Below are 55,669 nucleotides of genomic sequence, written 5' to 3' on the forward strand. Positions count from 1 at the left end.
ACTGCCTCCCCCCCCCTCTCCCCCCCCCCCCCCCCTCCCCCCCCCCCCCCCCTCCCCCCCCCCCCCCCCCACCCCCCCCCCCCCCGCTGCAGGTTTACAGGGACATTTCAGGATTCCCGCCGCTTTCGCCGTTACGACCGTCGTGGCTGGAACTGATCAACCGTCGCCCTGGGCGACTGATCAACCGTCGCCTGGCGACTGATCAGCCATCGCCGGGGCGACTGATCATTCGCCGCCGGGGCGACTGATCACCCGTGGCCCAGTGCCGCCGTCAGCTCGATCTCGATGACCACCCGGTCCGGGTTGGGCCGCGGTGTCCTGCCGTACCGCTCCGCGTACCGCCGCACCGCGTCCGCGACCCGCTCGGGGTCCGTGCGGACGAAGGCCCGCCCCTCCAGTGTGGCCCAGCGCCGGCCCTCCAGCTGGCAGACCGCCGCCAGGGCCCCGTCCGGGCCCGCGGCCAGCACGTTCCGCGCCTTCTTGCTCTCCCTGCCGGTGATCACCCGGGCCAGTCGCGCCGCGGGGTCGTAGGTCACCCCGACGGGCACCACATGCGGTGTGCCGTCCGGGCGGAGGGTCGTCAGGGTGCACACGTGCCGCTCCCGCCAGAAGCGCAGATACGGCTCGTCGGGGGCACCCGGGTCCACGGAGTACTTCGCCATGGCCCGCAACCTTACGAGTCGCCTCCCGGTGACGCCTTGAGTGGAATAGACTCAACTTTGTGTACGTTGCTCAAGTCAGCGTGGATGCGGGCTGACACAAGGAGGAGAACGCGAACGTGGACGCCGAGCTGACCAACAGGAGCCGGGACGCGATCAACGCGGCCAGCAACCGGGCCGTGTCCGAGGGGCACCCGGACTTCACCCCTGCCCACCTGCTGCTGGCTCTGCTCCAGGGCCAGGACAACGAGAACATCACCGACCTGCTCGCCGCCGTCGACGCCGACCAGGCGGCCGTCCGCGCCGGCACGGAGAAGGTCCTCGCGGGCCTGCCCAGCGTGACCGGGTCCACCGTGTCGCCGCCCCAGCCCAACCGTGAGCTGCTCGCCGTGGTCGCCGACGCCCAGTCCCGGGCCAAGGACCTGGGCGACGAGTACGTGTCCACCGAGCACCTCCTGATCGGGATCGCCGCGAAGGGCGGCCAGGCCGGGGACGTACTCTCCCGGCAGGGTGCGAACGCCGAGAAGCTTCTGGAGGCGTTCCAGAAGGCCAGGGGAGGACGCCGGGTGACCACAGCCGATCCGGAGGGGCAGTACAAGGCCCTGGAGAAGTTCGGTACGGACTTCACCGCCGCCGCGCGCGACGGCAAGCTCGACCCCGTCATCGGCCGGGACCAGGAGATCCGCCGGGTCGTCCAGGTCCTGTCCCGCCGCACCAAGAACAACCCGGTCCTCATCGGCGAGCCAGGCGTCGGCAAGACCGCCGTCGTCGAGGGCCTCGCCCAGCGCATCGTCAAGGGCGACGTGCCCGAGTCCCTGAAGGACAAGCGGCTCGTCGCGCTCGACCTCGGCGCGATGGTCGCGGGCGCCAAGTACCGGGGCGAGTTCGAGGAGCGCCTGAAGACCGTCCTCGCCGAGATCAAGGACTCCGACGGGCAGATCATCACCTTCATCGACGAGCTGCACACCGTCGTCGGCGCGGGTGCCGGGGGCGACTCCGCGATGGACGCCGGCAACATGCTGAAGCCGATGCTGGCCCGTGGCGAGCTGCGCATGGTCGGCGCCACCACCCTCGACGAGTACCGCGAGCGCATCGAGAAGGACCCGGCGCTGGAGCGCCGCTTCCAGCAGGTCCTCGTCTCCGAGCCCACCGTCGAGGACACCATCGCGATCCTGCGCGGACTCAAGGGCCGCTACGAGGCCCATCACAAGGTCCAGATCGCCGACGCGGCCCTGGTCGCCGCCGCGACCCTCTCCGACCGGTACATCACCTCCCGCTTCCTGCCCGACAAGGCCATCGACCTCGTCGACGAGTCGGCCTCCCGGCTGCGCATGGAGATCGACTCCTCGCCCGTCGAGATCGACGAGCTCCAGCGTGCCGTCGACCGGCTGAAGATGGAGGAGCTGGCCCTCGACAAGGAGACCGACGCCGCCTCCCGCGAGCGCCTCGAACGGCTCCGCCGGGACCTCGCCGACAAGGAGGAGGAGCTGCGCGGCCTGAACGCCCGCTGGGAGAAGGAGAAGCAGTCCCTCAACCGCGTCGGTGAGCTGAAGGAGAAGCTCGACGACCTGCGCGGCCAGGCGGAGCGGGCCCAGCGCGACGGCGACTTCGACACCGCCTCCAAGCTCCTCTACGGCGAGATCCCCACCCTGGAGAAGGCCCTGGAGGCCGCCTCCGAGGCGGAGGAGGAGGTCGCCAAGGACACCATGGTCAAGGACGAGGTCGGCGCCGACGACATCGCCGACGTCGTCGCCTCCTGGACCGGCATCCCCGCCGGACGTCTCCTGGAGGGCGAGACCCAGAAGCTGCTCCGCATGGAGGAGGAGCTGGGCCGCCGCCTCATCGGCCAGACCGAGGCCGTCCGCGCCGTGTCCGACGCCGTACGGCGCTCCCGCGCGGGCATCGCCGACCCGGACCGCCCGACCGGCTCGTTCCTCTTCCTCGGCCCGACCGGCGTCGGCAAGACCGAGCTGGCGAAGGCGCTCGCAGACTTCCTCTTCGACGACGAGCGGGCCATGGTCCGCATCGACATGTCGGAGTACAGCGAGAAGCACAGCGTGGCCCGCCTGGTCGGCGCCCCGCCCGGCTACGTCGGCTACGAGGAGGGCGGCCAGCTCACCGAGGCCGTCCGCCGCCGCCCGTACAGCGTGGTCCTGCTGGACGAGGTGGAGAAGGCCCACCCGGAGGTCTTCGACATCCTGCTGCAGGTGCTGGACGACGGCCGCCTCACCGACGGACAGGGCCGGACGGTCGACTTCCGCAACACCATCCTGATCCTCACCTCCAACCTGGGCAGCCAGTTCCTGGTCGACCCGCTCACCACCGAGACGGAGAAGAAGGAGCAGGTCCTGGAGGTGGTCCGGGCCTCCTTCAAGCCGGAGTTCCTCAACCGCCTCGACGACCTCGTGGTCTTCTCCGCCCTGCACAAGGCCGAGCTGGAGAGGATCGCGGGCCTCCAGATCGACCGCCTGGCCAAGCGGCTCGCCGAGCGCCGCCTCACCCTGGAGGTCACCCCCGAGGCCCTCGCCTGGCTCGCCGACGAGGGCAACGACCCGGCGTACGGCGCCCGCCCGCTGCGCCGCCTCGTCCAGACCGCGATCGGCGACCGCCTCGCCAAGGAGATCCTCGCCGGCGAGGTCAAGGACGGCGACACGGTCCGCGTCGACGCCTTCGGCGATGGGCTGATCGTGGGTCCGGCGACCGGAAAGACCCTGTAGTTCACGACTGCCCGATGAGGCAGGTTGCCCGGTGGGGGGCAAGGGAGAGAGGGTGGGTCGTGACGTCTGGTCTCAGCGACGGCCGGACGAGCCAGACGACAGTTGGAGTGTCCAAGTATGTCCATCGACCCGTCCTCGATTCCGAACTTCGGGGGCCAGCCCGAGCCGCAGCCCGGCCCCCCGCCGGGCCCCGTGGTGCCGGATCAGGACCTCGTGAAGCAGCTCCTCGACCAGATGGAGCTCAAGTACGTCGTCGACGACGAGGGTGACCTCGCGGCGCCGTGGGAGGAGTTCCGCACCTACTTCATGTTCCGCGGCGAGGGCGACCAGCAGGTCTTCTCGGTGCGCACGTTCTACGACCGTCCGCACCAGATCACCGAGAAGCAGGCCCTGCTGGAGACCATCGACGACTGGAACCGCCGCACCCTGTGGCCCAAGGTCTACAGCCACACCCACGACGACGGCACGGTCCGCCTCATCGGTGAGGCCCAGCTTCTCATCGGCACCGGCGTCAGCCTGGAGCACTTCGTCTCCTCGACCGTCAGCTGGGTCCGCGCCGCCATCGAGTTCGACAAGTGGCTCGTCGAGCAGCTCGGCCTCGCCGAGGACATCGAGGAGTCCGAGAAGCCCGAGAGCGACGACGAGTAGTCCTTCCCCCAGGGCCAGATCCTCTAGAGCGGCACCCGGTTGATCACCACCAGGTACGCCCCGTAGACATAGGAGAGCCCGGCCAGGGCGGCGACCACCACGGTGGCGTGCCAGGGCCGGGCTCTCGCCGTACGGGCGAGCGCGAGCGCCAGGGGGAGCAGCAGCGGGAACGCCGGCAGCAGGAAGCGCGGCTTCGACGCGAAGAAGCCGTCGCCGCCGAGCGCGATCACCAGCAGGACGGCGGCGTACGCCGGCAGCGGCAGCGGCGGGCGGTCCAGGAGCAGCAGCGCGAACAGCAGCAGCGCCGCCGCCGCGATCAGCGTCGTCGTCGTGAACACGAAGCGGTCGTGGTGCAGCAGCAGATGCCGTACGAACCGCAGGGCGCCCACGCCGAAGTCGAAGCGCGAGCTCCACCGCCGCTGCACGGCGAAGTACCCGCCGAGCGGATCACCCTCGCGGACCCCCACCCACAGCACGAAGCCGCACCACCCGATCGGCGCGAGGGCGACCGCCGTCCACAGCCTGGGGGAAAGTGCCCGCTCCCGCCCGCGCGTCATCTCGTACACCGCCGCCACGACGACCGCGGCGGCCACCGCCAGCCCGTTCGGCCGGGACAGCCCCGCCAGGGCCGCCAGGGTCCCCGCCCACACCCAGCGCCCGGTGAGCACCGCGTACAGCGCCCAGGCCGCGCACGCGGTGAGCAGCGGCTCGGTGTACGCCATCGACAGCACCACGGAGTGGGGGAGCAGCCCCCACAGCAGGACGAGGGCGATCCCGGCGGCGGGACCGTGCAGCCGGGCCCCCACCGCGTACATCCCGCAGGCGGCCACCGCGGCGGCCGCCCAGGACACCAGCAGCCCCGCCGCGCCCCAGCTCAGCGGCGCCACCTCGGTGAGGGCCCGCACCAGCGCCGGGTACAGCGGGAAGAAGGCCAGGTCGCTGGCGACCAGCGACGGGTAGTGCACGACCCGCCCGTAGCCGTCCGCCGCGATCCCCAGGTACCACACCGAGTCCCAGGACCGCCCGAGCAGCGCGAGGGGCTCCTTCCCGACGGCGCTGGCGACGGCGACGACCACAGCGGTCCCGGCGAGCCGGGCCCCGAGGAAGAGACCGAGGGCCATCAGCCACGCGGGGGGACGCGACGGCACGGACCGGACGCGGTCCCGGGGCCCACCGGCCCCGTCGGCCGTCTCCCGGGCGGGTGACACGAGGGTGCTGGCATGGGTCACACGGGAACGATGTGCGCCGTTCACCCGATATGCCAGCGCTACACGCCCGCGTGGGCGCCGATTCCGCCGTTTCCCCTCGTTCTGTGTCCCTCCCGGCCTTTCGGCGCCGTCACCGTCGAGCCTTACGCCTCGTCTCTGTCGAGTCTTTCCGCCTGGTCAGAACGACGCCTTCAGCCGCTGCGCCGCCTCCGCCAGCACCTCCGCGCGCTTGCAGAACGCGAACCGTACGAACGGCGCGCCCGCATCGCGGTGGTCGTAGAAGACCGCGTTGGGGATGGCGACGACTCCCGCCCGTTCCGGCAGGGCCCGGCAGAAGGCGATGCCGTCGCTCTCGCCGAGGGGGCGGATGTCGGTGGTGATGAAGTACGTGCCCGCCGTCCGGAACACGCCGAACCCGGCGTCCGCGAGCCCCGCCGCCAGGACGTCCCGCTTGGCGCGCATGTCCGCCCGGAACCCCTCGAAGTAGGAGTCCGGCAGCGCGAGCGCCTCGGCGACGGCGTACTGGAACGGCCCCGACGCCACGTACGTCAGGTACTGCTTCGCCGAGCGCACGGCCGTGACCAGCGCGGGGGTGGCGGTCACCCAGCCCACCTTCCACCCGGTGAAGGAGAAGGTCTTGCCCGCCGACCCGATGGTGACCGTCCGCTCCCGCATCCCCGGGAAGGACGCCAGCGGCAGATGCTCGGCGTCGTCGAAGACCAGGTGCTCGTACACCTCGTCCGTCACGACCAGCAGATCCCGCTCGACGGCCAGCTCCGCGATCGCCGTCAGCTCCGCACGGGTGAGGACCGTGCCGGTCGGGTTGTGCGGGGTGTTGATCAGCAGCAGCCGGGTCCGGTCGGTGACGGCGGCCCGCAGCTCGTCGAGGTCCAGCCGGAAGCGCCGGCCGTCGGCCGTGCCGCCCGGCTCCTCCCGCGGGCGCAGCGTCACGGGGACCCGCCGCCCGCCTGCCATCGCGATGCTGGCCGCGTACGAGTCGTAGTACGGCTCCAGGGCGACCACCTCGTCACCGGGCTCCAGCAGCCCCAGCATGGCCGCCGCGATGGCTTCCGTGGCGCCCGCCGTGACCAGCACCTCCGTGTCCGGGTCGAACGCCAGCCCGTACCGCCGCAGCTGGTGCGCGGTGATCGCGGCGCGCAGCTCCGGGACGCCGGGGCCCGGCGGGTACTGGTTGCCGCGCCCGTCCCGCAGCGCCCGTACGGCGGCCTCGCGGATCTCCTCGGGGCCATCGGTGTCCGGGAAACCTTGCCCCAGGTTGATCGAGCCGGTCCGCAGGGCGAGGCCGGACATCTCCGCGAAGATCGTTGTCCCGAACTCGGCGAGCCGCCGGTTGAGCGGGGGCCGGACAGCGGTGCCGTCGGGGTCTGCGGGGCGTGCGCTGGAGGTCATGGCCGTCATCCTGCGCCGAACCTCTGGAGTTCCTCAACTCTGCTTTGGGCCGTCGGGCGGGCGGGCATCCCCAGGTCACGCACGGCCCACGGGGGTCTGCACGGGGGAAAGAAAGGCTGGTGACGGAGATGGAGATCTTCTTCTTCCTCGTCGTCGGGGCGGTCGTGCTGCTCGGCGTCCTGTCGTCGCTCGGCGGGGGCTCACGGCGCGGCCGGCGCCGCCGCAGCTGGTGGGCGGACGGCGGGTCGTCCGGGAGCGGCTCCTCCTGCGGAGGCGGCTCCTCCTGCGGCGGTGGGGGCTGCGGCGGTGGCGGGGGCGGCGACTGACCGCGTACCTCTGGACTTGCTCAACTCCGCTCGGAACGCCTGCACGCGCGGGCATCCCAGCGTCACGCTGGACGACGAGACGCCCACGCGGCCGTCTCGGGGACCACAAGGACCGCCCGCCCGGGCGGCCTCGGGGACCACAGGGACCACGGGGACCGCGGGGAACATCGGGGGACAAACGGAAAGGGGGACGATGTCATGGGGATAGGCATCGTGGTGGGGATCGTCTGTATCGCGCTGATCGTGGTGTTCGCCGTGATCGTGAGCTCCCGGGGAGCGGTACGGGCCGGTGCCTACGGCCGCCGCCGGGGCAGTTGGTGGGCCGACAGCGGCAACTCGGCCGGCCTCGGCTCGTCCTGCGGGGGCGGGTCGTCCTGCGGGGGCGGGTCGTCCTGCGGCGGCGGTGGCGGATGCGGTGGCGGCAGCTGAGCCGGGGGGCTCGGCGGCCGCGCGGTTGGACCAAGGCGAAGCACCCATGGGGGGTCGCTTCGGGGGACTGAAGAAAGAGAAGGGGGGTGGCGCCATGAACGCGATCGTGCTCGTGGCCATCATCCTGGGGGTCGTCTTCGCGGTGCTGGCGACGGTCTTCGTGGCAGTCAAGAGGAGCAACGCCAGGGCGATGCGCATGGGTGGCCACCGTACGGGCGGCTACGGCGGCGGGAGCGCCCGCCGCGGCAGCAGCCACAGCGACACTCACCACGGCAGCGACCAGAGCTGGTGGGTGCTCGGCGGTGCCGCCGCCGTCGGCGACAGCGGCTCGTCCTCGTCGAGCGACGACAGGCACTCCTCGTCCGGGGGCGGCGGTTCGTCCTGCGGCAGCGGCTCGTCGTCGTGTGGCAGTAGTTCGTCGTCGTGCGGCAGCAGTTCGTCGTGCGGGTCCTCCTGCGGCGGCGGGGGCGGATGCGGTGGAGGCAGCTGACACGGGGCAGCCGAGCTCCACGACACGAGCGCCCGCCGGGATCGAACTCCCGGCGGGCGCTCGTGTGTCCGCCGGGAGTTCCCGCTCCCGCGGACCGCGTGCCCCAGGTGCACGCCTGGGTACGCCGGGAGGGTCCGGTTGCCCGGTGGGCGCTCCCCGCCGTTCGCGCGCCCGGCGGGACGGGCGCGCGAGTAGCACTTCGATGGCAGGGGCGCACGCCTGGTTGAACAGTTGAGCTGTGCAGCCCTCGGGGGGATGGAAAGCACGTCAGATTGGGTAAAAACGCTGTGGTGGCGCCACAGTTCATGATTCCCTATAAATCGCCAACGCAGCCCCCGGACGTCCCTCCCGGCAGGCCTGTCCTGGCTGACCGGACCGCTGGGACGTCGTCCCCACCCGACCTGGCTGACCGGCCCGCGTCCCCCGGTGCCGAAGTGGGGTGCGCCGGACCACCCCTCTTCTCCTCTTTGCGTGCTAGCGGAGCCGACCCATGCTCACGACCCTGAACACGACCTACACCGACACACGCGCGGCCGACCTGGCGTGGGCCCTGGGCCGCGAACCGCTGCCCGCGCTCGCCACGCTTGATCTCGAACTCGCGGGCGCGAAGCTCCAGTTGCGGCTTCTCGGTGCGTCCCACCAGGTGCTCCTGGAGGAGGAGAGGGGCAGTCACTGTTCGGAGACGGTCGCCTGCATCCCGGGTTCCAGCACGCCCCTCCCGCTCGGGGTGGCCAAGAGGGTGGACGACTGGGAGTACGAATTCGCCGCCCGCGTCGAGGTGTTGTCGCCCGGCTCCTTCGCCGGCCGCGCCCAGGAACTCCTCGCCCTCGTCTCCGACCACCCGCACGGTCTCGCCGGGGTCTTCCCCGGCAGCCCCCACGCCTTCACGGCGATGCTGGCGCAGCGCTACGAGGGCCAGGTGCACTGGCGTACGTGGCACGCGTATCCGCAGGACGGGCAGTTGGTCGCGACGAGAACGAGAGTCGGGGTGCGGGTGTCGGTACCGCTCTGAGGGGCCGGGCGCCTGATGGCTCGGGGGGTGCGGGTGCTTTTTGGCGGGTGCGGGTGAGTGGGGGGTTGTTCGCGCGGTTTTCCGCGCCCCTGAAAAGCGACCGGGGCCCGCGCCCTGTGCTTTTCCACGGCGCCAGCCCCCGGAAGGCCGGGCCGCAGGCCCGAGCCTCAGGGGCGCGGGGAACCGCGCGCGACACCACGAACCACCCGCACCCGCCGACGAAACACGCACCCCCGAGCCATGAGGCACCCGGCGCCCCACCCACAGACCACCCTTGTGGGTGACCCAGCCCCGCGCACACGTGACGGTAGCGTGCCAGGAGTGATCGAGCCGCACGCCCCCGCACCCCTTGGCGCCCCACCCGCATGGCGCGACCGAGGAGCCCCCGGCAGCGGCCCCGGCGACGGCCACGACGGCGGCCACACCGAGCACCAGGCCACCGCCGAGAGGCATGACGGCACCGCCGAGAGGCATGACGGCGGACCCGGCACCCCTGGCGGACCCGGCACCCCCGACCCGCCCGGCGGACCCGGGGGACCCGGCGGACCTGGCGGACCTGGCGGAGCCGCCCGGCTGCCCGTGCGCCCCGGTGTCGGCCGCTTCCTCGTGCTCGCCTGCGTCTTCGTCTGCGCGGCCTGCGGACTCGTGTACGAACTCGAACTCGTCGCCCTCGCCTCGTACCTCATCGGCGACTCCGTCACCCAGGCGTCCGTCGTCCTCTCCGTGATGGTCTTCGCCATGGGCATCGGTTCCCTCGCGGCCAAACGCCTCCGCCCCCGCGCGGCCTTCGGTTTCGGCGCCATCGAGGCCGCCCTCGCCCTCGTCGGCGGCTCCAGCGCCCTCGCGCTGTACGCCGCGTTCGCGTGGACCGGCGACTGGGGCGGCGTCTGGGCCGCCGGCTCCCGCTATCTGCTCGTCGCCTTCTCCCTGGCCATCGGCCTGCTCATCGGCGCCGAGGTCCCGCTCCTGATGGAGCTGATCCAGCGCATCCGCCGCCAGGACGCGGGCGGCGCCGTCGCCGACCTGTTCGCCGCGGACTACGTCGGCGCGCTGGTCGGCGGCCTCGCCTTCCCCTTCCTCCTGCTGCCCTGGCTGGGCCAGTTGACCGGCGCCCTGCTCACCGGCACGGTCAACGCCCTGGTCGGCGGCGCCCTCGTCCTCGGGCTGTTCCGCCACGACCTGAGCCGCCGTGCCCGCTGGCTGCTGCTGGCCGCCAACGCCGCCGTCCTCGCCCTCCTCGCCTCGGTCGCCGTCCACGTCGACGACTTCGAACGCGCCGCCCGCCGCGAGGTGTACGGCAAGGACGTCCGCGTCGCCGTGCAGACCGGCGTCCAGGAGATCGTCCTCACCGGCGGCAGCCACGGCCGGCCCCTCTCGCTGTTCCTCGACGGCCGCCTGCGCATCAGCGGCCGCGACGAGCACCGCTACCACCGGGCCCTGGTCAATCCCGCGATCGGCGCCGGACCGCACGCCCGCGTCCTCGTCCTCGGCGGCGGCGACGGCCTCGCCGCCCGCGAGGTCCTCCGCCACGACGGCGTACGCCGGGTGGACGTCGTCGAACTCGACCCGGGCGTACTGCGCCTCGCCCGCACGGACCCCGCGCTCTCCGCCCTCAACGGCCACGCCTACGACGACGCACGCGTCCACGTCGTCACCGCCGACTCCTTCACCTGGCTCCGGGGCACCCACCCGGCCGCCCCGTACGACGTCGTGATCGCCGACCTCCCCGACCCCGGCATCACGGACAGCGCCAAGCTGTACTCGCAGGAGTTCTACGGTCTGGTCCGCCAGGTCCTCGCCGACGACGGGCGGCTCGTCGTGCACGCGGGCCCCGTGGCGTCCCGCCGCGACGTCTTCTGGACGGTCGACGCCACCCTGCGCGCCGCCGGTCTGCACACCACGCCCTACCGGGTGGCCGCCCGCGCCCCCGGTTTCGTCACCCGCCCCGACCGTACGGCCCACACCGCCCGCGTCCCGCACGACTGGGGGTTCGTCATCGCCACGCGCGACACGGCGGGCGCGGGCCGTGCGATGGACCTCGGCGGCACGGGCACCCCCCTCGGGGACGCCGCCCGCGTCGAGGGGCTGCCCCCGTCGACGCTGGTGCATCCGCGGTACGCCCGCTGAACCCGGCGGGACCGGCCCCGTACCACAGGTGCGGCGCCGGGCAGCCCCGGTACGGCCGCCGGGGGCGGAACGCGAGCAATCACGCGTATGTGCGGGTGCGGTCCGGCGACTCGTGGGTAGGCTCCCCTGCCATGGAGCATGAGGTGTTCGTTCCGGTTCATGTGGACCGCCTCCGGGAGGCGCTGTCCGACCCCGAGCGGGTGGCCCGAGCGGTCCCCGGGCTCCAGCACGACGCGGGCACGCCGCCCGTCGCCGGACGCCTCAAGGTGCGCGCCGCCGGCCACACCATCACGTATCGCGGTGCCCTGCGGGTGTCCGGCGCCGACGACGGCTCGTACGTGGTCGAGGGCGACGCCACGGAGGTGCGCGGCAGCGGGACGGTACGGCTCGCCCTGACCGTCCGCCTCACGTCCGCCCCCGAGGGCACGACGCTCCGCTTCACCGGTACGGCCACCGCCGACGGCCGCGTCACCGAACTCCCCGCCGACGCGGTGACCACGGCGACGGGCCGCCTCCTGACCCGCTTCGCGGAAAACCTGGGAAAGGCGGCGGGCGAGGAAGAGCAACCGGCCGCCACGAAGCAGAACCCGAAGCAGAAGCGGAACGGCGGCCGGGGAACGAAGCCCGAGGAAGCGACCCGCGCCGGGCAGGAACCGTCGGCGAAGGACAAGGCCGCCGCCGAGCGAACGGGGGGAGAACCCGCCGCCGAGCCGGGGGAGAAGGAACCCGCCCCCGAGGCCGCGAACACCGTGGAACCGGAGTCCGTCGGCGACCACGAAAGCGGGAACGTACTGGACGACGCGGGCGTTGGCGCGCGTGACGCCGCCGGGCGCGGTGCGGGCGACAGTGTCGAGGGCCGTGCGGGCGGTGACGCCGAGAGCGGTGGGGGTGACAGTGCCGAGGCCCCTGCGGGCGACAGCGCCGAAGACCCTGCGGGTGACGGCGTCGAGGGCCGTGCCGGTGACGGTGCCGCGGGTCGTCTGGGTGACGACGGCGGGGGTGATGACGAGGACGAGGACGACGTCGGCGCCGGTATCGGGGAGGTGCCGCCGGCGTCCGTGTTCGACGCCGAGGTGCCGCCGCCCTCGCTGGATCCGTTCGCCGAGGACGACTTCGTGGCCGGGGGCGAGCCGCCGGCCGAGGCCGCGCACGCCCGGCGGACGATGATCGGCCGCAGCGCGGAAGAGGTCGACCACGCGCCCCCACGGGGCCGCTACGCTCCCGTACCCGCTCCGGAGACCGTCTCCGTCGGCACGGCCGCCCTCCGCTGGGCGGCCCCCGCCGCGGCCCTCGCCGTGGCCTCCGCCGTCGTCGTGGCCCGAGCCCTGCGCAGACGCCGCTGAGGCGGCGCTCCGCCCAGGTCGTGTCCCGGCCTACGCGCCCAGACCGAGCAGGGCTATCTCCAGCGGGAGCACCGGGCGCTCGGGCAGGGCGGGCGGCTCCTCGCCGCGGCCCGTGTGCGTGGGCGGGACCGGGCGCAGCCCGCGGATGCCCTCGGCGGCCCATCCCGCGTCCGTCGGCGGCAGCGACAGCGTCATGCGCCGCCCGTCCGCCAGCGTGGTCTCGATCCTGGTCGTGCCGTCCGCCTGCATGGCAACCCGCCTCTCGTCGCGTACCACGAACATCGAGCCTCACCGGGTAAGACGCCCACGCGAAGCGGGGAGTTCCGACCCCCGCGCCTCCGCGTCAACGCACCGCTGAGGCCCTGAGCCTCCGAGGACCGTGCTGCCGGGCCCTCGCGCCTCCGGGGCCCACGCCTCCGGCCCCGCTTCCTCAACCCCGCGCTTGCCCGGCTTCTTCCCTCCAGGGCCCCGGCTTCCGTGCCCCGTGCCGGCCAAGTGCCCCGTTTCCCGTCCCTGTTCCGCCGAGAGTTCCGCCCAGCCCCCGTCGCACCTGCCGCGGACCCGTTCCTCCCCGGCGTCGGCTACATGTCAAATCCCAAGCCCTCCCCGCCTCTTGGCCCGCGCCGCCATGTCGGCGGGGGCCCCGCGCGGCGTCCCCCAGTAGGGTTCGACAACGTGAGTAGTGAAGAGATCACGTTGGCCGCGGCCGACGCGCAGGCGGTTGTTGCCCCGTCCAACGGCGGACGCGTGGCGAGCCTACGGATCGACGGGCTCGAACTCCTGCGCCAGGGCGACCGTTTCGGCTGCTTCCCCATGGTCCCCTGGTGCGGCCGGATCCGCGACGGCCGCTTCCTCAGCGGCGGCGCCGTCCAGCAGATGCCCCTCAACGCCCCGCCCCACGCCATCCACGGCACCACACGCGAGAGCCCCTGGCGGGTCGCGAGCCGCGGCGACGCCGAGGCGGTCCTCACCTACGACCTCGTCGACCCGTGGCCGTACCCCGGCCGCGTCACCCAGGTGTTCACCCTCACCCCGGACGCCCTCACCCTCACCATGTCCGTGGAGACGTACGAGTCGTCCTTCCCGGCCCAGATCGGCTGGCACCCGTGGTTCAACCGGAGCCTTGGCGACGGCGGTGAGGACGTACGGCTCGACTTCGCGCCCGCCTGGCAGGAGGAGCGCGGCGCCGACCACCTCCCCACCGGCAACCGGATCGAGCCGAGGCCCGGCCCCTGGGACGACTGCTTCGGCATGCCCGACGGCGTCGACGTCACCCTCACCTGGCCCGGTCGGCTGGAGCTGAAGGTGGCCTCGCGGGAGGAGTGGGTCGTCGTCTACGACGAGCAGGCGGAGGCCGTGTGCGTCGAACCGCAGACCGGCCCGCCCAACGGCCTCAACACCCACCCCCGGCTGGTCACCCCCATCGAGCCGCTGGAGGCGACCACGACCTGGAGCTGGCGGCGGCTGTGAGGGCGGGCGGAAGGGCCCCCTTAAGCTGGCTGCCATGACTGACGTGGACGTACGCGGCTCGCTGCTGCAGCAGATCAAGGACAAGGCCGTGGTGCACGGCAAGGTGACCCTGTCGTCGGGCCTGGAGGCGGACTACTACGTCGACCTGCGCCGCGTCACCCTCGACGGCGAGGCGGCCCCGCTGGTCGGACAGGTGCTGCTCGACCTGACCGCCGACCTCGACTTCGACGCGGTCGGCGGTCTCACCATGGGCGCCGACCCGGTGGCCGCCGCGATGCTGCACGCCGCCGCCGCGCGCGGCCGCAGCCTCGACGCGTTCGTGGTCCGCAAGGCCGCCAAGGCGCACGGGCTGCAGCGCCGGGTCGAGGGGCCGGACATCGCGGGCCGCCGCGTCCTCGTCGTCGAGGACACCTCCACCACCGGCGGCTCCCCCCTGACCGCCGTCGAGGCCGTCCGGGAGGCCGGGGCCGAGGTCGTCGCCGTCGCCACCATCGTGGACCGCGCGACCGGCGCTGCCGAGAAGATCGAGCAGGGCGCCGGGGTCCCCTACCGGTTCGCGTTCTCGAAGGACGAGCTGGGTCTCGACTGAGACCGGGTCCGTTGCGACCGGTCCGTCGAGACCGGTTCGTTGAGACCGGTCCGTCGTGTCCGTCGTATAAACACCAAGGTCAGGGGTTACCGCACAGTTTCGGACACCCTGGCCGGAGCATCCGGTCAAGTCTGGAAAGATGGGGCCGACGATGATGTCGCAACCCTAGGTCAGGGCTCGTAAGCACAACGCCACCCGCACATACAAGGAGCGGACCATGCCCATCGCAACCCCCGAGGTCTACAACGAGATGCTCGACCGGGCGAAGGCAGGAAAGTTCGCCTACCCGGCCATCAACGTGACCTCGTCCCAGACCTTGCACGCCGCGCTGCGCGGCTTCGCGGAGGCGGAGAGCGACGGCATCATCCAGATCTCGACCGGCGGTGCCGAGTTCCTGGGCGGCCAGCACAACAAGGACATGGTCACCGGCGCCGTCGCCCTGGCCGAGTTCGCCCACATCGTCGCCAAGAAGTACGACATCACGGTCGCGCTGCACACGGACCACTGCCCGAAGGACAAGCTGGACGGTTACGTACGTCCGCTGCTGGCGGTGTCGGAGGAGCGGGTCGCCCGCGGCGAGAACCCCCTCTTCCAGTCCCACATGTGGGACGGCTCCGCCGAGACCCTCTCGGACAACCTGGAGATCGCCCAGGAGCTCCTCGCCCGCGCCGCCGCCGCGAAGATCATCCTCGAGGTCGAGATCACCCCGACCGGCGGTGAGGAGGACGGCGTCACCCACGAGATCAACGACTCCCTCTACACGACGGTCGACGACGCGATCCGCACCGCCGAGGCCCTCGGCCTGGGCGAGAAGGGCCGCTACCTGCTGGCCGCGTCCTTCGGCAACGTGCACGGCGTCTACAAGCCGGGCAACGTCGTCCTGCGCCCGGACCTCCTGAAGGAGCTGAACGAGGGCGTCGCCGCCCGCTTCGGCAAGGAGTCCCCGTTCGACTTCGTCTTCCACGGCGGCTCCGGCTCCACGGAGGACGAGATCCGCACGGCCCTGGAGAACGGCGTCGTGAAGATGAACATCGACACCGACACGCAGTACGCCTTCACGCGTCCGGTCGCCGCGCACATGTTCCAGAACTACGACGGCGTCCTGAAGGTCGACGGCGAGGTCGGCAACAAGAAGACCTACGACCCCCGCACCTGGGGCAAGCTCGCGGAGGCCGGCATGGCCGCCCGTGTCGTCGAGGCGTGCAACAACCTCCGCTCGGCCGGTACGAAGATCAAGTAACCCGTCGTCCGACGGTCGCAGCGCGACTGCCCGCAGCCCACAAGGCTGCGGGCAGCCGCCGTTTCCGGCCGCGTGTCCGGCCCGCGTGCCCGCCCCGCGTGTCCGGCCCGCGTGTCCGGCCCGCGTGTCCGCCCCGCGTGCCCGGCCGGGTGTCCGGCCCCGCCTCGGCCGCGGGGGTCGCTTCTGCCGTCGTCACTCTCGCTCGTCCGCTCGTCCGCTCGTCCGCTCGCCCGGCCCGTCTCGGGTGTGGGCCGCGTGCCGCCGTCCCCTGGCTCGAACGGTGCCCGCGCGGGATGATCCCTGCATGGCCGACGTACGGCTCGCCTCCGCACAGGGCAAGTGGATCCTCCTCGCCACGGTCCTCGGGTCGAGCATGGCCATGGTGGACTCGACGGTCGTCAACGTCGCCCTTCCCCGGATGGGGCGCGACCTGGACGCGGACCTCGCCGCCCTCCAGTGGACCGTCAACGCGTACATGCTCACCCTGGCCGGTCTGATCCTCCTCGGCGGCGCCCTGGGCGACCGCTTCGGCCGCCGCAGGATCTTCGTCGTGGGCGTGGTGTGGTTCGCCGCCGCGTCCCTGCTCTGCGGCGTCGCCCCCGACGCGGCCGTACTGATCGCCGCCCGTGCCCTCCAGGGCGTCGGCGGCGCCCTCCTCACCCCCGGCTCCCTCGCCCTCATCCAGGCGTCCTTCCACCCGGACGACCGGGCGCGGGCGGTGGGCCTGTGGTCCGGCTTCGGCGGTATCGGCGCGGCCGTCGGACCCTTCCTGGGCGGCTGGCTCGTCGACGGCCCCGGCTGGCGCTGGGTCTTCCTCCTGAACGTGCCCCTCGCCCTCCTCTGCGTCCCGATCGCCGTCCGCCACGTACCGGAGTCCGGCGACGGCCGCGCCCACGGCCGGGGCTTCGACGTCCTCGGCGCGGCCCTGGGCGCCCTGTCCCTGGCGTTCGTCACCTACGCGCTGATCGAGGCCGCGACGGGCTCGGTCCCGGTCGTCGTCTCGGCCGTGGCGGGCGTCGCGACGGGAGTGGCCTTCGTCCGCGTCGAGCGCCGTCGCGCCGACCCGATGATGCCGCCGGAGATCTTCGCGTCCCGCCAGTTCACGGCGGTCAACGTCGTCACCCTGTTCGTGTACGCGGCGTTCAGCGGGTTCTTCTTCCTCGCCGCCCTCCAGCTCCAGGTGGTCTCCGGGTACTCGGCCCTCGCCGCCGGTACGGCCCTGCTCCCCATCACCGTCCTGATGCTGCTGCTCTCCTCCCGGGCCGGCGCCGTCGGCGAGCGCATCGGCCCGCGTGTCCCCCTCACCGTCGGCCCCGTGCTGTGCGCGGCGGGGGTCCTGCTGATGCTGCGGGTGGGCCCCGACGCCTCGTACACGACGGACGTCCTGCCCGCGCTCCTGGTCCTGGGACTGGGCATGGTCACGCTCGTGGCGCCGCTGACCGCCACGGTCCTCGCCTCCGTGTCCACCGAGCACGCGGGTCTCGCCAGCGGCATCAACAACGCCGCCGCCCGCGCCGCCGGCCTCATCGCCGTGGCCGCGCTGCCGCTGATCGCGGGGATGGGGCCGGAGGCGTACCGGGACCCCGCGCAGTTCGACGACGCGTTCACCACCGCCATGCCGGTCTGCGCGGCCGCGCTTCTCGCCGCCGCGGCCCTCGCCTTCACCACGGTCCGCCGCCCGCCCCCCGACTGCCACCACCCGGAATGCCGCACCCACGCCTCGGTGACGGCCCCGCCCCTGGAGGGCGAACCGGGCGGGCCGGGCCCCCCGTAGGTCCAGAGGGCCGCTCCGGTCGGCCGTCCCGTCGTAGGCCCGGCAGGCCTGCCCTGGTCGGCCGTCCCGTCGTAGGCCCGGCAGGCCCGCCCCTGGTCGGCCGTCACGTCGTACGTCCGGGATCGTCGCCCCACCCGGCCACCACGCCTCTCCTCATGGGCCAGACTGGAACCCATGACGATTCACGAGAACCTCCTCGGGGGCCCGCCCCCGACGCACCTCCCCGACGACCCGGAGCCCCGCGAACTCCTCGCGAACGGCACGCCGCCGGCCGACGTCGCCGCGAAGTACCCCACCTCCTCCCTCGCCTGGGCCCAGCTCGCCGACGACGCGTTCGAGCGGGGCAGTGTCGTGGAGTCGTACGCCTACGCCCGTACGGGCTACCACCGCGGTCTGGACGCCCTGCGCCGCAACGGCTGGAAGGGTCACGGCCCGGTCCCCTGGGAGCACGAGCCGAACCGCGGCTTCCTCCGCGCCCTGCACGCACTCGCCCGCGCCGCCGGCTCGATCGGCGAGCAGGAGGAGTACGAGCGCTGCACCCAGTTCCTGAAGGACTCGTCCCCGACGGCGGCCCAGACCCTGAGCTGACCCGTACGGCCGACGTCCTCAGGGCGTGTTCTCGCAGGTCCGCCTGGATGTGATCAGGCGGACCTTGCGATGTCTGGGGCGCATCCCCGACTATGCGGGTGGGGACCGGGGCCCCCGTGTCGGTAACGGCAGGGGCGGACCGCTACCCGGAGTACACAACAGGAGACAGCGATGTCCCAGCAGGCTCAGCCCGTCGAGGCTTCGGAGCCCGAGACCCCGCATCTCGACTTCCAGGGAACCACCCCGTACGAGGACTACGTCCAGGCGGACGTCCTCACCCATCTCCAGCACCCCCTCTCCGACGACCCCGGAGAGATGGTCTTCCTGGTGACGACCCAGGTCATGGAGCTGTGGTTCACCGTCATCGTGCACGAGTGGGAGACGGCCACCGCCGCGCTGCGCGGCGACGACGTCCCGACCGCTCGGGACGCGCTGAAGCGTTCCGTGCGCGAGCTGGAGGCCCTGAACGCCTCCTGGAAGCCCCTCGGCCAGCTCACGCCGGCCCAGTTCAACTCGTACCGCGCCGCCCTCGGCGAGGGCTCCGGCTTCCAGTCGGCGATGTACCGCCGCATGGAGTTCCTGCTCGGCGAGAAGTCCGCGTCCATGCTCGTACCGCACCGCGGAGCGCCCCGCGTCCACGCGGAGTTGGAGAAGGCGCTGCACGAGCCGAGCCTCTACGACGAGGTCCTGCGGCTCCTGGCCCGCCGCGGATACGCGATCCCCGAGTCCGTCCTCCGGCGCGACGTCTCCCAGCGCTACGAGCCGTCCCCCGAGGTCGAGGAGGTGTGGACCGAGCTGTACTCCGGCGACCCGGACCACGAACTCGCGCGCCTCGGCGAGGCCCTGACCGACGTGGCCGAACTGGTCTGGCGCTGGCGCAACGACCACCTCGTCGCCACGCGGCGCGCCATGGGAGCCAAGGCCGGCACGGGCGGCTCGGCCGGTGTCGCCTGGCTGGAGAAGCGGGCCCGGAAGAACGTCTTCCCCGAGTTGTGGACGGCGCGCTCCCATGTCTGACCTCACCGAGTCCAACGAGTCCACCGAGTCCACCGGGTTCACCGGGTTCACCGGGTTCAGCGAGAACGTCGAGAACGTCGAGAGCGGCGGGAACGAGTACTCCGACCTGGCCCTTGAGGCGCGGAAGCTGGACGAGGCCGACGAACTGGTCGGTCTCCGCGACCGCTTCGTCCTCGACGACGCCGTGTACCTCGACGGCAACTCCCTCGGCGCGCTGCCGGCCGCCGTGCCCGACCGGGTGGACGACGTCGTACGCCGCCAGTGGGGCTCCCTGCGCATCCGCTCCTGGGACGAGAGCGGCTGGTGGACGGCGCCCGAGCGGATCGGCGACCGTATCGCCCCGCTGGTGGGCGCGGCACCCGGCCAGATCGTGGTGGGCGACTCCACGAGCGTCAACGTCTTCAAGGCACTGGTCGCGGCGGTCCGGATGGCCGACGAGGACGCGCGAAGGGGCGTAGGCGCGAGCGGGGACGAGGGCGGGGACGAGGGCGGTGGGCGGCCGGTCCGGGACGAGATCCTGGTCGACGCGACGACCTTCCCCACGGACGGCTACATAGCCGAGTCGGCCGCCCGGATGACCGGCCGCACGCTGCGCCCGGTGGCCCCGGCGGAGGTACGGGACGCCCTCGGCCCCCGTACGGCCGCGGTGCTCCTCAACCACGTCGACTACCGCACCGGCCGCCTCCATGACCTGCCGTCCCTGACGGCGGCGATCCACGACGCGGGCGCGTACGCCGTCTGGGACCTGTGCCACAGCGCGGGCGCCCTCCCGGTCGGCCTCGACGAACACGGGGTCGACCTCGCGGTCGGCTGCACGTACAAGTACCTGAACGGCGGCCCGGGTTCACCGGCGTACCTCTACGTACGCCGCGCACTCCAGCCGCGCTTCGACTCCCCCCTCCCCGGCTGGAACTCCCACACGGACCCCTTCGGCATGCGCCCGTCGTACGAGCCGGCGGGCGGCGCCCTGCGGGGCCGTGTCGGCACGCCGGACATCCTGTCGATGCTGGCGCTGGAGGCGGCGCTTGACGTGTGGGACGGCGGGGTGACGATCGAGGCGGTTCGGGCCAAGTCCCTCGCGTTGACGGACTTCTTGCTGCGCTGCGTGGCGGCGTACGTTCCCGAGGGCCGCGTCGAGTGCCTCACCCCGGTCGCCCACGGCGAGCGCGGCAGCCAGGTCGCCCTCCGCTGTGACGACGCCGGTGACGTCATGAAGCGCCTCATCGAGCAGGGCGTCGTGGGCGACTTCCGCCACCCCGACGTCCTCCGCTTCGGCTTCACCCCCCTGTACGTGGGCTTCGCCGACGTGGAACGGGCGGCGCGGGTCCTGGCACGCACCCTGCGGTCCACCGGCTGATGTCCTCTTGTCGACGCGGCTGACAACTGCCGCCTGATGGTCGGCTTGCCCGGCGGCGCGTGGCACCCCTGTCCGCGCCGCCGGGGCACCGTTCGCGCGGGTCCGCGGGGCCGCCCGCCCCGCCCGGCACCGGCCACCGGCGTGCGCTCCCACCGCGCGCGCCCTCGGCACGCACCCCTCGCCGACACACCCCGGAACCCCCCGGAGCGTCAACCCTGACCCGGCGTCACATCCCCGTGTCGACGCACGTCACGGGCCTGATACCGTCCCCGCCAACGGCAGGCGTCCGCACCCCCGAGCCCGCCCACCCCCAAACCCATCCAAATCCGTTTCACCCTTGAGAGGTTGGAGCATGCCGGACGACGACGCCGCAGCCCGCGATGCCGCCGAAGAGGCATCCGCCTTCTCGCACCCCCCGGTCGACCCGGACGTCACCACCGCCTACGGCGACCATCCCGACCAGGTGATCGACTTCTACGCCCCGCGCGCCGCCTCCGGTGCCATGCCGGCCACGGCGGCTCCGTTGGTCGTCGTCCTGCACGGCGGCGCCTGGCGTGCCCCGTACGACCGCCGGCACATCACCCCCTTCGCGGACTTCCTGGCCAGACGGGGTTTCGCCGTGGCCAACGTCGAGTACCGACGCGGCAGTGCGCTGCCCGCGCAGAGCGGCCCCGGCGGCAGCGCGGGCCCGGTGGCGGGCCGCTGGCCGGAGACGTTCGACGACGTGGCCGCCGCCCTCGACGCCCTCCCCGACCTCATGCGGGACGCCGTGCCGGGGGCGGACCCCCGCCGCACCGTCCTCACCGGCCACTCGGCGGGTGGGCACCTGGCCCTGTGGGCCGCCGCCCGCCATGTCCTCCCGCCGGACGCGCCGTGGCGCACGGCCGGTCCGGCCGAGCTGCGCGGAGTCGTCGCGCTGGCGCCCATCGCTGACTTCACCGTGGCCGAGAAGCTGGACGTCTGCGGTGGCGCGGCCACGCAACTCCTGGGCGGCCAGGACAAGTTCGGCGAACGCCGGCCCTACGCCGACCCGGCCCTCCTCCTCCCGACGGGCATCGCCACGACCCTCGTCCAGGGCCGCACCGACATCGTCGTACCGCAGCCCGTGGCCGACGCCTACGCGGACGCCGCGGCCAAGGCGGGCGAGGTCGTCGGCCTCACGCTCCTGGAGGACGTCGGCCACTTCCCCCTGATCGACCCGGCGGCGGACGCGTGCGCGGTGGTGGCGGAGGAGATCGCCCAGCTGGCTTGGTGAACGTGAACGGGAACGGGAACGGGCCCCTCGGCCGGCGCCGGGTCGGCTGGCACCGGGCCGGCAGTTCCTCCGGTCGGCCGATACCGGGCCGGCAGCTCCTCCGGGCCCGCCGATACCCGTAATACCTGAGAGCTACCTCGCAGGTGAGCTCTGGGGTGGGACGCCGACCACGGCCTCCGATCCATAGCTTCCTTCCCAGAACGTCCGGCCGTCCGGCAGCCGGGCGACCGAAGGGGAGGGACAGGGGACATGGGGGCCGTGACAGGGCCGAAGGCGACGCCACTGCCATGGCGACCGGACCGCCGCACGCGTACCGGCGAGCCGCGCGAAGCGACCGGCCCGAGTGGGCCCGACCGGCGACCACGCGACCGACACCGCCGGCCGGCCCGTCCGCGCCGTACGCCTCTCGCTCATCCGCGCCATACGCTTCCCGCCTGTCCGCGCCATACGCTTCCCGCCCGTCCGCGCCATACGCCTCTCGCCCGTCTGCGCCGGGGGCTCCTCGCCCTGCTCGTCGCCGTCGCCGTCGTCGCCCCCGTCTCCGCCGCGGCCCGGCCCCGGATCCCGGCCCCGCCTCCCGCCACCCTCGTGCCCCTCACCCCGAAGACGCTGGAGGCGGTGTACGCGGCCAACCGCGCGAACGCCGAGACAGCGGCCCGGATGGCAGAGGCCCACGGCAACCACGACCGGGCCGCGGCGGACCGCTCGATGGCGGCGCCCTCCCGGCAGTTCCTCACCTTCGACGGCCGGGGCCCCGGCCGGGCCGTCGAGGTCACGGGCGACCTGCTGACGGCCGACCACATAGCGGTACTGATACCCGGCTCGGACACGAGCCTCGACACCTACGACCGCTTCCGCGCAGCCGCGCTCGCGCTGCACGCCCGCACAGGCCCGACCTCGGCGGTCATCACCTGGCTCGGCTACGAGACGCCGGAGACCATCAGCACGACGGTGCTCACCGACACCCGAGCCGACGAGGCGGCCCCGCGGCTGAGCACGTTCATGAGCGAGCTGCGGGGACTGGTCGGCGATACGGCCGACGTCTCCCTGCTCTGCCATTCCTACGGCTCGGTCGTGTGCGGCAGAGCGGCGGCAGACCTGGACGGGGTGAACAACCTGGTCCTGATCGGCAGTCCCGGCACGGGCGCGGACAGCGTCTCCGCGCTGCACACACCGGCACGGGTCTGGGCGGCCCGGGGCGCCGACGACTGGATCGAGATGGTCCCGCACACCCGGGTCGACGTCTTCGGCACGGACGTCGGCTTCGGCACCGACCCGACGTCCCCCGCCTTCGGCGCCCACGTCTTCGCCGCGGGCGACGCCACCCACAGCGGCTACTTCACCGCCGGCTCGACAGCCCTCGCCAACCTCGCCCGCATCACTCTCGGCACCCTTCAGGAGGTGACCCATGCGTGACCCCTCGCCACGGGAGCGGTCCGCACCCTCGCGACGCCCCGCCCTCGCCCCTCGCCTCCGCCAAGCCGCCCACCACCTGCACACCGCGACCCCGCCCACCCGAGACCGCGCCGTGGACGCGCTACGCGCCCTCGCGATCGTCGGCATAGTGCTCGGCCACTGGCTGGTCACCGCCCTCGTCCCGGTGGGGGACGGCACCCTCCGCACCACCAGCCCTCTCCAGCACATGCCCTGGCTGGCCCCCATCTCCTGGCTCTTCCAGACCCTCGCCGTCTTCTTCCTGGTCGGCGGCCACGTGGCGACGAAGAGCTACACCTCGGCCCGGGCCCGCGGCACGACCTACCCCCAGTGGCTGCACGCCCGTCTGAGCCGACTGTTCACCCCGGTCGCCGCGGTCCTCACCCTGTGGGCGGCGGTGACGCTCGCCCTCCTGGCCACCGGCGCGGACCTCGACACGATCCACACCCTGCTCAAACTGGCCCTGTCCCCGCTCTGGTTCCTGCTGGTCTTCGCCGCCCTGACAGCGGCGACCCCGCTGCTGCTCCGCCTCAACCCGGTGTGGCCCCTGGCCGTGGTCCTCCATGTCGACCTGGCCCGCTTCGGGCTGGGCGCCCCGCAGTCGCTGGGCTGGATCAACCTGGCCGCGGGCTGGCTGGTCCCGTACACGCTGGGCGCGGCCTGGACGAGAGGCGAACTGGACCGGCGTCGCGCGGGCTGGACCCTCCTGCTGTCCGGCACGGCGGCGACGGCGGCCCTGATCGCCTGGGCCGGCTACCCGGCGTCGATGGTCGGCGTCCCCGGCGCCCACGTCTCCAACCTGAACCCCCCGACCCTGGCAGCCGTCACCTTCGGTCTGGCCCAGTGCGGCCTGGCCCTGCTGCTGCGCGGCCCCCTCCGCCGGGCCCTGGGACGACGCCCCATGGCCTGGGCGGCCGTGGCCCTGGTCAACCTGTCGGCGATGACGGTGTTCCTCTGGCACCAGACGGCCCTGATGGCGACCACCGCCACGGCCCTGACGGCAGGCCGCCTCCCCGGCCTTCACACGCTCCCCGACCACCCTGACTGGATAGCGGCCCGCCTGGTCTGGCTCCCGGTGTTCGCCCTGGCGCTCCTGCTCTGCTGGGCCGCCTTCCACACCCATGAGACACGGCCCCTCCGTACGGCAGACCCTCGGCGACACCCGACGACGCCCGGGCCCACGGCACCGAAGCGGTCCCCGAACCTCAACTCGTCGCCCGCCCGCCCTTCATCGACCTCACATCCCCCCGTCCCGAGGACCCCGCGCCCCGAAACGGTGCGGCATGCCTAGGCTGTTGCGGATGAGTGCGGTGGAGAAGCGACTGACCGCGGGGCTGCGGCTGTTGCGCGCGGACCTGCTGAGCGGCGATTCCCATCCGCTGCCTCCTTCCGTGTGGCTGCGCTGGTTCCCGCACGGGATGGTCGTCCTGATCGCGTTCGTCGCCCTGCTCGCGAACGTCGACCAGGTGAGCGACGGCTATGAACTGGGCACGGAGTACGCGCTGTTGTGCGCCGGGACGCAGTCCGCGGCGATGGTGCTGGCCCTGTGGTGGCCGGTGCCGGCGTGGTGGGCCTCGACGGCGGTCACGGTCGTTGTCGCCCTGGGCGCGCGGGCGCACCTGCTCACACAGCGGCCGGAGTTCGGGTTCCCGATGCCCGCTCCGGCGGTCGGCCCCGACGTCCCGTGGCCGTGGAGCCCACCCGGCATCGTCGCGCACGCCCTGATCCTCTTCCTGCTCGCCCTGCGGCTGCCCGCGCGGGTGGCCGTGGAGGTGCTGGCGTTGACCGCGCTCATCACGTTCGTCGCCGAGACACTGAGCGGTGCCTCGACCTACTCGACGAGCACGCTCGCCCTCGCCCTGTTCCTCGGCGTCGTCCTGCTCGGCAGCACCATGCGGGGCCGCCGCGAAGCCCGCACCCAACTCGTCGAACAGGCCGGGATCACCGCCGAGGAACGCGCCCGCCGCACCCTCCTGGAGGAACGCAGCCGTATCGCCCGCGAACTGCACGACGTGGTCGCCCACCACATGTCGGTGATCTCCATCCAGGCTCAGGTCGCCCCCCATCTGGTGGAGAACCCGTCCGAGGAGCTGAAGGAGAACCTCCACGGCATCCGCCAGAACGCTCTGGAGGCCCTCACCGAACTCCGCCGCGTCCTGGGCGTCCTGCGCGCGGAACACCCCTCGAACCCCGACGACCCGCACGATAGGGGGGCCACCGCCGAAGGGACCGCGCCGCACGCGCCGCAGCCGACGCTCGACCGTCTCGACGCCCTGGTGGAGAACACCCGTGCGGCCGGCCTGGCGGTCACCGTGGAGATCGAGGGCGAGGCACGTCCCCTGCCGCCGGGTGTGGAGCTGTCGGCGTACCGGATAGTGCAGGAGGCCCTCAGCAACGCCCTGCGGCACGCACCCGGTTCCACCGTCCGGGTGGAGCTCACCCACTACCCGCGCGGCCTGCAGGTCCGGGTGATCAACTCCCGTCCGCAGCGCCCGGCCCCGCCGTCCCCCGGCGCCGGCCACGGCCTGCTGGGTATGCGCGAGCGCGCCGCCATGCTCGGCGGCACCCTCATGGCGGCCGAGACCTCCCACGGCGGCTTCTCGGTGGTCGCCTTCCTCCCGAGGAACGGCGCCCCCGGCAGCGACACCACCGCCCTCGACCCCGAGCCCCCATCCGCCCCCCGACCACGTACGTCCCCCGGCCGCTCGGCCGACGCGGACACGACAGGAGAACGCACTTCATGACGAGCAGCCCGATCCGCGTACTGATCGCCGACGACCAGCAGATGGTCCGGCAGGGCTTCTCGGTGCTGCTCAACACCCAGCCTGACATCGACGTCGTCGGCCAGGCGGTGCACGGCCTCGACGCCATCGACAAGGTCGCCGAACTCGACCCGCAGGTCGTCCTGATGGACATCCGCATGCCCGAGCTCGGCGGCATCGAGGCCACCCGCCGCATCACCACCGAGAACCCGCACATCAGAGTCCTGGTGCTGACGACCTTCGACCTCGACGAGTACGTCTACGAGGCCCTGCGCGCCGGAGCCTCCGGTTTCCTCCTCAAGGACGCCTCCGCGGACCAGCTCGCCGAAGCGGTCCGCGTGGTCGCCGCGGGCGACGCGCTGCTCGCGCCCGGCATCACCCGCAGACTCATCGCCGAGTTCTCCCGGCTCGGCACGACGCCCCGCGCCCCGCTGAAGGACCGCGTCGGCGATCTGACCGAGCGGGAGACGGAAGTGCTGTCCCTGATCGCCCAGGGCCTGTCCAACGCGGAGATCGCCCAGCGCCTCGTCGTCGCCGAACAGACCGTGAAGACCCATGTGGGCCGCATTCTGGTGAAACTGGGCCTGCGCGACCGCACCCAGGCAGCGGTCTTCGCCTACGAGTGCGGCCTGGTCCGGCCCACGGGCTACTGACGCGCCCCCGGACGGCGCCGGGCCGGGGGACGCACGACCCGTAGTACCTGAGACGGACCCGGACAGACCCTCCTCACTGGTGACGACGGCGACCTCGCCCCCCGCCTACCGTTTTCCACGTGACCGAGACGACCCACACCCAGCACACGCCACCGCGACGCGGTGCCAAGGACCGCAGCCCGGAGTTCAGACTGGCCGCGAACGCTCTGAACGGGCTGTGGCAGGACATGTTCCACAACGCCTTCACGTACCGGCCACTGCCCGGCATGCGCCTGGGCGGCCCGTTCGTCCGGCAGCTACCCCCGCGGATCCGCGAGCGCGCCGTCTGGGCCCCGCACGCGGCGGTGGTCATCGGCGCACTGGTCGCGATGTACGCGTCGATGGAGGGCAACGGAGGCAGCGACGTCACCCAGCTCCTGACGGGCATCCTCTCCCTCGTCGCGGTACTGCTGACGCTCGCCAGGCCCGTCGGCGCCTTCTGGGCCTCGATGGGCGCCACCCTGATCGGCACCATGATCGGCAGCGACTTCAACGACTGGCCGTGGATCCCCGGCGCCTTCGTGACCCACGTCATCGTCCTCACGGTCGTCGCCCTGCGCACCAGGCCCCGGATCGCCGCGTGGATGTGGGGCATCACCGCGCTCTACAGCCTGCTCGCCGAGACGTTCTTCTCCTCCCGGTACCTGAACTACGGCTACTACAGCGCCAACAGCGGCCCGATGCTGACCGTCTCCGCCTTCATCCTCCTGTCCGTCTCCGTCTGGCAGATACGGCGCACGGCCCAGCGGGAGGTCACAGCCCAGCAGACGGTGACCGAGCACGAGCGTTCCAAGCGCACCCTCCTGGAGGAGCGCACGACGATCGCCCGCGAGCTGCACGACGTGGTCGCCCACCACATGTCGGTGGTCGCCATCCAGGCGGAGGCCGCGCCGTACCGCGTGGAGAACCCGCCGCCGGAGCTGGAGCAGGCGTTCGTCACGATCCGGGAGAACGCCGTGGCCGCACTCACCGAGCTGCGCCGCGTCCTCGGTGTCGTCCGCGCCGAGGACTACGAGGCCCCGGATGCCCCGCAGCCCACCCTCGCCGACCTCGACGGGCTGCTCGCGAATGTGCGGGACGCCGGCCTGACCGTCGAGAAGGCCGTCACCGGAGCGGTGCGGCAGCTCCCGCAGGGCGTGGAGCTGTCGGCGTACCGAATAGTCCAGGAGGCCCTCAGCAACACCCTGCGGCACGCGCCCGGCGCGACGGCCCGCGTGGAGATCGGCTACGTCCTGGGCGGGCTGGGCCTGCGCATCGTCAACGGCCCCTCTCCGGAGGTGACCCTGGTGAAGTCCACCCATGGCGCGGGTCACGGTCTCACCGGCATGCGCGAGCGCGTCACCATGCTGAACGGCGAGATGACCACGGGCGAGACGGAGGACGGAGGCTATGAGGTGACGGTGTTCCTGCCGGTGCCCCATGCGAGCGAGGACGACGTATGACGATCCGTGTGCTGATCGCCGACGATCAGATGATGGTCCGCGAGGGCTTCTCGGTGCTGCTGGGCGCGATGCCGGACATCGAGGTGGTCGGAGAGGCGGTGAACGGCCGGGACGCCGTGGAGCGTGTCCGGGAGCTGTCCCCGGACGTGGTCCTGATGGACATCCGCATGCCGGAACTGAACGGCATCGAGGCCACACGGGAGATCGTGGCGGCCGGCGGTGGCGCCAAGGTGCTGGTGCTCACCACGTTCGACCTCGACGAGTACGTGTACCAGGCGCTGCGCGCGGGGGCCTCCGGGTTCCTGCTGAAGGACGCCTCGGCCCGCCAGCTCGCCGAGGGCGTCCGGGTGGTGGCCGCCGGTGAGGCGCTGCTCGCCCCCTCGGTCACCAAGCGTCTGATCACCGAGTTCTCCAGGCTCGCCGAGATCCCCCGCCCGTCGGCCGCGGCGCAGCTGGCCTACGGGGAGCTGACCGACCGCGAGACGGAGGTCCTCGTCCTGATCGCCCAGGGCCTCTCCAACTCGGAGATAGCCGAGCGTCTGGTCGTGGCGGAGTCGACCATCAAGACCCATGTCAGCCGGGTCCTGGTGAAGCTGGGGCTGCGTGACCGCACGCAGGCAGCGGTCTTCGCCTACGAGGCCAGGCTGGTCACCCCCGGCTGAACCGAACGAGGTTTGTCGAGGTCATGCGGCGGGACGGCTCTGTTCAGGGAGGCGGGTGGCGGGTTAGCGTCCGTCCATGGCAGCTGCTTCCGACCTCGCATTCGATCCGTGGGACCCCGACTTCGTGGCGGACCCGTACCCGGCGTACGCCGAGTTGCGGGCGCGGGGCCGGGTGCGGTACTTCGAGCCCACGAACCAGTGGCTCGTCGCGCACCACGCGGATGTCTCGGCACTGCTGAGGGACCGGCGGCTGGGCCGGACGTACCAGCACAGGTTCACGCACGAGGACTTCGGCCGGACCGCGCCGCCGCCGGAGCACGAGCCGTTCCACACGCTGAACGACCACGGGATGCTGGACCTGGAGCCCCCGGACCACACCCGGATCAGGCGGCTGGTGTCGAAGGCGTTCACGCCGCGCACGGTGGAGCAGCTGAAGCCGTATGTGGAAGGGCTGGCGGGCGAGCTGGTCGCCGGGCTGGTCGAGGCCGGCGGCGGTGATCTGCTGGCGGATGTCGCCGAGCCGCTGCCGGTGGCGGTGATCGCCGAGATGCTCGGTGTCCCCGAGGCGGACCGGGCGCAGCTGCGGCCCTGGTCGGCGGACATCTGCGGGATGTACGAGCTGAGCCCGTCGGAGGCGACGGCGAAGAAGGCGGTGCGGGCGTCGGTGGAGTTCTCGGAGTACCTCCGGGAGCTGATCGCGCACCGTCGGGAGAAGCCGGGCGAGGACCTGATCTCGGGGCTGATCGCCGCGTACGACGAGGGCGACCGGCTCACCGAGCAGGAGATGATCTCCACCTGTGTGCTGCTGCTGAACGCGGGCCACGAGGCGACCGTGAACGCCACGGTGAACGGCTGGTGGGCGCTGTTCCGCAACCCCGACCAGCTGGCGGCCCTGCGCGCGGACCACTCGCTGGTGCCGGGAGCCGTGGAGGAGCTGATGCGGTACGACACCCCGCTCCAGCTCTTCGAGCGCTGGGTGCTGGACGACATCGAGATCGACGGCACGACCGTGCCGCGGGGCGCGGAGATCGCGATGCTGTTCGGCTCCGCGAACCACGACCCGGCCGTCTTCGCCGACCCGGAGAAGCTCGACCTCACCCGGAAGGAGAACCCGCACATCTCCTTCAGCGCCGGTATCCACTACTGCATCGGCGCGCCCCTCGCCCGGATCGAGCTGGCGGCGTCGATGAGGGCCCTGCTGGAGAAGGCCCCCACGCTGTCCCTCGCGGCGGAGCCGAAGCGCAAGCCGAACTTCGTGATCCGGGGGCTGGAAGCGCTCCAGGTGGAGCTGGCGTAGAGCGATCCGCGCCACGGGCGGGGCGCTCAGCCCGTCCCCCTGCATGCCGTCCGCCTGGGCACCGTCCCCCAGCGTGCCGTCCACCCGCGCACTGTCCGCCCGCGCCGGCCGTCACCGGTCGGGTGACGTTGTGAGCCTGCCGGCCGCTGGTAGGGAGCGAGTCCACTGTGCGCCCGTCGGTGCCGCGATGCCTCCGTGCTCCCAGGTACCGGCGGTGGCCGTCAGTGGTCGGATCGTCATCCGCCAGGGAGACGCATGCGCAAGCGCGCGCTTTTCGCCGGCCTCGCCGCCGTTGTGCTGGGCGGCGTCATAGGCCCGTCCGCGTACGCGGACGAGATCAGCTGGACCGTACGGGACGCGTACACGACGACCCGGCTGCAACGGCACGCCAAGCTGTCCGTGAACGCGAGCCCGGAGCCGATCGCCAAGGGCAGGACCCTCGACGTCACCGGGGCGCTGACCCGCGCCAACTGGGACACGCTCGACTACCGCGGCTACACCGGCCGGCCCGTGAAGCTCCAGTTCCGCAAGGCCGGCACGACCACATACAGCACTGTCAAGACGGTGAACACCTCCGGTACGGGCACCTTGGCGACGACTGTCACCGCGTCCACGGACGGTTACTGGCGCTGGTACTTCACCGGCACCTCCACCACGCCCGCCGTGAAGGCGACCGGGGACTTCGTCGACGTGCAGTAACCCCTGCCGCCGCCCGCCGCCCGCCGCCCGCCGCCCGTCACCCGTTGCCCGCCGCCCGTCACCCGTTGCCCGTCACCCGTTGCCCGCCGCCCGTTGCTCGCCGCCCGCCGCCGGAGGGAGTCGGCTCAGCTCATGACGTCCCGCCGCCTCAGTCCCGCCATGCCCCCCGCCACCAGCAGTACCGCCAGCCCGACCAGGGTCAGTACCGGGGCCCAGTCCATCTCCCCGCCCGGCAGCTTCGGCAGGTGGCCGTAGGGGGAGAGGTCGAGGACGGCCTGGGGGGCGTTGAGGGCGGGGCCGATCCAGCCGATCAGGAGGACGGCGCCGGCGAGGGCCCAGGCCGCGATGGCCACCCGTGGCGCGAGACCGTGCACGAGGACGGCGGCCCCGCCGATGACCCACACCCCGGCGACCTGGACGAGACAGGCGCCCAGGATCGGGCCGAACTCCTTGCCGTAGCCGAGGGCGAAGCCCAGGCCGGCGAGGAGCATGATCCACACGGAACCGGCGAAGGCGATGGCCAGATGACCTGCGGCCCACCGCAGCCGGCCCACGGCGTTGGCGAGAAGGGGTTCCGCCCGGCCCGAACTCTCCTCGCCGTGCAGCCGCAGGACGGCGCCCACGATGTACAGCGCGGCGATCAGCCCGAGCATGCCGATCATCGACGCGAGGAACGCGTCCGTGAGGCCGGACCGGCCGCCCATGCGTTCGAAGATCTGGCGGGCGCCCTCGTTGTCGGCGACCAGGTCGGCCGCGCCCTCGGTCAGTCCGCCGTAGACGACCCCGGCGAGGAGGAAACCGATGCTCCAGCCGAGCACGCTGCCCCGCTGCAACCGCCAGGCCAGCGCGCCCGCCGTAGCCAGGCGCCCCGCCGCCGGTCCCGGCCGGGTCGGCAGGAAGCTCATGCCGACGTCACGGCGCCCGGCGAGACCGTACGCCACCACGCCCTGGGCCAGGGCGGCTCCGACGAAGAGCAGCAGCACCCACCACCGCTCATCCGCGAACGAACGCTCGTTCTCCAGCCAGCCCAACGGCGACAGCCAGGTCAGAGCAGACGAACCCTCGTTCGCGGAGGCGTCGCCCGCGGCCCGCAGTACGAACGCCACCCCCAGCACCCCGGCCGTCAGCCCCCGCGCCAACCGCGCGCTCTCCGTGAGCTGCGCGACCACCGCGGCCATCGTCGCGAACACCATCCCGACGCCCGCGATCCCCAGCCCGAAGGCCAGCGCGCCCGCCGCGCCCTGCCCGGCCAGCCCGACCGCGACCAGCAGCGCCAGCGCGCCGTTCGCGATCGCCGCCGTCAGCAGCGCCGCCGTCAACGGGGCCCGGCGCCCCACCATCCCCGACGCGACCACCTCCTGCCGGCCGCTCTCCTCCTCGTCGCGGGTGTGGCGGATGACGACGAGGAGGCTCATGACAGCGGCGAGGGCACCGGCGTAGACGCCGACGCGCCAGGCGGTCAGGGCGCCGAGGGAGTCGTCGAAGACGGGCCCGACCAGGGCGCGCAGCGACGAGTTGGTGGTCATCTGACGCACCAGGTCGGCGCGTTCGGCGGCGGTGCCGTACAGGCTCCGCAGGCTGCCCGGCATGGAGAGGACCATCAGTCCCGTCACCGCGACCCACACCGGCACCATCACCCGGTCCCGCCGCAGCGCGAACCGCAACAGCACACCCGTACCGGCCAGTTGACGCGCCCCACCGGACCGCACGGCGAACGCCGACGAGGACGCGGGCGAGGCCGCCTTGTCGACGCTGGTCATCGCAGGGCCGTCCTCTCCGACGAGCGGGAGGTGGCGCCGTCCTGGTCGCCGTCCTGGCCGCCGCCCGTGTTCCGGCCGTCCTGGTAGTGCCGCAGGAAGAGCTCTTCCAGTGTGGGCGGCGTCGAGGTCAGGGACCGTACGCCGGATTCGGTCAACGAGCGCAGGACGGCGTCGAGTTTGTCGGTGTCGACCTGGAGGCGGACCCGGTTGCCCTGGACGTCGAGGCCGTGGACGCCGGGGAGGCGCGACAGGTCGCCCGGCGGGGAGGCGAGCTCGGCGGCGACGGCCGTACGGGTCAGATGGCGCAGTTCGGCCAGGGAGCCGCTCTCGACGGTGACGCCCTTGCGGATGATGCTCACCCGGTCGCACAACTCCTCGACCTCGCTGAGGATGTGGGACGACAGCAGGACGGTACGGCCCCGGTCGCGTTCCTCGCGTACGCACTGCTGGAAGACCTCCTCCATCAGCGGGTCGAGGCCGGAGGTCGGTTCGTCGAGGATGAGCAGGTCGACGTCGGAGGCGAAGGCGGCGACCAGGGCGACCTTCTGGCGGTTGCCCTTCGAGTAGGTGCGGCCCTTCTTCGTGGGGTCCAGCTCGAAACGTCCGATCAGCTCGGTACGGCGGCGGGCGTCCAGGCCGCCGCGCAGCCGGCCGTAGAGGTCGATGACCTCGCCGCCGGAGAGGTTCCGCCAGAGGGTGACGTCGCCGGGTACGTACGCGATGCGGCGGTGCACCTCCACCGCGTCCTTCCACGGGTCGCGCCCGAGGACGCGGGTGGCCCCGGAGTCGGCGCGCAGCAGGCCGAGGAGGACGCGGATGGCGGTCGACTTGCCGGCGCCGTTGGGGCCGAGGAAGCCGTGGACCTCGCCGGACTCGACGGTCAGGTCGAGGCCGGCGAGCGCGTGGGTCCGTCCGAAGGTCTTGTGGAGTCCGGAGACCTCGATGGCGGGGTGGGCCTTCATCATGCTTCAGAACGTACGCTTACTTCAGAAATTTGTGAAGTTAAGGAACCGTATGAACGGACAGTAGACTGGCGGGGGTGCGGTTCGCATGCGCCTGGGGTGCCTGACCTGGGGTGCCTGACCAGGGGAGATGATCCAGCGATGGCGGAATGGAAGTCCGGGTCCGAGGCCGGAAAGGTGCCGGACGCGGGCTCGCCGGACGGCGACTCGGTGGACGGCACGGCCCAGGGTGGTGCGGGGCGGGATCCCGAGTCGGTCTCGCGTTTCGTCGAGCACTTCGCGGCGCAGCTGGTCGAGGCCGGGATGCAGCGGATGCCGGCCCGGGTCTTCGCCGCGCTCCTCGCCTCGGACACCGGCGCGCTGACCTCCGTCCAGCTGGGCGAACAGCTGCGGATCAGCCCCGCCGCCGTATCGGGCGCCGTCCGCTATCTGGCCCAGGTGCACATGGTGTCCCGCGAGCGTGAACCCGGCTCACGGCGCGAGCGCTACCGCGTCCACAGCGACCAGTGGTACGAGGCCCTCACCAACCGCGAGGCGCTCATCAAGCGGTGGGAGGACACGTTGCGCGAGGGGGTCGCGAGCCTAGGCGCCGACAGCCCGGCGGGCCGCCGGCTCGCCGAGACCCTCGCGTTCTTCGAGTTCATCGAGGTCGAGCTCGAGGCGATGATGGGCCGCTGGCGGACCCACCGCGACCAGATCTTCGGCCGGGGCTGACCGGCGAGAGCGGTCACCCCGCTACTCGACGCCCTTCTCCGTACGGCTGGCCAGGCGTTCGTAGCGCTGGCGGGCGGCCTGCGGGGTCTGCAGGCCCAGACCGAACGCGATCTCCGGCCATGTCATGCCCCGCCCCCGGGCCATCTCCAGGAGTCCGACCTCCAGTTCGTCCATCTCGGCGCGGACCAGCGGGACGAGGCTCAGCGCGGCGGTGATGTCCGCCCGGTCGACCTCCGGTTCGCCGTCCTCCAGCAGAGCGGCACCGCTGAGCAGGAACGACACCAGCCGGACCGCCTCGTGCGGGCTCAGCACATCGGGGTGCGTCTGCCGACGCCGCTGCCCGTCCGTGGCGGCGTGCCGCTCGGCGATCCGGAACAGCGAGGCGTACGCCCGCCGAGCCCGCGCCTCATCGGCACTCGGGGGCGTGAAGGGGCTGGAGCTGGAAGGGTTGGACAGGTTGGGCGGGTCGGAGGGGCCGTTGGGCGGGTCGGAGGGGCCGACCGGGTCGGAGAGGCCGGTCGACGGTTCCGATGGCTTCGAGGTCATGCGTCCAGCGTCGGATGCAAACAGTGTGTTGTCAACGATGTATTTATGCCAGAAGAAGCGTCATGGCAGCGGAACCGTCGGGTCCTCAGGGCCACTGGTCCAAGGGGGTCGGGCCGAGTGCCCTCTTCGGCGGGCTGGCCGCGGTGGTGTCGGTCGTCGCCATCGGCAGGGCGTGGGCCGTGTGCGATGTCGGCGGCGGTACCAACGGCATGACCCTGCTCCTCCTCGCTCCGGTCATCTGGATCGCCGCGGCGATCCCCTGGCTCGTCCTGTACGGCACGCTCGGACGCCGTCACCGAAGGGCGGCACGCGCCGCGGGGTTGGTGTTCACGCTGTGGTTCACCTGGTTCCTCGTGACCTGGCTCGGTCTCCCGAACTCGTACCCCGCGCCCCTCTGCCCGGGCAACGTCCCCCCGTGGTGGCCGAGCCTCATCCCCACGTGACCCCACACGCCCCCATGTGACGGAACGCGCCGGGGTCCCGCACCGCCGCACGGTCGGCCGAGCCGCAGGCTGGGCCGGCCGACGGCAACGGCATGCGCGGAGTGGCCCCCGGGGCCAGAATCCACGAACGCTCGACGCACCGGGCCACGGGCGGCCGGCCGTAGCCGAACGGCCCGCCCGTGATCCGTGCCCCGCGCCCCGCAACCCGCGTGCCCCGCAACCCGCGTGCCCCGCGTCCTGGTCAGCTCTGCTTGAGCCAGTCCTCGTAACGGGTGGACGCGAGGTGGGCGGTGTCGTCGCCCACGAGCACGTCCGGCATGGTCGCGAAGAGGCCGGTGGTCGCGTCGGTGACGCCGTCGTCCCGGTCGCCTACCGCTCCTTCGTCTCCTCCAGGACCGTCCGGCCCAGCAGGGCGTACCGTTCCGGGGCCCGGTGCTTCAGGTACTGGGCGTAGGCGAGGCCGGCGGTGGCGATGAGGGCGACGATCCACGGTGTCGCCCGCAGGACGAGCGAACCGGATTCCGGACCCGCCGCGACCCCCATGTTCGACACCAGCAGGACCACCACCGCCAGCATCGCCACGCCGCCGACCAGCGGAGCGGTGAACGTCCTGAACCAGTGGCGGGACTCGGGGTGGTGGGTGCGGAAGTAGGCCAGCACCGCGAAGGAGCAGACCGCCTGCACGATCAGGATGGCCATCGTGCCGAGGATGGCGAGCAGGACGTACGTGCCGGTGTACGGGTCCTTGCCGGCCAGGGCGAACGCGAGGAGCAGGACGGCGGTGACGGCCGTCTGGACCAGGCCCGCGATGTGCGGGGAACCGTGGCGGGTGTGGGTACGGCCGATGGTCCTCCGGAGCGAGTGGACGACGCCCTCGCGGCCCAGCGCGTAGAGGTAGCGGGCCGCGCAGTTGTGGAAGGCCATGCCGCACGCCAGCGAACCGGTGATCATCAGCCACTGCATGACGACGACCGCCCAGTGGCCCACGTACTGCTCGGTGGGGTTGAAGAACATCGCGAGGGGGTTCGCGGAGGAGGCCGCGGCGACCGCCTCCCGCTCGCCGTTGCCGATGATCGCCATCCAGGAGACGAAGACGTAGAAGACGCCGACGCCGAGGACCGAGATCATCGTCGCCTTGGGGATGATCTTCTTCGGGTCGCGGGACTCCTCGCCGTACATCGCCGTCGACTCGAAGCCGACCCACGACCAGAAGGCGAAGAAGAGGCCGAGACCGGCGGACGTGCCCTGGAAGGCGTTCACGGGGTTGACCGGGCCGAAGGTGAAGCCGTGCGGGCCGCCGCCGTTCAGGGCGACCGCCCCCGCCATCACGGCCAGGATGAAGACCTCCGTGGCCAGCAGCACCACCAGCAGTTTCTCGGCGACCGACACACCGCACCAGGTGCCCATGGCGTTCACGGCCAGCATCAGGAGCGCGAAGGCCCACCACGGGACGTGGGCGCCCGTCTGGTCCTCCAGGGTCGTCGTCGCGAAGACGGAGAAGATGCCGATCAGGGCCGGCTCGAAGACGACGTACGCGAACGTCGCGAGGAGCCCCGAGGCGAGGCCGACGGTGCGGCCGAGGCCGTAGGAGATGAAGCCGTAGAAGGCACCGGTGGAGGTGATGTGCTTCGCCATCGACGTGAAACCGACGGAAAAGATTGCCAGCACGACCATTGCGACGAGGTAGCTCGCCGGTGCGCCGATGCCGTTGCCGGACGAGACGATGAAGGGCACGTTGCCCGTCATCGCGGTGATCGGCGCGGCGGTGGCGACGGCCATGAAGACCACGCCCAACAGGCCCACGGCGTTGGGCTTGAGCCGGTGAACCGTACCTTCGCCCCCCGCGCCCGTCTCGGACGCGTCCGGGGCAACGCCCTCTTGAACTGCCATCGGGTGGCCCCTTCCTGGTCGCCGTCGTCGCGCCGCGCACTGCCGCTGAACCGGAACTCTCTGGCCCGAATGAGTCGGCCAAGAGTCTCGACGCGTTAAATGTTTGTCAACCAGACCTTTAAAGATTCCTCGTCAACTTCCGGAATGTGCGGGGCCCCTGATCGGGTGATAGGTCGCATACCGGAACAAAGCCTGGGAAGGTCACCGCGTCAGCTCCGGCTGACCGCGTCCGACCACGTCAACGCCAGCCACGGGGAATCACCGCATGCGCCGTCCCGCCCTCCGCCTCACCCGCCGTCTCGCCGTCCCGGCCGCCGTCCTCACCGCCCTCACCGCCCTCACCGCGCTCCTCATGACCGCGTCCCCGGCCGTTCCGGCCGCCCAGGCCGCGCCCGTCGCCCCTGCCGCCGTCCCGCCCGGCCATGTGTACTTCTGGCCCGAGCGCGGCCAGATGGGGCCCGGCGGCGCCTGGGACTACGCCCCGCCCGGCTACCGCGAGGCCGCGCCCCGGGTGAAGCGCCACGCGTACTCCTTCGACTCCCACGCCCCGGTCAGCGTCTACGCCATCCACTTCCGCGCGGGCGGCGGCTGCCTGTACCGGGAGATCCGCCCCGACGACTACGACGACGACTGGAGCGACTGGGCGACCAAGTTCGACGGCGTCAGCGACACGAAGATGGGGTGCGAGGCGGGTTGACCACGCCCCCGGCCACGACCAGGCCCGCCCGACGTGGCCGGCCGGCCACCGTCGGTCCGCTGGTGTGCGGGCTGCTGCTCGTCGGCGGGGCGGCTCTGACCGGCTGTACGGCCGCCCCGGCGCCGACCCGGCTCTCGCCCGACGACGTCATCAAGGCGGCGACCCAGCGGCTCACCGACGACTGCCTCGTCCGGCAGGGGCTCACACCCCCGCGGCCGGGGCAGAGTCCGCCGCCGGACGCCGAGCGGGAGCGGGTCGCGGAGGCGATGTTCGGCGGGGGCCGCACCGAACTGTCGCTGCGGCTGCCCACCGGGTACGTCGTCCGCGCCCACACCGACGGCTGTCTGGCCGCAGCCCAGCGACGGCTCTACGGCGACCAGCGCCGCTGGTTCCGCACGTCGACGATCGTCAACAACCTCGAACCCGAGGCCGCCCACAGCGACCGCACCCTCGCCGAGGTCCGCGCCGACCGCAGCACCGAACTCGCCGACTGGCGGCGGCTGCGGACCCGCGCCCTGACCGAGGCCGAAGCCCTGCTCCAGCGCCGGAACGACGACTCGTCGCCCTGATCCGGCACGACACCGAGGAGAACCGACCCCCGCCGATCCGAGCCTCGCCGATCCGAGCCTCGCCGATCCGAGCCTCGCCGATCCGATCCCCGTCGATCCGATCCCCGTCGATCCGATCCCCGTCGATCCGATCCCCGCCGAACCGACCCCCCGTCGAACCAACCCCCGCCGAACCGACCCCCCACCGAAGGGACCCGTACCACCGTGAACCGCTCGACCGTGAAGCGCTGTACCGCCCTGCTCTCCGCCGTGCTCCTGTCCGCCGGAGCCGTCCTCACCGCCTCGGCCTCCGCACAGGCCGCGGCCTGCGGCAGCGGCAACTTCTGCGTGTGGACCGACGCCAACTTCTCCGGCATGAAGATCGAGTGGCCGGGCGACGACCACTGGTGGGAGAGCAACATCGCCGACGAGGACTCCTCCTGGGCCAACCACGGCATCTCCGGGGCCGGCATCAAGGACCACGTCAAGGTCTACTCCAGCGGCAACCTCGGCGGCCACATGACCATCTGCCTCACCCCCGGCCAGGAGGTCGGCTACAACGGCGCCGCCAACGACGACGGCGACTCCCACACGTGGGCCGCCGGCTGCTGACACCGCCACTCGCCGGCAAGCAACCGCCGACGACCAGGTGACCCAGGGCGCCCGACACCCGCCGGGCGCCCTGCAACGTCCCTTCCCGCCCGCCCCGTCATCCCGGCAGCGTCAACCCCCACGCCCCCTCCCGGACCGTCCACGTGCGGGTCCGTACCGGTCCGGACACCACCAGGGAGTCCGCCCGGTAGCGGAAGTCCGCGCCGGAGACCGTCACCCGCTGCCCCACCGCCCGCAGCGGCGCGGCCTCGGCGCCCACGGAGACCGGCCGGACCTCGACGTCCGCGCCGCCGTCCGTGCCGGGGGCGATCGACACGCCCCGCACCGGCTGGTCGAGATCGACGAGCGTCACCCCGTCCACCTCCACCCGCAGCCGGGTCGGACCGGTCACGGCCGGGGCGGCGACCCGCATCCGGGCGGGCCGTGCCACCCGCGCGATCCGGGGCGGCCGCGCGGACAACGTCCGCACCAGGGACTGCGGCCAGCTCCGCAACCACGACTGGTGCCCGGAGGAATCACCCCCCGCCCCCGCACCGGTCCCCGCCCCGACGCCGAATCCGGTCCCGGCCTCGGCCGCCGCCGCGTCCTCGTCGGCCTCCGCCGCCGCGTCGACGGCGGTCGCTCCCGCGGGCGCCGGGATCCGCAGGGTGCCGAGCACCACCCCGTCGCTGTCGTCGACGAGCAGATCCAGCCGTCGTTCGACACCGTCGAGGGCGGCCCGCGCGGCGGCCACGGCGCCGGTCGGCACGCCGAGCGACCGGGCGAGGCCCTGCGCCGGCCCCACCGGAACCATCGCCAGCGCGCACGCCGCCAGCTCCCGCTGCCGGTGCAGAAGAGCCACCGCGCGCAGCAGCGCACGGTCGTCCCCGACCACCACCGGCCGTCGGGAACCCCGCCGTGCGAGCACCCGCGCGAATTCCTCGGGCCCTTCCGGGAGGCACACTTTCGTACTCGCCGCACCCGCGCTGAGCACGTCTTTCGCGATCCTTACCGCCTCACCGTCCGTGTGACGGGCGAGGGGGTCGATGACCACGAGGAGCTGGTCGCCAGTCGCCACCTCGGTCCTGCCTCGCTTCCTCGGGTAGCATCTTTGTGCAAGAGCCCCTTGCGCTATTGCGCCAGGGGCTTCGTCTATTCCGGGGCATCCGGGTCCACAGTGTGCGACCAACGACGGTCGCGGTGCACGCGGTGAGCATTCAAGCCACCGCGTACGCCCCCGACCTTGGACATGCCCCGCCCGGAAGGGGTGTACGCGCGTGCCCGCACTTGTGCTGCTCGGTGCTCAGTGGGGTGACGAGGGTAAAGGGAAGGCCACCGACCTGCTCGGCGGATCCGTGGACTACGTGGTCCGCTACCAGGGCGGCAACAACGCCGGCCACACGGTCGTCGTCGGCGACCAGAAGTACGCCCTCCACCTTCTCCCCTCCGGCATCCTCACCCCGGAGTGCACTCCGGTCATCGGCAACGGCGTCGTCGTCGACCCGTCGGTCCTGCTCTCCGAGCTGAGCGGTCTGAACGAGCGCGGCGTCGACACGTCCAAGCTCCTGATCAGCGGCAACGCTCACATCATCACGCCGTACAACGTGACCGTCGACAAGGTCACCGAGCGCTTCCTCGGCAAGCGCAAGATCGGCACGACCGGGCGGGGCATCGGCCCCACCTACGCGGACAAGATCAACCGCGTGGGCATCCGGGTGCAGGACCTGTACGACGAGTCGATCCTGACGCAGAAGGTCGAGGCGGCCCTCGACGTCAAGAACCAGATCCTCACCAAGCTCTACAACCGGCGCGCCATCGCCGTCGAGCAGGTCGTCGAGGAGCTGCTGGGCTACGCCGACAAGCTCGCCCCGTACGTCGCCGACACGGTCCTGGTCCTCAACCAGGCGCTCGACGACGACAAGGTGGTCCTCTTCGAGGGCGGCCAGGGCACGCTCCTGGACATCGACCACGGCACGTACCCCTTCGTGACCTCCTCGAACCCGACGGCCGGCGGTGCCTGCACGGGTGCGGGCGTCGGCCCGACGAAGATCAGTCGCGTCATCGGCATCCTCAAGGCGTACACGACCCGTGTCGGCGCCGGCCCGTTCCCCACGGAGCTGTTCGACGAGGACGGCGAGGCGCTGCGCCGGATCGGCGGCGAGCGGGGTGTGACCACCGGCCGTGACCGCCGCTGCGGCTGGTTCGACGCGGTCATCGCCCGGTACGCGACCCGGGTGAACGGTCTGACGGACTTCTTCCTCACCAAGCTCGACGTCCTCACCGGCTGGGAGCAGATCCCGGTCTGCGTGGCCTACGAGATCGACGGCAAGCGCGTCGAGGAGCTGCCCTACTCCCAGACCGACTTCCACCACGCCAAGCCGGTCTACGAGACCCTGCCGGGCTGGTCCGAGGACATCACCAAGGCGAAGTCCTTCTCCGACCTGCCGAAGAACGCGCAGAACTACGTCAAGGCCCTGGAGGACATGTCCGGCGCCCCGATCTCCGCCATCGGCGTGGGCCCGGGCCGCGACGAGACGATCGAGATCAACTCGTTCATCTAGCGCACCCACCGGATCCCTCACGGACCCACGCCTTGACCGACGGGGCGGCCGACTCGACCGAGCCGGCCGCCCCGTCGGCCATGTCCCCTCCACGCCGCACCGTCGGGCGAGGGCGGTGAGGCGGTCGAGTTCGCGTTGGGCCGCGGCGGGGTGGGCGGGGTCGAGGGCCAGGGTGGCGCGGCCCATCTGCGGGGCGTGCGCGTTCCGCAGGGCTCTCGGACGCGGTGTCCGGGAAGCCCCGGTTCTCGGCGAGGGGGCGGAAACCGGTGTCGCCGCGGACACCGAAGAGGCAGGCGAGCGTCGTACGCGTTGCCCACGTTCAGGACGAAGGGGTCCATGGCGGCGTGCCAGGCGGAGTCCTCGTCGTCGGGGTCCCACAGGCGCGCGCCGGGGCGGCACTCGATCATCCCGTCCAGGTCGGTGGCCATGGGCGCATCGTGCCCGCGGCCCTCGCCCGTCTGCATCCGGGTTTCCTGGGGCGGGCATGGCCGGGCATCTCATCGGACATTCTTCGCCCAGCGGGCATATCCTGAGGTCGTGCCCGGTGTGGTCCACGGGGTGGGAGAGGGGGGTGGTGCCCGGGAGTCCTCAGGGGGCAGGAGAGGAGACTGCCATGCGCGTGTTGTTGAAGGCGTCCTTCGACACCCAGTTGTCGAGCGAGATGCTGCGGAGCGGCAAGCTGCCCCAGATGATGGAGGCGCTCATGGAGCGCACCAGGCCGGAGGCCTCCTACTTCACCGTCGATCAGGGCCGGCGCACGATGTACCTGTTCTTCGACATGACGGACTCCTCCGACATGCCCTCGATCGCCGATCCGCTGTTCGGGGAGATGGGCGCCAGTATCGACTACACGCCGGTCATGAACCTCGACGACCTGCAGAAGGGGCTCGCCAAGCTGAGCGGGGCTGAGCGGGACTGAGCCGAGTCGAGCTCAGGTGACGCACACCCGGTCCCTGCGGCCCTCGCCGCCACTCCTCAACTGAAGATGATCATCGATCCCTGCGCCAGGCTGCGGGTCGCCGCCGCGTTCAGGCCCAGCCAGACATGGCGTTCGCGGGCGAAGGGGCTGGAGTCGAACGGCGCGGGAGCGGCCGGTTCCTCCAACGACGTCGGCGCGAGCGGCGGCGCCGGGGCCAGCGGCGGGTTCGCGGGGTCGATCCCGATCGCCGGGGCCACGATCTCCAGTTCGCGCAGCAGGCCCTGGGAGGAGCCCAGGGGGCCGTTGCCCGCGAGGAGTTCGTCGTTGGCCAGCGGGTGCGGGAAGTCCACGGGGACGTACGCGCCCGCGTGGTCGTAGTGCCAGACGAGGTGCGACTGCTGGGCCGTCGTCTCGAACATCTCCAGCAGTTGCTCGTAGTCGCCGCCCAGCTCACCCACCGGCGTCACCGGCAGCCCGCACACCTGCAACAGGTACGCCCGGCGCAGGAAGTGCAGCGCGTCGTAGTCGAAGCCCGCGATCGGGGCGACCTCCCCGGTCAGCCCGGGCATGTACTGGTACACCGGCACCGGCGGCAGTCCGGCCTCGCCCAGCACCTGGTTGTAGAGCGCGAGTTCCTCGGCGAAGGGGTTGTCGGGCGTGTGGCAGAGCACGTCGACGAGCGGGACCAGCCAGAGGTCACAGGCCAATGGAAAGCTCCTAGTGAAGGTCGATCACAGGCCGCACCCTGCGGGCAGGGTGGTCAGGGAAGGGTAGTCGCTACAGGGTGCGTCGAGGCCCCCTGATGCGACTTGTACCCTCCGTACGGCTTGTTCGCACGGCACGTGGCGCAGGTGTGCGAGCGTGGCGACCAGGCAGACTTGGAGGCGGCTGAGGCCTCCCAGCTTCACCCGCAGATTGGCCACGTGCCACTTGGCGGTACGGACCGTGATATCTATCCGCTCGGCGATCTCCCGGTCGGAGGCCCCGCCGGACAGGACACGCAGCACCTCGTGCTCCCGCTTGCTCAGCGAGTCGACGATGCCCAGCGCGTCGCATATGAGGGCCATGGGCCCCTCGGTCTCCGTATCCGGGCAGCTCGTGCAGGTACGGTGCATTCCTCCCCTGTTCCCCCGTTCGTCCTTCGGCCTTGGTCACTTGATCAAGGAGTCGGCCACCCTCATGCGGTCGGACAGCTGGTCCTTGGCCTTCGCCAAGTTCTCCGCATTCTTGTCGATGAGCCGCTGCTGGTAGGCGGTCTCGACGGCGGACCACACCCCGACGAGATTCACCTTCTTCTTGCAGGCGACGTCCTGCTTCGCCGCCGCGATCGCCTTCGGGCCGGCCAAGTCGTTCTCGCCCAGTCCGAGATCCTTCACGGGGCTGACCGGTTCGTCGCTGTGGTAACCGCGTTCTGCCATGCATGTGGACCAGGCCCGTATCGCATCGATGACCCGGGAGTCCTGCTTGGAGCGGCCGTACGCCTCGAAGGACAGGTTCTGCGCGAGTTGGAAGTCGACCGTGTCGTCGGTGGGGCGGAACAGCTTGAGGTTCGCCTCGTGCAGGCACCCGCCTACGGGCACCTTTCGGCCCCCGATGGCCTGGGACCCGGCATGGGAGTTTTCGGCCTGCTCCTGGCTGCGGGGCAGCTTGGCCGGGTCCTGGCGATCGACACCGAAGAGCACGAGCCGCTCGTTGGGGCTCAGTTCGCCCGGGGTCGGCGCCTTGGCGTGGGTGATCACGGGCGGCGCGTAGCCCTGGAGGGCGGCACGTTCGGGGCTGGAGACGCCGTAGCGGCGGGTGTTCTCCGGCTCGGCGCGGGAGGTGTCCGCGGGCTGAGCGGAGTAGCGGAAGCCGTAGCGGCGCATGCACTGGTCGGTGAGGACGATCTGGGCGCGATCGAGCGTGGAGCGCTGCTCCGGGGTGGCCTGGTAGCCGTCCAGCGGGAACTTGAGTCCGGCCGTGTCCAGGGCGACGGCGGTCTTCGCGATCGGCGGTTCGCCGTCGGCGTCGCTCCCAGTCTTTCCCTCGGAGCAGCCGGAGAGGACGAGCGCGGCCAGGATCAGGGCGCTGGCGTTCGCGGCCGGGCGGGCGGGGTGGCGCGGGGCGCGTGAGCGGGACAACGTAACTCCGATTGGGCGCGGTACCATGCGGCGACTGCCGTTCCGCCCGGTGCTTTCGGGCGGAACGGCAGTCGTGTTTCACGGCCGGGTCACTTCTTCGCGGAAGAGACCTCGTTCTTGAAGTTCGAGGAGTAGTTGCCCTGGTTGCCGGCCGGGATCCAGCCGTGGACGCCGCCGTAGTTGGCATCGGTGTAGACGTCCCAGGTGACGCCCTGGCGGTTCCAGTACGACGCGGTGTTGTCGTTCACCGTGACATTGCGGCCGGCGCAACCGGAGGGGCCGACGAACCAGTTGTTGTTGAACTGGGAGTCCTCGGTCACCAGGTCCCAGACGCAACCGCCCTGGTTCGAGTTGTAGTACTCGCCGAACTCACCGGACTCCAAGTAGCCGTTGCCGCCCACGGCGGACGCGGTGCCGGCCGTGGCGAGGCCGCCGCAGCCGAGAGCGATCAGGGACATACCCATGACCACCGCGCGGCGAACCTTGTTGCTGCTCATCAGCACACTGCCTCTCATTGCAGGTCTTTGCTGCCTTTTGATGACATGTTGGTCGCCGGGTCGGAAAACAAGTAAGGGCTTCCTGGTTGGCAACCAAGGTATCCAACATCATCGAACTGGTGTGTCTCTACTGGTCTTTGGGACAGGTGTGGCGCCGCCGGTTCCTTGGTTAGGGTTTCTCGGCCGTCGATCAACCGGGAATCGCCCGAGAATCACGCACGCCCCTTGCTCCGCACGGCTTCGGAGGCCCAGGAGGGCGTGCGTCTCTATCGTCTCAACCTCGTAGGAGACCCGACCTTGCACGAGTCCGGCCGGGACTCCGGCTCTCACCTGGCCCGGCACCGCACCCGTGTCCTCGGCGTCGCCCTGGCCGCGGTCCTGCTCACCGGCGCCGGGGTGCTCGCCTCCACGGTCATAAAGTCCCCCGCGCAGGCGGCCGCGGAGGCCGGACCGCCGCCCGAGGACGTTCTGACCGCGCCCGTCGAACGGCGTGTGCTGCGCGACACGGTCGTGATGCGTGGAACGGTGACCGCCGCCCAGTCCGCCGACGTCGGCACCGGCGGTGGCACCGCGGAGGGCACGGCCAAGCCGGTCGTCACCAAGGAGCCGCTGCAGGCCGGCGACGCGGTGCAGCGCGGACGCGTACTTCTGGAGGTCTCCGGCCGCCCGGTCTTCGCCCTCAAGGGCCGGCTGCCGGTGTACCGGGACCTCAAGCCCGGCGCGAAGGGCGCGGACGTCATCCAGCTCCAGACCGAACTGCGCGCCCTCGGCCACGGTACGGGAGCGGACGCCTCCGGCGTCTTCGGGGCTGGGACGAAGAGCGCGCTCAACGCGTTCTACGGGTCCATCGGATACGACCCGCTGCCCGCCCAGGCGGACGGCGGCAAGGCGGTGCAGTCGGCCAAGGACGCGGTGACGGCGGCGGAACGGACTGTGGAGGACGCGCAGTCGGGGAGCGACGGCACCAAGGGTGGGGAGACCACGGGGACCTCGGCTTCTGCCGGGACTGCCGGCGGTGGCGGCCGTACCGAACGGCGCGCCCGTGAGGACCTTGCCAGGGCACGGGCCGAACTGGCCAAGGCCGAGGCCGCCGACGGCCCGATGCTGCCTGCTTCCGAGGTGCTGTTCCTGCGGGACTTCCCGGCCCGTGTGGACACCGTCCGGGCGAAGGTCGGCAGCGAGGTGTCCGGCCCGGTGCTGACCGTCTCGGCCGGGAAGCTGGTCGTGCATGGCTACCTGGAGGAGTACCAGAAGGGGATGGTCCGTCCGGGCAGCACGGTGGAGATCACTTCCGAGACCAGCCAGGTCAGCGTCTCCGGCAAGGTCACCTCCGTCGCCTCCGACATGACCACCGCCGCGCCCCAGCAGCAGGAGGGCGACCAGTCCGCCGCGGCCGCGGCCGCGGCAGCGGCCGACGGCACGAACGGGTACCTCATGGTTGTCGAACCTGACAAGGCCCTCCCCGCCGTCCTGGCCGGCCAGGACGTACGGCTCACCATCGAGGCCGCCTCCACGTCGGGCAAAGCGCTGATCCTGCCGGTGACCGCCGTGTCGGCGGGCGCCGACGGCAAGAGCGTCGTCACCGTCGTCGAGCCCGGAGGTCGGCAGCGACGTGTGGAGGTACGGCCCGGCACCACTGGCGACGGCTATGTCGAGGTCACCCCCGTGTCCGGCGGCAGGCTGGCCGAAGGGGACAAGGTGGTCACCGGAGTGCGCGAGCAGGGCACGCGTTGACGCCGCTCTCCGGTGAACCGCCGGTCATCGAGTTCCGGCAGGTCGGACTCACCTACGCCGGACCGCCCCAGGTCGAGGCGTTCCGGCCGTGCGATCTCACCGTTCTGCGGGGCGAGTTCGTGACCGTCGTCGGCCCTTCCGGCTCGGGCAAGTCGACGTTTCTCAACATCGCGGGACTGCTCGACACCCCGACCACCGGAACATACCTGCTGGACGGCATCGACGTCGGCGGGCTCAAGGACGACGAACAGACCGCGCTGCGCGGCCGCCGGATCGGCTTCGTCTTCCAGTCCTTCCACCTGCTGCCGCATCGCAGTGCCCTGGAGAACGTCCTGCTCGCGCTCGTCTACGACGGCACACCCCACGCCGAGCGCGGTCCCCGCGCCCGCGAGGCCCTCGAGCAGGTCGGCCTCGGGCACCGGGTGAACGCCCTGCCCACCCAGCTCTCCGGTGGCGAACGGCAGCGCGTGGCAGTCGCCCGTGCCCTGGTCGGCCGGCCGTCCCTGCTCTTGTGCGACGAGCCGACCGGCAACCTCGACTCCGGCAACGCGGAGTCGGTGCTGCGGCTGCTGGAGGAGTTGCACCGGTCCGGGATGACGATCATGGTGATCACTCATGACAGTGCGGTCGCCGAGCGGGGTTCGCGTGTGGTCGCGATCAGGGACGGGGTACTGCGCGAGGGTGCGATCTCATGAGGGCCCGTGTGAGGATCCGTATGCGGTTTCGACAGAGCCGCGCTCGTACCGTAGCCCCTTCCGTCTTCGGACCGCGCGACCTGCTGGCGGAATCGCTCGCGGGGATGCTCCAGCGGCCCGCCCGGTCGGTGCTGACCGCGCTCGGGACCGTGCTCGGCGTCGGCACCTTCGTCGCTGTGCTCGGGCTGACGGCGACCGCGTCCTCCCAGATCGACGCGCGTTTCGATCTGTTCGCGGCGACCGAGGTGACCGTCGAGGACCACGCGCTGGAGCAGAACGAGTTCGTCGGAATGGGCTTTCCCGTCGACGCCGACGAACGGGTGGAGCGGCTCAACGGGGTCCGGGGCGCGGGCGTGCACTGGACGGTCCGGCTGCCGAGCGGGACCAGCGTTCGGTCCTCGCCGGTCGGTGACGACAGCGGGGAGGCACCGGACGTCGTCGCTGCGTCGCCCGGGGCACTGCGGGCGGCCGTACCGCACCTTCAGCAAGGGCGGCTGTACGACGCCTACGCCTCCGACTCGGCGCAGTCCGTCGCAGTGATCGGCAAGAGTGTGGCCGCACGGCTCGGCATCACGACGCTGGAGACGCACCCGGCGGTGTTCATCGGCGACGAGCCGTTCACTGTCACCGGCATCATCGACGACGTCGAGCGAGAGCCGGGGCTGCTGCTGTCGGTGATGGTGCCGCGCACCTCGGCGGAACGGATCTGGGGGCCGCCGTCCGGCGGCGCGAAGATGCTGGTGTCGACGGACGTGGGCGCGGCCCGGCAGGTGGCCCGGCTGGCGCCGACCGCGCTGCGGCCGGACCACCCCGAGTACTTCAAGGCCGTACCGCCGCCGGATCCGCGCACGCTGCGCACGAAGGTCACGTCGGACCTGGACCAGCTGTTCCTGCTGCTGGCCGCGATCTGCCTGGTGATCGGCGCGGTCGGGATCGCGAATACGACCCTGGTCGCGGTGCTGGAGCGGACCGGGGAGATCGGCCTGCGGCGGGCGCTCGGGGCGCGCGGCAAGCACATCATGGCCCAGTTCCTGGCGGAGTCCGGGACGCTGGGAGCACTGGGCGGACTCATCGGGACGAGCCTCGGCACGGTGTCGGTCGTCGCTGTGGCGGTGGCCCGCGACTGGACGCCGGTCGTCCACCCGCAGACGGTGGCCGCGGCGCCGGTGATCGGTCTGGTGACGGGCGTACTGGCGGGGCTGTATCCGGCATGGAGGGCTTCGCGGGTGCCGCCGGCGGAGGCGTTGCGACGATGATCGAGGGTGCTTGTTCAGGCATGCTCGGCCAGGCACCCGATGAGGATGTGGGTGTTTGTCGTGGGCCACGACGGCGCGGGCCGTTTCGGCCTCCGCGGCGGGTCAGGGCGTGGTTCTCGTCTTGGAGGGGGTCGGGGAGGTAGCGGTCGTTCGGGTCCAGCCGGCGGCCGATGGAGAGGGCCACTGCCATCAGCAGGAAGACGGTGACGGCGACGACGTCGGCCGACCGGACCGAACGGGCCCAAAGGGACGGCGAGTTCGCCGAGGACACGGGCGTAGTCGCGTGGCCGGATCTTCGACCCGGGCTGGTGGGACCAGCGGATCGGGACCTCGGCGACGGACCAGTCGGCGCGCCGGAAGTGCCGCAGTATCTCGACGTCTATCCCGAACCCGTCCAGCCGGGAGGCGGCGAACGCCTCGCGGGCCCGCTCGCCGTCGAACAGCTTGAACCCGCACTGCGTGTCGCGGATCCCGGGCACCGCGAGCCCGCGTATCAGCAGGTTGCCCGCGCGGCCGAGGTTCTCGCGCAGCCGGTGCTGCCGCCGCTCGATATGGGCTCCCGGCGCCTCACGGGAGCCGATCGCCGCCGCGTGCCCGTCGCTGAGCGCCTTGTCGAGCAGCTCCAACTCGTCGATGGGGGCGGCGAGATCGGCGTCCGTGACCAGCACCCGGCGGCCGTACGAGGCGCAGACCCCGAGGCGCAGGGCGTGCCCCTTGCCCCGGTTGCGGGGCCCGCCCCTGACGAGCTGCACCCGCGCGTCGCGCTCGGTGACGGCGGCCACGACCTCGCGCGTGCCGTCCGTCGAACCGTCGTCGACGACGAGGACCTCCCAGGTCTCGGCGGCCTCGGTCGCGGTGAGGTGGGTGACGATCGCGTCGAGCGTGGGGCCGAGGCGCCGCTCCTCGTTGTACGCGGGGATGACGACGGACAGATCGACGCCGACCCGGGGGCCGGCGCCCGTGCGGGCCTCGCTCATTCGCCGGCCAGCCGTTCCACGAGGCTCAGCGAGTGGTCGTCGTACTCGGCGATGATCTCCTGCGCGGTGATCGCGTCCCGGCGGTTGAGCGCGTCGACGAGGTCGGTGTACCGGGCCCACAGCCGGCCCCGCAGGTCGTCAGCCCGGCGCAGGTGCTGCACCGCGCACACCCAGGACTGCACCCGCAGCCGGTGCAGGAAGTCGGAGAGGTAGGGGTTGCCGAACAGCACGATCAGCTCGCGCCAGAACCGCAGGTCGTAGCCGATCAGGATGTTCAGGTCACCGGCGGCCGCGGCCCGCCGGGCCTCCTCGCCGCGCCGCCGTACGCCGGCGAGCGCCGCGGCGGTACGGGTGTCCATCTTCCGGTCGCCGAGCCGGCGGAACATGCCGTCGCCGATGAGGATGCGGGCCTCGACCATGTGCCGGTAGTCGCCCAGCGAGTACTCGTGCACCTGGAAACCGCGGTGCTGCACCGCGTCCAGCAGCCCCTGCGCGGACAGGTCCACCAGCGCCTCGCGCACGGGCGTCGCCGACACCCCGTACTGCTCGGCGATCTCCTTCACCGTGAACTCCTGGCCGGGCTTCAGCCGGCCGGCCAGCACCTCGTCACGGAGCGCGTCCGCGAGCTGCTGCCGCAGGGTGCTACGAGTCACGGCGCCATTACCGCCGCCGGTGCCGGTGCCGGGCATCGTGGTCCGCTTCCCCCATCCGCGTACGCGTACGCAGTCTCGTGCGTGGTCTCTGCGTTCTCTTACGAGCACGTCACCTTACGCGTTCGCGTTCCGGGGAGGCTGTTTCGGGCCCGCCTCCGCGACCGCCGCGCCGCACGGGCCCCGACCGGCACGAATAGGCCACCTGGCGTGCGGTTTTCCCCCACGGGGAGGAGGTGGGGGAGGAAGCCCGGCACACGCGCGAGGGCGCCCCCGGGTCGTGGGACCGGGGACGCCCTTCGGCGCTCCTGGGCGGGGCGGCGTCAGACGGTGAACTCGTCCGCCGCCGTCAGCGCCGCGTCGAGGGCGGCGAGGCCCTCCTTGGCCTCGGCCTCCGTGATGGTGCACGGGGGGACGACGTGGGTGCGGTTCATGTTCACGAACGGCCACAGGCCCTGGGCCTTGGCGGCGCCCGCGAAGGCCAGCATGGGGGCGTTGGCCTCGCCGGCCGCGTTGTAGGGGACGAGGGGCTCGCGGGTCTCCTTGTTCCGGACCAGCTCCAGCGCCCAGAACATGCCGACGCCGCGCACCTCGCCCACCGAGGGGTGCCGCTCGGCCAGCGCGCGCAGCCCCGGCTCGATCACGGACGCGCCGAGCGCCGCCGCGTTCTCCACGACCCCCTCCTCCGCCATGACGTTGATCGTCGCGACGGCGGCGGCGCAGGCCAGTGGGTGCCCGGAGTAGGTCAGACCGCCGGGGTACGGGCGCCGGGCGAACGTCTCCGCGATCGCGGGCGAGATGGCGACGCCGCCGAGCGGCACGTACCCGGAGTTCACGCCCTTGGCGAAGGTCATCAGGTCGGGGACGACGTCGAAGAGGTCGGCCGCGAACCACTCGCCGGTCCGCCCGAAGCCCGCCATGACCTCGTCGAGGACGAAGACGATGCCGTACTTGTCGCACAGCTCCCGCACCCCGGCCAGGTAGCCCGGCGGCGGGACCATGATCCCGGCCGTGCCGGGGATGGTCTCCAGGATGATCGCGGCGATGGTCGACGGGCCCTCGAAGGCGATCGTCGTCTCCAGGTGCTCCAGGGCGCGGGCGCACTCCTGCTCCTCGGTCTCCGCGTAGAAGCGGGACCGGTAGAGGAAGGGCGCCCAGAAGTGCACGACCCCGGCGGTGCCGGCGTCGGAGGCCCAGCGGCGGGGGTCGCCGGTGAGGTTCACGGCCTGCTGGGTGCCGCCGTGGTACGAGCGGTACGCGGACAGCACCTTCGGGCGGCCGGTGTGGAGGCGGGCCATGCGGACGGCGTGCTCGACGGCGTCGGCGCCGCCGTTGGTGAAGAAGACCTTGTCCAGGTCGCCGGGGGTGCGCTCCGCGATCAGCCGGGCCGCCTCCGAGCGGGCCTCGATCGCGAACGCCGGGGCGAACGTGGTGAGCGTCGCCGCCTGCTCCTGGATGGCCGCGACGACCTTCGGGTGCTGGTAGCCGATGTTCGTGTAGACGAGGCCGCTGGTGAAGTCCAGGTAGCGCCTGCCGTCGTAGTCCCAGAAGTACGACCCCTCCGCGCCGGCGACTGCGAGCGGGTCGATGAGCTCCTGGGCGGACCAGGAGTGGAACACGTGCGCGCGGTCCGCCGCCTTCACCGCGGCGCCGAGCTGGGGGTTGGGCTGAGGGGTCATGGCGTCGAGGGTAGGGGCCGGGGGTGCGGCCCCGATATCGGCGTCGTGTCTGCGGCAGGGCACCGCATCGCGACAGTGTGTCGCCCGGAGGGATGGGGGCGGGGCCCCTGAGGTTCGCCGGGTGCGGGTGGGTGGGGGCTGGTCGCGCAGTTCCCCGCGCCCCTGAAAAGCGGCCGGGGCTGCGCCCCGTGCTTTTCCTGGGGAGGGCGGGCCGCAGGCCCGTCCCTCCAGGGGCGCGGGGAACTGCGCGAGAAACCACGAACCACCCGCACCCGCCGAACGGACGGCGCACCCCGAGCTATGAGGCGCCCTTCATGTCACGTTGACAGCATCCTGGCAAAGTGTCAGCATGCTGTCATAACAGCGAACGGCCCCAGGAGGAGAAGCCATGACCAGCAACCCCGTCCACCTCGCCGTCTACGACACCTACGCCGACTGGGAGACCGGCCACACCACCGCCTGGCTCGCCCGCGCCGGCCACGAGATCCGTACGGTCGGCCCGACAGGGAACCCCGTGCGGACCATCGCCGGCGTCCGCATCCAGCCGGACACCACCCTCGCGGACCTCCGCCCCGAGGACAGCTCCCTGCTGATCCTCACCGGCGCGGACGCCTGGGACACCGGCGACGACCTCGCCCCCTTCGCCGGCAAGGCCCGTGAGTTCCTCGCCGCCGGCGTCCCCGTCGCCGCGATCTGCGGCGCGACCGCCGGGCTCGCCCGGGAAGGTCTGCTGGACGACCGCGCCCACACCAGCGCGGCCCCCTTCTACCTCGCCGCCACCGGCTACAAGGGCGCCGAGCACTACGTCGACACCGACGCCGTGACCGACGGGGACGGCCTGCTCGTCACCGCCGGCCCCACGGAACCCGTCGCCTTCGCCCGCGAGGTCTTCCGGCTCCTCGGTGTCTACGAGGGCGAGGTCCTCGACGCCTGGTACCGCCTGTTCCACGACTCGGACCCGGAGGCGTACGCCGTCCTGGAAGCAGCCTCCCGATGAGCCGTACCCGGCAGGACCTGCTCAGCCGCACCGCCCTCGGTGTCTTCCGGCTCAACGGCCAGTTCCTGTCCGTCGCGGACGAACTGGCCCGCCCGGCCGGGCTCACGGCGGCCTGGTGGCAGGTCCTCGGCGCGGTCCTCCCCGAGCCGCTGCCCGTCTCCGGGGTCGCCCGCGCCATGGGCATCACCCGGCAGAGCGTGCAGCGCGTCGCCGACCTGCTCGTCGACCGGGGCCTCGCCGAGTACGTCCCGAACCCGGCCCACCGCCGCGCCAAGCTCCTCACCCCGACCCCGGCGGGACGCGCCGCCGTCGAGAAGATCGACCCCGGTCACGCGGCCCTCGCCGACCGTCTCGCGGAAGCCCTCGGCGAGGAGGGGTTCGCCGAGACCGTACGGGTCCTGGAGGCCCTGTCGGCCGCGCTGGAGGACCTGTCCGCCGGGCAGGAGGCTGTTACGGAACCGTAGACACCGCCCCATCCGTCTCGTCCCGCCGCCGCACTACGATCGGTCCGTTGCGCACGTTCGGCACGTTCAGCATGTACGCGGCGCAACCGTACGTACGGGACAGGCACGCGTACACATCCGTGCGTACGCGTACACATGCGCAGGGGATGGCACGGGGGAGAGGCGGGGGCGGTGGCCATGGAGAAGCTGGGGCCGGGGGATCCGCTGGGGGTCCCCCCGGGCGTTGAGCTCCGGGGGAGGATCGGCGCGTACCGGTTGCTGGCGCGGCTGGGGGCCGGCGGGATGGGCAACGTGTATCTGGCGCGGTCCGACCGCGGCCGTACCGTCGCCGTCAAGCACGTACGGCGGGAACTGGCCGTCCAGGAGGAGTTCCGGGCCCGCTTCCGGCAGGAGGTGCAGGCGGCCCGGCAGGTCGGCGGCTACTGGACCGCGCCGGTGCTCGACGCGGACACCGAGGCCGAGATCCCGTGGGTGGCCACCGGGTACGTCGCCGGCCCGTCCCTCCAGACCGTCGTCGGCAGAGACCACGGCGCGCTGCCCGAGCGCACGGTACGCATCCTCGCCGCCGGGCTCGCCCACGCGCTGGAGGACATCCACGCGGCCGGGCTCATCCACCGCGACCTCAAGCCGTCCAACGTCCTCGTGACGATCGACGGGCCCCGCGTCATCGACTTCGGCATCGCGCGGGCGCTGGAGACGGTCACCGACGGCGGGCTCACCCGCACCGGCGCGCTCGTCGGCTCGCCCGGCTTCATGGCGCCCGAGCAGGTGCGCGGCGACCGCATCACCCCCGCCTGCGACGTCTTCTGCCTGGGCTCCGTCCTCTCCTACGCCGCCACCGGCAACCTCCCCTTCGGCGCCGCCAACTCCGGCGTGCACGCCCTGATGTTCCGCATCGCCGAGGAGGAACCCGATCTGGAGGGCCTGCCCGAGGGCCTCTACGACCTCGTACGGGACTGCCTGCGCAAGGACCCCGCCGCCCGCCCCACGCTCGCCCAGATTCTCCAGCGCACCGGCGCCGAGGACACGGTCTTCGCGGGCCGCTCCCGCGACCCCTGGCTCCCGAGCGCCCTCGTCGCCCAACTCGGCCGTCACGCGGTCCAGTTGCTGGACACGGAGGACCCGGAGTCTCCGGAGGTCGCGGAGGCCGCGGGGGCCCCGGGAGAGCACACGACAGAGGGTGAGCAGGGGAACGGGGCACAGGCCGCGGGGGCTGCGGCGGGCGGGCCCGGCCCGGGGTCTCAGGGGGCGCCCGATGGATCCGGGGCGCCCGGAGGTCCGGCCGAGGGTGACCGGGCGGGGACGCCCGACCTCACCAAACAGCCGTCCTCCTCCGCCGCCGGCGCCTCCGCCGGGGTCGCCGCCCCGGGGGCGCCCGCCGCCGGTCACCCCGAGGGCGCCCCGAGGCACCCCTCGGCCGGGGCCGAGGGCGGTGCCGTGCCGCCTCCGCCCCGTACGCCGGGCTCGGCACCGCTCGACCGGCTGCCCACCCAGATCGTGGGCGCCGGCTCCCAGCCGCCCCCGCCCACCGCGCCGCCCGGCGCCGCCGCGTACGGCTTCCCGCACCAGCAACCGGCGCCTCCGCAGCACCCGCAGCCCGGCGCGTACGGGCAGCCACCGGCCGCGCCCCCCGGCTACGGCTATCCGCAGGGCGCCCCGCAGGGCCAGGGCGCGTACGGCGCCTACGGGGCGTACGGGCAGCAGCCGTACGCCGATCAGCAGGCGTACGCGGGACAGCCGCCGTACGGAGGTCACCAGGCCGCCGGCGCCGGCGGCGGAGCCGGCGGTGGCCTCGGCCCGACCCTTCCGTACGGGGCGACCCCCCTCCAGGGCCCCGGGGGCCGGCCGAGACCGGACCGGAGCGGCGGCCGGCCTTCCTCCGCGCTGCTCGTTGTGGTCGCCCTGGTGGTGGCGCTCGGCGCGGGCGGCTCGGTGTACGCGCTGATGAAGAAGGGGGACGGCGGCAAGGAGAACGACGCCAAGGGCGGGCCGACGACGAGCGGGCCCGAGACCCCCGGGCCGACGACGCCCGAGCCGACGGACCCGGAGACCTCTCCCGACCCCACCACCGAGTCCCCGGACGCCGGGACGATCCCGGAGGAGTTCCTCGGCACCTGGAACGCGACCCTCGACGGCTCCGACGGTTCCGACACCCGGGAACTCGTCATCCAGCAGGGCGAGGTCGGCGACACCGTGCTCTCCCTGACGGCGGACGGCCCGCTCGAAGCCGGCGGGACGTACCACTGCGTGTTCGAGGCGGAGCTGAGCGAGGAGCCGGACGACGACGGCCCCCTGAGGATCGGCCCCTCCACCGTCACCGAG

General features: G+C 72.3%; 51 protein-coding genes and 2 pseudogenes (1 of these 53 running past the window's edge). 37 read left to right on the forward strand and 16 right to left on the reverse strand.

The genetic code is table 11. The features are described 5' to 3' along the window. Window positions 1-248: 248 nt before the first annotated feature. A complete protein-coding gene (locus ACZ4Z2_RS19290) occupies window positions 249-662 on the reverse strand; it encodes a pyridoxamine 5'-phosphate oxidase family protein (RefSeq protein WP_468077525.1) in 414 nt (137 codons plus the stop codon). A gap of 116 nt (window positions 663-778) precedes the next feature. On the opposite strand from ACZ4Z2_RS19290, the gene clpB reads away from it, so the two are divergent. Beyond that, entirely contained in the window at window positions 779-3,376 is a 2,598-nt protein-coding gene (gene clpB, locus ACZ4Z2_RS19295) for an ATP-dependent chaperone ClpB (protein ID WP_468077527.1), read from the forward strand. Window positions 3,377-3,493: 117 nt separating this feature from the next. Next, complete coding sequence (locus ACZ4Z2_RS19300; RefSeq protein WP_468077529.1) at window positions 3,494-4,024, forward strand: YbjN domain-containing protein; 531 nt, start codon at window positions 3,494-3,496, stop codon at window positions 4,022-4,024. 23 nt (window positions 4,025-4,047) lie between these two features. Here ACZ4Z2_RS19300 and ACZ4Z2_RS19305 read toward each other — a convergent pair whose 3' ends face one another. Both ACZ4Z2_RS19305 and ACZ4Z2_RS19310 read right to left on the reverse strand, forming a co-directional pair. Next, complete coding sequence (locus ACZ4Z2_RS19305; RefSeq protein ID WP_468077531.1) at window positions 4,048-5,253, reverse strand: hypothetical protein; 1,206 nt, start codon at window positions 5,251-5,253, stop codon at window positions 4,048-4,050. A gap of 156 nt (window positions 5,254-5,409) precedes the next feature. After that, window positions 5,410-6,651, reverse strand: coding sequence for a pyridoxal phosphate-dependent aminotransferase (locus ACZ4Z2_RS19310; protein WP_468077533.1), 1,242 nt, complete (start codon window positions 6,649-6,651; stop codon window positions 5,410-5,412). A gap of 110 nt (window positions 6,652-6,761) precedes the next feature. On the opposite strand from ACZ4Z2_RS19310, the gene ACZ4Z2_RS19315 reads away from it, so the two are divergent. The 6 genes from ACZ4Z2_RS19315 to ACZ4Z2_RS19340 all read left to right on the forward strand — a co-directional run bounded on the left by ACZ4Z2_RS19315 (window position 6,762) and on the right by ACZ4Z2_RS19340 (window position 12,369). Further along, window positions 6,762-6,968: a hypothetical protein gene (locus ACZ4Z2_RS19315; protein ID WP_468077534.1), complete on the forward strand. Its 207-nt coding sequence runs from the start codon at window positions 6,762-6,764 to the stop codon at window positions 6,966-6,968. A gap of 198 nt (window positions 6,969-7,166) precedes the next feature. Continuing rightward, window positions 7,167-7,397 (forward strand): hypothetical protein, encoded by a 231-nt coding sequence (locus ACZ4Z2_RS19320; RefSeq protein WP_468077536.1) that lies wholly within the window; start codon window positions 7,167-7,169, stop codon window positions 7,395-7,397. Between the two features lie 94 nt (window positions 7,398-7,491). Beyond that, the gene (locus ACZ4Z2_RS19325) at window positions 7,492-7,887 is read left to right on the forward strand and encodes a hypothetical protein (protein ID WP_468077538.1); all 396 of its coding nucleotides are present in this window, start codon (window positions 7,492-7,494) and stop codon (window positions 7,885-7,887) included. Window positions 7,888-8,377: 490 nt separating this feature from the next. Further along, window positions 8,378-8,899 carry a DUF2617 family protein gene (locus ACZ4Z2_RS19330; protein WP_359702161.1) on the forward strand — a complete coding sequence of 174 codons (522 nt, stop codon included), beginning with the start codon at window positions 8,378-8,380 and terminating at the stop codon, window positions 8,897-8,899. Between the two features lie 579 nt (window positions 8,900-9,478). Further along, window positions 9,479-11,026 carry a polyamine aminopropyltransferase gene (locus ACZ4Z2_RS19335; protein ID WP_468077789.1) on the forward strand — a complete coding sequence of 516 codons (1,548 nt, stop codon included), beginning with the start codon at window positions 9,479-9,481 and terminating at the stop codon, window positions 11,024-11,026. Between the two features lie 131 nt (window positions 11,027-11,157). Further along, window positions 11,158-12,369, forward strand: a complete 1,212-nt coding sequence (locus ACZ4Z2_RS19340; RefSeq protein WP_468077540.1) for an SRPBCC domain-containing protein — start codon at window positions 11,158-11,160, stop codon at window positions 12,367-12,369. A 30-nt stretch (window positions 12,370-12,399) separates the two neighbouring features. Here ACZ4Z2_RS19340 and ACZ4Z2_RS19345 read toward each other — a convergent pair whose 3' ends face one another. Continuing rightward, window positions 12,400-12,618, reverse strand: a complete 219-nt coding sequence (locus ACZ4Z2_RS19345; protein WP_468077542.1) for a hypothetical protein — start codon at window positions 12,616-12,618, stop codon at window positions 12,400-12,402. Window positions 12,619-13,044: 426 nt separating this feature from the next. Here ACZ4Z2_RS19345 and ACZ4Z2_RS19350 point away from each other — a divergent pair, with 426 nt between their 5' ends. The 16 genes and pseudogenes from ACZ4Z2_RS19350 to ACZ4Z2_RS19425 all read left to right on the forward strand — a co-directional run. Continuing rightward, window positions 13,045-13,839, forward strand: coding sequence for an aldose epimerase family protein (locus ACZ4Z2_RS19350; protein WP_468077544.1), 795 nt, complete (start codon window positions 13,045-13,047; stop codon window positions 13,837-13,839). 34 nt (window positions 13,840-13,873) lie between these two features. After that, window positions 13,874-14,428, forward strand: coding sequence for an orotate phosphoribosyltransferase (pyrE, locus tag ACZ4Z2_RS19355; RefSeq protein WP_468077546.1), 555 nt, complete (start codon window positions 13,874-13,876; stop codon window positions 14,426-14,428). Window positions 14,429-14,645: 217 nt separating this feature from the next. Further along, window positions 14,646-15,668, forward strand: coding sequence for a class II fructose-bisphosphate aldolase (gene fbaA, locus ACZ4Z2_RS19360; RefSeq protein WP_468077548.1), 1,023 nt, complete (start codon window positions 14,646-14,648; stop codon window positions 15,666-15,668). Window positions 15,669-15,972: 304 nt separating this feature from the next. Beyond that, window positions 15,973-17,442: an MFS transporter gene (locus tag ACZ4Z2_RS19365; RefSeq protein ID WP_468077550.1), complete on the forward strand. Its 1,470-nt coding sequence runs from the start codon at window positions 15,973-15,975 to the stop codon at window positions 17,440-17,442. 174 nt (window positions 17,443-17,616) lie between these two features. Next, window positions 17,617-18,030: a DUF3151 domain-containing protein gene (locus ACZ4Z2_RS19370; protein ID WP_468077552.1), complete on the forward strand. Its 414-nt coding sequence runs from the start codon at window positions 17,617-17,619 to the stop codon at window positions 18,028-18,030. Between the two features lie 171 nt (window positions 18,031-18,201). Continuing rightward, the gene (locus tag ACZ4Z2_RS19375; RefSeq protein WP_468077554.1) at window positions 18,202-19,047 is read left to right on the forward strand and encodes a tryptophan 2,3-dioxygenase family protein; all 846 of its coding nucleotides are present in this window, start codon (window positions 18,202-18,204) and stop codon (window positions 19,045-19,047) included. Then, a complete protein-coding gene (gene kynU / locus ACZ4Z2_RS19380) occupies window positions 19,040-20,404 on the forward strand; it encodes a kynureninase (protein WP_468077556.1) in 1,365 nt (454 codons plus the stop codon). Before ACZ4Z2_RS19375 ends, kynU begins: the two co-directional genes overlap by 8 nt. A gap of 352 nt (window positions 20,405-20,756) precedes the next feature. Continuing rightward, window positions 20,757-21,659, forward strand: a complete 903-nt coding sequence (locus tag ACZ4Z2_RS19385) for an alpha/beta hydrolase (protein ID WP_468077558.1) — start codon at window positions 20,757-20,759, stop codon at window positions 21,657-21,659. 588 nt (window positions 21,660-22,247) lie between these two features. Next, a complete protein-coding gene (locus ACZ4Z2_RS19390; protein WP_468077560.1) occupies window positions 22,248-23,075 on the forward strand; it encodes an alpha/beta hydrolase in 828 nt (275 codons plus the stop codon). Beyond that, a complete protein-coding gene (locus ACZ4Z2_RS19395) occupies window positions 23,068-24,384 on the forward strand; it encodes an acyltransferase family protein (RefSeq protein ID WP_468077562.1) in 1,317 nt (438 codons plus the stop codon). The genes ACZ4Z2_RS19390 and ACZ4Z2_RS19395 overlap by 8 nt, the downstream gene beginning before the upstream one ends. Window positions 24,385-24,394: 10 nt before the next feature. Continuing rightward, complete coding sequence (locus ACZ4Z2_RS19400) at window positions 24,395-25,837, forward strand: sensor histidine kinase (RefSeq protein ID WP_468077564.1); 1,443 nt, start codon at window positions 24,395-24,397, stop codon at window positions 25,835-25,837. Continuing rightward, window positions 25,834-26,508, forward strand: coding sequence for a response regulator (locus ACZ4Z2_RS19405; RefSeq protein WP_468077565.1), 675 nt, complete (start codon window positions 25,834-25,836; stop codon window positions 26,506-26,508). The genes ACZ4Z2_RS19400 and ACZ4Z2_RS19405 overlap by 4 nt, the downstream gene beginning before the upstream one ends. Before the next feature lie 119 nt (window positions 26,509-26,627). After that, window positions 26,628-27,989, forward strand: coding sequence for a sensor histidine kinase (locus tag ACZ4Z2_RS19410; RefSeq protein ID WP_468077567.1), 1,362 nt, complete (start codon window positions 26,628-26,630; stop codon window positions 27,987-27,989). Next, window positions 27,986-28,651 carry a response regulator gene (locus ACZ4Z2_RS19415; protein WP_468077569.1) on the forward strand — a complete coding sequence of 222 codons (666 nt, stop codon included), beginning with the start codon at window positions 27,986-27,988 and terminating at the stop codon, window positions 28,649-28,651. The genes ACZ4Z2_RS19410 and ACZ4Z2_RS19415 overlap by 4 nt, the downstream gene beginning before the upstream one ends. A 76-nt stretch (window positions 28,652-28,727) precedes the next feature. Beyond that, complete coding sequence (locus tag ACZ4Z2_RS19420; protein ID WP_468077571.1) at window positions 28,728-29,948, forward strand: cytochrome P450; 1,221 nt, start codon at window positions 28,728-28,730, stop codon at window positions 29,946-29,948. Window positions 29,949-30,317: 369 nt separating this feature from the next. Beyond that, window positions 30,318-30,647, forward strand: a pseudogene (locus tag ACZ4Z2_RS19425) (calcium-binding protein); the annotation flags it as partial. Between the two features lie 125 nt (window positions 30,648-30,772). Here the strand turns inward: ACZ4Z2_RS19425 and ACZ4Z2_RS19430 are convergent. Together ACZ4Z2_RS19430 and ACZ4Z2_RS19435 are read right to left on the reverse strand one after the other, a co-directional pair. Next, window positions 30,773-32,407 (reverse strand): ABC transporter permease, encoded by a 1,635-nt coding sequence (locus ACZ4Z2_RS19430; RefSeq protein ID WP_468077573.1) that lies wholly within the window; start codon window positions 32,405-32,407, stop codon window positions 30,773-30,775. Then, a complete protein-coding gene (locus ACZ4Z2_RS19435; RefSeq protein WP_468077575.1) occupies window positions 32,404-33,372 on the reverse strand; it encodes an ABC transporter ATP-binding protein in 969 nt (322 codons plus the stop codon). The genes ACZ4Z2_RS19430 and ACZ4Z2_RS19435 overlap by 4 nt, the downstream gene beginning before the upstream one ends. Before the next feature lie 138 nt (window positions 33,373-33,510). Between ACZ4Z2_RS19435 and ACZ4Z2_RS19440 the strand changes: the two genes are divergently transcribed. Further along, window positions 33,511-34,083 (forward strand): GbsR/MarR family transcriptional regulator, encoded by a 573-nt coding sequence (locus ACZ4Z2_RS19440; RefSeq protein ID WP_468077577.1) that lies wholly within the window; start codon window positions 33,511-33,513, stop codon window positions 34,081-34,083. 21 nt (window positions 34,084-34,104) lie between these two features. Here ACZ4Z2_RS19440 and ACZ4Z2_RS19445 read toward each other — a convergent pair whose 3' ends face one another. Continuing rightward, complete coding sequence (locus tag ACZ4Z2_RS19445) at window positions 34,105-34,629, reverse strand: DNA-binding protein (RefSeq protein ID WP_468077579.1); 525 nt, start codon at window positions 34,627-34,629, stop codon at window positions 34,105-34,107. Window positions 34,630-34,691: 62 nt separating this feature from the next. On the opposite strand from ACZ4Z2_RS19445, the gene ACZ4Z2_RS19450 reads away from it, so the two are divergent. Continuing rightward, window positions 34,692-35,072: a hypothetical protein gene (locus ACZ4Z2_RS19450; RefSeq protein ID WP_468077581.1), complete on the forward strand. Its 381-nt coding sequence runs from the start codon at window positions 34,692-34,694 to the stop codon at window positions 35,070-35,072. Window positions 35,073-35,441: 369 nt separating this feature from the next. Here ACZ4Z2_RS19450 and ACZ4Z2_RS19455 read toward each other — a convergent pair whose 3' ends face one another. Beyond that, on the reverse strand, window positions 35,442-36,962 hold the full coding sequence (locus tag ACZ4Z2_RS19455; protein WP_468077583.1) for an APC family permease: 1,521 nt from the start codon (window positions 36,960-36,962) through the stop codon (window positions 35,442-35,444). A gap of 265 nt (window positions 36,963-37,227) precedes the next feature. Here ACZ4Z2_RS19455 and ACZ4Z2_RS19460 point away from each other — a divergent pair, with 265 nt between their 5' ends. From ACZ4Z2_RS19460 to ACZ4Z2_RS19470, 3 genes are all read left to right on the forward strand, one after another. After that, window positions 37,228-37,659 carry a hypothetical protein gene (locus ACZ4Z2_RS19460; protein WP_468077585.1) on the forward strand — a complete coding sequence of 144 codons (432 nt, stop codon included), beginning with the start codon at window positions 37,228-37,230 and terminating at the stop codon, window positions 37,657-37,659. Continuing rightward, entirely contained in the window at window positions 37,656-38,228 is a 573-nt protein-coding gene (locus ACZ4Z2_RS19465; protein WP_468077587.1) for a hypothetical protein, read from the forward strand. The genes ACZ4Z2_RS19460 and ACZ4Z2_RS19465 overlap by 4 nt, the downstream gene beginning before the upstream one ends. A gap of 219 nt (window positions 38,229-38,447) precedes the next feature. Further along, window positions 38,448-38,819, forward strand: a complete 372-nt coding sequence (locus ACZ4Z2_RS19470) for a peptidase inhibitor family I36 protein (RefSeq protein ID WP_468077791.1) — start codon at window positions 38,448-38,450, stop codon at window positions 38,817-38,819. A gap of 97 nt (window positions 38,820-38,916) precedes the next feature. On the opposite strand, the gene ACZ4Z2_RS19475 is transcribed toward ACZ4Z2_RS19470, so the two are convergent. Then, on the reverse strand, window positions 38,917-39,876 hold the full coding sequence (locus ACZ4Z2_RS19475) for a diacylglycerol kinase family protein (protein WP_468077589.1): 960 nt from the start codon (window positions 39,874-39,876) through the stop codon (window positions 38,917-38,919). A gap of 199 nt (window positions 39,877-40,075) precedes the next feature. Here ACZ4Z2_RS19475 and ACZ4Z2_RS19480 point away from each other — a divergent pair, with 199 nt between their 5' ends. Both ACZ4Z2_RS19480 and ACZ4Z2_RS19485 read left to right on the forward strand, forming a co-directional pair. Continuing rightward, a complete protein-coding gene (locus ACZ4Z2_RS19480) occupies window positions 40,076-41,359 on the forward strand; it encodes an adenylosuccinate synthase (RefSeq protein WP_468077591.1) in 1,284 nt (427 codons plus the stop codon). A gap of 613 nt (window positions 41,360-41,972) precedes the next feature. Next, complete coding sequence (locus tag ACZ4Z2_RS19485; RefSeq protein ID WP_468077593.1) at window positions 41,973-42,278, forward strand: hypothetical protein; 306 nt, start codon at window positions 41,973-41,975, stop codon at window positions 42,276-42,278. Between the two features lie 56 nt (window positions 42,279-42,334). Here the strand turns inward: ACZ4Z2_RS19485 and ACZ4Z2_RS19490 are convergent, their stop codons facing one another. The 4 genes from ACZ4Z2_RS19490 to ACZ4Z2_RS19505 all read right to left on the reverse strand — a co-directional run bounded on the left by ACZ4Z2_RS19490 (window position 42,335) and on the right by ACZ4Z2_RS19505 (window position 44,895). Beyond that, window positions 42,335-42,985: a hypothetical protein gene (locus ACZ4Z2_RS19490; RefSeq protein ID WP_055542634.1), complete on the reverse strand. Its 651-nt coding sequence runs from the start codon at window positions 42,983-42,985 to the stop codon at window positions 42,335-42,337. 24 nt (window positions 42,986-43,009) lie between these two features. Further along, complete coding sequence (locus tag ACZ4Z2_RS19495) at window positions 43,010-43,345, reverse strand: helix-turn-helix domain-containing protein (RefSeq protein WP_468077595.1); 336 nt, start codon at window positions 43,343-43,345, stop codon at window positions 43,010-43,012. An 84-nt stretch (window positions 43,346-43,429) separates the two neighbouring features. After that, complete coding sequence (locus ACZ4Z2_RS19500; RefSeq protein ID WP_468077597.1) at window positions 43,430-44,398, reverse strand: hypothetical protein; 969 nt, start codon at window positions 44,396-44,398, stop codon at window positions 43,430-43,432. An 89-nt stretch (window positions 44,399-44,487) separates the two neighbouring features. Continuing rightward, window positions 44,488-44,895 (reverse strand): peptidase inhibitor family I36 protein, encoded by a 408-nt coding sequence (locus ACZ4Z2_RS19505; protein ID WP_468077599.1) that lies wholly within the window; start codon window positions 44,893-44,895, stop codon window positions 44,488-44,490. Window positions 44,896-45,153: 258 nt separating this feature from the next. Between ACZ4Z2_RS19505 and ACZ4Z2_RS19510 the strand changes: the two genes are divergently transcribed. Genes ACZ4Z2_RS19510 through ACZ4Z2_RS19520 form a run of 3 tightly spaced genes read left to right on the forward strand, consistent with a single transcriptional unit; the run spans window position 45,154 to window position 48,580 of the window. After that, entirely contained in the window at window positions 45,154-46,629 is a 1,476-nt protein-coding gene (locus ACZ4Z2_RS19510; RefSeq protein WP_468077601.1) for a peptidoglycan-binding protein, read from the forward strand. After that, a complete protein-coding gene (locus ACZ4Z2_RS19515) occupies window positions 46,626-47,324 on the forward strand; it encodes an ABC transporter ATP-binding protein (RefSeq protein WP_468077603.1) in 699 nt (232 codons plus the stop codon). Before ACZ4Z2_RS19510 ends, ACZ4Z2_RS19515 begins: the two co-directional genes overlap by 4 nt. Window positions 47,325-47,344: 20 nt before the next feature. Then, window positions 47,345-48,580, forward strand: coding sequence for an ABC transporter permease (locus ACZ4Z2_RS19520; protein WP_468077605.1), 1,236 nt, complete (start codon window positions 47,345-47,347; stop codon window positions 48,578-48,580). A gap of 112 nt (window positions 48,581-48,692) precedes the next feature. Here the strand turns inward: ACZ4Z2_RS19520 and ACZ4Z2_RS19525 are convergent. The 3 genes and pseudogenes from ACZ4Z2_RS19525 to ACZ4Z2_RS19535 all read right to left on the reverse strand — a co-directional run. Next, window positions 48,693-49,557 (reverse strand): annotated as a pseudogene (locus tag ACZ4Z2_RS19525) (dolichyl-phosphate beta-glucosyltransferase); the annotation flags it as partial. Then, a complete protein-coding gene (locus ACZ4Z2_RS19530) occupies window positions 49,554-50,246 on the reverse strand; it encodes a GntR family transcriptional regulator (RefSeq protein WP_468077607.1) in 693 nt (230 codons plus the stop codon). The gene ACZ4Z2_RS19530 and the pseudogene ACZ4Z2_RS19525, both read right to left, overlap by 4 nt. 284 nt (window positions 50,247-50,530) lie before the next feature. Beyond that, window positions 50,531-51,886, reverse strand: a complete 1,356-nt coding sequence (locus ACZ4Z2_RS19535) for an aminotransferase class III-fold pyridoxal phosphate-dependent enzyme (RefSeq protein WP_468077609.1) — start codon at window positions 51,884-51,886, stop codon at window positions 50,531-50,533. Window positions 51,887-52,274: 388 nt separating this feature from the next. On the opposite strand from ACZ4Z2_RS19535, the gene ACZ4Z2_RS19540 reads away from it, so the two are divergent. The 3 genes from ACZ4Z2_RS19540 to ACZ4Z2_RS19550 form a co-directional block, all read left to right on the forward strand. Beyond that, the gene (locus tag ACZ4Z2_RS19540) at window positions 52,275-52,883 is read left to right on the forward strand and encodes a DJ-1/PfpI family protein (protein WP_468077611.1); all 609 of its coding nucleotides are present in this window, start codon (window positions 52,275-52,277) and stop codon (window positions 52,881-52,883) included. Next, window positions 52,880-53,347, forward strand: coding sequence for a MarR family winged helix-turn-helix transcriptional regulator (locus tag ACZ4Z2_RS19545; protein WP_468077613.1), 468 nt, complete (start codon window positions 52,880-52,882; stop codon window positions 53,345-53,347). Before ACZ4Z2_RS19540 ends, ACZ4Z2_RS19545 begins: the two co-directional genes overlap by 4 nt. A gap of 177 nt (window positions 53,348-53,524) precedes the next feature. After that, a protein-coding gene (locus ACZ4Z2_RS19550) for a serine/threonine-protein kinase (protein ID WP_468077793.1) crosses the window boundary here: on the forward strand, window positions 53,525-55,669 show its 5' portion. It continues 117 nt past the right edge of the window; only the first 2,145 of its 2,262 coding nucleotides appear in the window; its start codon is at window positions 53,525-53,527; its stop codon lies off the right edge, out of view.

Source organism: Streptomyces sp. NPDC030183 (assembly GCF_055573455.1).

What these genes read in the sequence shown, in the direction of transcription:
- ACZ4Z2_RS19460 (WP_468077585.1), top strand. Translation starts at nt 37,228, where the DNA reads ATGCGCCGTCCCGCCCTCCGCCTCACCCGCCGTCTCGCCGTCCCGGCC.
- kynU (WP_468077556.1), top strand. Translation starts at nt 19,040, where the DNA reads ATGTCTGACCTCACCGAGTCCAACGAGTCCACCGAGTCCACCGGGTTC.
- ACZ4Z2_RS19395 (WP_468077562.1), top strand. Translation starts at nt 23,068, where the DNA reads ATGCGTGACCCCTCGCCACGGGAGCGGTCCGCACCCTCGCGACGCCCC.
- ACZ4Z2_RS19545 (WP_468077613.1), top strand. Translation starts at nt 52,880, where the DNA reads ATGAGCCGTACCCGGCAGGACCTGCTCAGCCGCACCGCCCTCGGTGTC.
- ACZ4Z2_RS19330 (WP_359702161.1), top strand. Translation starts at nt 8,378, where the DNA reads ATGCTCACGACCCTGAACACGACCTACACCGACACACGCGCGGCCGAC.
- ACZ4Z2_RS19520 (WP_468077605.1), top strand. Translation starts at nt 47,345, where the DNA reads ATGCGGTTTCGACAGAGCCGCGCTCGTACCGTAGCCCCTTCCGTCTTC.
- ACZ4Z2_RS19375 (WP_468077554.1), top strand. Translation starts at nt 18,202, where the DNA reads ATGTCCCAGCAGGCTCAGCCCGTCGAGGCTTCGGAGCCCGAGACCCCG.
- ACZ4Z2_RS19405 (WP_468077565.1), top strand. Translation starts at nt 25,834, where the DNA reads ATGACGAGCAGCCCGATCCGCGTACTGATCGCCGACGACCAGCAGATG.
- ACZ4Z2_RS19345 (WP_468077542.1), bottom strand. Translation starts at nt 12,618, where the DNA reads ATGCAGGCGGACGGCACGACCAGGATCGAGACCACGCTGGCGGACGGG.
- ACZ4Z2_RS19435 (WP_468077575.1), bottom strand. Translation starts at nt 33,372, where the DNA reads ATGATGAAGGCCCACCCCGCCATCGAGGTCTCCGGACTCCACAAGACC.
- ACZ4Z2_RS19325 (WP_468077538.1), top strand. Translation starts at nt 7,492, where the DNA reads ATGAACGCGATCGTGCTCGTGGCCATCATCCTGGGGGTCGTCTTCGCG.
- ACZ4Z2_RS19370 (WP_468077552.1), top strand. Translation starts at nt 17,617, where the DNA reads ATGACGATTCACGAGAACCTCCTCGGGGGCCCGCCCCCGACGCACCTC.
- ACZ4Z2_RS19450 (WP_468077581.1), top strand. Translation starts at nt 34,692, where the DNA reads ATGGCAGCGGAACCGTCGGGTCCTCAGGGCCACTGGTCCAAGGGGGTC.
- ACZ4Z2_RS19385 (WP_468077558.1), top strand. Translation starts at nt 20,757, where the DNA reads ATGCCGGACGACGACGCCGCAGCCCGCGATGCCGCCGAAGAGGCATCC.
- ACZ4Z2_RS19320 (WP_468077536.1), top strand. Translation starts at nt 7,167, where the DNA reads ATGGGGATAGGCATCGTGGTGGGGATCGTCTGTATCGCGCTGATCGTG.
- ACZ4Z2_RS19535 (WP_468077609.1), bottom strand. Translation starts at nt 51,886, where the DNA reads ATGACCCCTCAGCCCAACCCCCAGCTCGGCGCCGCGGTGAAGGCGGCG.
- ACZ4Z2_RS19420 (WP_468077571.1), top strand. Translation starts at nt 28,728, where the DNA reads ATGGCAGCTGCTTCCGACCTCGCATTCGATCCGTGGGACCCCGACTTC.
- fbaA (WP_468077548.1), top strand. Translation starts at nt 14,646, where the DNA reads ATGCCCATCGCAACCCCCGAGGTCTACAACGAGATGCTCGACCGGGCG.
- ACZ4Z2_RS19310 (WP_468077533.1), bottom strand. Translation starts at nt 6,651, where the DNA reads ATGACGGCCATGACCTCCAGCGCACGCCCCGCAGACCCCGACGGCACC.
- ACZ4Z2_RS19400 (WP_468077564.1), top strand. Translation starts at nt 24,395, where the DNA reads ATGAGTGCGGTGGAGAAGCGACTGACCGCGGGGCTGCGGCTGTTGCGC.
- pyrE (WP_468077546.1), top strand. Translation starts at nt 13,874, where the DNA reads ATGACTGACGTGGACGTACGCGGCTCGCTGCTGCAGCAGATCAAGGAC.
- ACZ4Z2_RS19300 (WP_468077529.1), top strand. Translation starts at nt 3,494, where the DNA reads ATGTCCATCGACCCGTCCTCGATTCCGAACTTCGGGGGCCAGCCCGAG.
- ACZ4Z2_RS19495 (WP_468077595.1), bottom strand. Translation starts at nt 43,345, where the DNA reads ATGGCCCTCATATGCGACGCGCTGGGCATCGTCGACTCGCTGAGCAAG.
- ACZ4Z2_RS19505 (WP_468077599.1), bottom strand. Translation starts at nt 44,895, where the DNA reads ATGAGCAGCAACAAGGTTCGCCGCGCGGTGGTCATGGGTATGTCCCTG.
- ACZ4Z2_RS19415 (WP_468077569.1), top strand. Translation starts at nt 27,986, where the DNA reads ATGACGATCCGTGTGCTGATCGCCGACGATCAGATGATGGTCCGCGAG.
- ACZ4Z2_RS19340 (WP_468077540.1), top strand. Translation starts at nt 11,158, where the DNA reads ATGGAGCATGAGGTGTTCGTTCCGGTTCATGTGGACCGCCTCCGGGAG.
- ACZ4Z2_RS19440 (WP_468077577.1), top strand. Translation starts at nt 33,511, where the DNA reads ATGGCGGAATGGAAGTCCGGGTCCGAGGCCGGAAAGGTGCCGGACGCG.
- ACZ4Z2_RS19430 (WP_468077573.1), bottom strand. Translation starts at nt 32,407, where the DNA reads ATGACCAGCGTCGACAAGGCGGCCTCGCCCGCGTCCTCGTCGGCGTTC.
- ACZ4Z2_RS19540 (WP_468077611.1), top strand. Translation starts at nt 52,275, where the DNA reads ATGACCAGCAACCCCGTCCACCTCGCCGTCTACGACACCTACGCCGAC.
- ACZ4Z2_RS19530 (WP_468077607.1), bottom strand. Translation starts at nt 50,246, where the DNA reads ATGCCCGGCACCGGCACCGGCGGCGGTAATGGCGCCGTGACTCGTAGC.
- ACZ4Z2_RS19290 (WP_468077525.1), bottom strand. Translation starts at nt 662, where the DNA reads ATGGCGAAGTACTCCGTGGACCCGGGTGCCCCCGACGAGCCGTATCTG.
- ACZ4Z2_RS19455 (WP_468077583.1), bottom strand. Translation starts at nt 36,962, where the DNA reads ATGGCAGTTCAAGAGGGCGTTGCCCCGGACGCGTCCGAGACGGGCGCG.
- ACZ4Z2_RS19445 (WP_468077579.1), bottom strand. Translation starts at nt 34,629, where the DNA reads ATGACCTCGAAGCCATCGGAACCGTCGACCGGCCTCTCCGACCCGGTC.
- ACZ4Z2_RS19485 (WP_468077593.1), top strand. Translation starts at nt 41,973, where the DNA reads ATGCGCGTGTTGTTGAAGGCGTCCTTCGACACCCAGTTGTCGAGCGAG.
- ACZ4Z2_RS19365 (WP_468077550.1), top strand. Translation starts at nt 15,973, where the DNA reads ATGGCCGACGTACGGCTCGCCTCCGCACAGGGCAAGTGGATCCTCCTC.